The organism is Streptosporangium sp. NPDC050855, from assembly GCF_044456585.1.
Lineage (GTDB): Bacteria > Actinomycetota > Actinomycetes > Streptosporangiales > Streptosporangiaceae > Streptosporangium > Streptosporangium longisporum.
In genome coordinates, this window is record NZ_JBITFY010000004.1 from 1 (window position 1) to 57026 (window position 57026).

Annotated in this window: 50 protein-coding genes (1 of these 50 running past the window's edge); 25 read left to right on the plus strand and 25 right to left on the minus strand. The window is 72.3% G+C overall.

Annotated features, from left to right (window positions below):
• Positions 1-923, minus strand: a 923-nt coding sequence (locus tag ACIBCT_RS10765; protein WP_399187177.1) for a cellulose binding domain-containing protein, incomplete at its 3' end; no start/stop codon positions are given.
• A gap of 82 nt (positions 924-1005) precedes the next feature.
• Positions 1006-2844: a cellulose binding domain-containing protein gene (locus ACIBCT_RS10770; RefSeq protein ID WP_399187178.1), complete on the minus strand. Its 1839-nt coding sequence runs from the start codon at positions 2842-2844 to the stop codon at positions 1006-1008.
• A gap of 762 nt (positions 2845-3606) precedes the next feature.
• On the opposite strand from ACIBCT_RS10770, the gene leuE reads away from it, so the two are divergent.
• Positions 3607-4314: a leucine efflux protein LeuE gene (leuE, locus tag ACIBCT_RS10775; RefSeq protein WP_399187179.1), complete on the plus strand. Its 708-nt coding sequence runs from the start codon at positions 3607-3609 to the stop codon at positions 4312-4314.
• Here leuE and ACIBCT_RS10780 read toward each other — a convergent pair.
• A complete protein-coding gene (locus ACIBCT_RS10780) occupies positions 4271-4660 on the minus strand; it encodes a luciferase family protein (RefSeq protein WP_399187180.1) in 390 nt (129 codons plus the stop codon). The two genes, leuE and ACIBCT_RS10780, sit on opposite strands and share 44 nt — an antisense overlap.
• A 302-nt stretch (positions 4661-4962) precedes the next feature.
• Between ACIBCT_RS10780 and ACIBCT_RS10785 the strand changes: the two genes are divergently transcribed.
• From ACIBCT_RS10785 to ACIBCT_RS10795, 3 genes are all read left to right on the plus strand, one after another.
• Complete coding sequence (locus ACIBCT_RS10785) at positions 4963-5607, plus strand: VC0807 family protein (protein WP_399187181.1); 645 nt, start codon at positions 4963-4965, stop codon at positions 5605-5607.
• A 76-nt stretch (positions 5608-5683) separates the two neighbouring features.
• A complete protein-coding gene (locus tag ACIBCT_RS10790) occupies positions 5684-6160 on the plus strand; it encodes a TspO/MBR family protein (protein WP_399187182.1) in 477 nt (158 codons plus the stop codon).
• Positions 6161-6336: 176 nt separating this feature from the next.
• Positions 6337-6966, plus strand: a complete 630-nt coding sequence (locus ACIBCT_RS10795) for a DedA family protein (protein WP_399187183.1) — start codon at positions 6337-6339, stop codon at positions 6964-6966.
• 18 nt (positions 6967-6984) lie between these two features.
• On the opposite strand, the gene ACIBCT_RS10800 is transcribed toward ACIBCT_RS10795, so the two are convergent.
• Positions 6985-7404, minus strand: coding sequence for a lipocalin-like domain-containing protein (locus tag ACIBCT_RS10800; RefSeq protein WP_399187184.1), 420 nt, complete (start codon positions 7402-7404; stop codon positions 6985-6987).
• A 210-nt stretch (positions 7405-7614) separates the two neighbouring features.
• Between ACIBCT_RS10800 and ACIBCT_RS10805 the strand changes: the two genes are divergently transcribed.
• The 3 genes from ACIBCT_RS10805 to ACIBCT_RS10815 all read left to right on the plus strand — a co-directional run bounded on the left by ACIBCT_RS10805 (position 7615) and on the right by ACIBCT_RS10815 (position 10785).
• Positions 7615-8445, plus strand: a complete 831-nt coding sequence (locus ACIBCT_RS10805) for a DMT family transporter (protein WP_399187185.1) — start codon at positions 7615-7617, stop codon at positions 8443-8445.
• An 11-nt stretch (positions 8446-8456) separates the two neighbouring features.
• Positions 8457-9668, plus strand: a complete 1212-nt coding sequence (locus tag ACIBCT_RS10810; RefSeq protein ID WP_399187186.1) for a glycosyltransferase — start codon at positions 8457-8459, stop codon at positions 9666-9668.
• 184 nt (positions 9669-9852) lie between these two features.
• Positions 9853-10785 carry an acyl-ACP desaturase gene (locus ACIBCT_RS10815; RefSeq protein ID WP_399187187.1) on the plus strand — a complete coding sequence of 311 codons (933 nt, stop codon included), beginning with the start codon at positions 9853-9855 and terminating at the stop codon, positions 10783-10785.
• Positions 10786-10806: 21 nt separating this feature from the next.
• Here ACIBCT_RS10815 and ACIBCT_RS10820 read toward each other — a convergent pair whose 3' ends face one another.
• Both ACIBCT_RS10820 and ACIBCT_RS10825 read right to left on the minus strand, forming a co-directional pair.
• The gene (locus tag ACIBCT_RS10820; protein WP_399187188.1) at positions 10807-12024 is read right to left on the minus strand and encodes an MFS transporter; all 1218 of its coding nucleotides are present in this window, start codon (positions 12022-12024) and stop codon (positions 10807-10809) included.
• A gap of 165 nt (positions 12025-12189) precedes the next feature.
• Entirely contained in the window at positions 12190-13488 is a 1299-nt protein-coding gene (locus tag ACIBCT_RS10825) for an MFS transporter (protein WP_399187189.1), read from the minus strand.
• A gap of 54 nt (positions 13489-13542) precedes the next feature.
• On the opposite strand from ACIBCT_RS10825, the gene ACIBCT_RS10830 reads away from it, so the two are divergent.
• The 4 genes from ACIBCT_RS10830 to ACIBCT_RS10845 all read left to right on the plus strand — a co-directional run bounded on the left by ACIBCT_RS10830 (position 13543) and on the right by ACIBCT_RS10845 (position 17416).
• Positions 13543-14703, plus strand: coding sequence for a LacI family DNA-binding transcriptional regulator (locus tag ACIBCT_RS10830; RefSeq protein ID WP_399187190.1), 1161 nt, complete (start codon positions 13543-13545; stop codon positions 14701-14703).
• 394 nt (positions 14704-15097) lie between these two features.
• On the plus strand, positions 15098-15955 hold the full coding sequence (locus ACIBCT_RS10835; protein ID WP_399187191.1) for a TIGR03619 family F420-dependent LLM class oxidoreductase: 858 nt from the start codon (positions 15098-15100) through the stop codon (positions 15953-15955).
• A gap of 169 nt (positions 15956-16124) precedes the next feature.
• Positions 16125-16625, plus strand: coding sequence for a SigE family RNA polymerase sigma factor (locus ACIBCT_RS10840; protein ID WP_399187192.1), 501 nt, complete (start codon positions 16125-16127; stop codon positions 16623-16625).
• Positions 16622-17416 (plus strand): hypothetical protein, encoded by a 795-nt coding sequence (locus ACIBCT_RS10845; protein WP_399187193.1) that lies wholly within the window; start codon positions 16622-16624, stop codon positions 17414-17416. The genes ACIBCT_RS10840 and ACIBCT_RS10845 overlap by 4 nt, the downstream gene beginning before the upstream one ends.
• A 317-nt stretch (positions 17417-17733) precedes the next feature.
• On the opposite strand, the gene ACIBCT_RS10850 is transcribed toward ACIBCT_RS10845, so the two are convergent.
• Together ACIBCT_RS10850 and ACIBCT_RS10855 are read right to left on the minus strand one after the other, a co-directional pair.
• A complete protein-coding gene (locus tag ACIBCT_RS10850) occupies positions 17734-17949 on the minus strand; it encodes a DUF397 domain-containing protein (RefSeq protein ID WP_399187194.1) in 216 nt (71 codons plus the stop codon).
• Positions 17950-17964: 15 nt separating this feature from the next.
• The gene (locus ACIBCT_RS10855) at positions 17965-18825 is read right to left on the minus strand and encodes a helix-turn-helix domain-containing protein (RefSeq protein WP_399187195.1); all 861 of its coding nucleotides are present in this window, start codon (positions 18823-18825) and stop codon (positions 17965-17967) included.
• A 200-nt stretch (positions 18826-19025) separates the two neighbouring features.
• Here ACIBCT_RS10855 and ACIBCT_RS10860 point away from each other — a divergent pair, with 200 nt between their 5' ends.
• Both ACIBCT_RS10860 and ACIBCT_RS10865 read left to right on the plus strand, forming a co-directional pair.
• Positions 19026-19334, plus strand: coding sequence for a hypothetical protein (locus ACIBCT_RS10860; RefSeq protein WP_399187196.1), 309 nt, complete (start codon positions 19026-19028; stop codon positions 19332-19334).
• A gap of 5 nt (positions 19335-19339) precedes the next feature.
• Positions 19340-19756, plus strand: coding sequence for an ATP-binding protein (locus ACIBCT_RS10865; RefSeq protein ID WP_399187758.1), 417 nt, complete (start codon positions 19340-19342; stop codon positions 19754-19756).
• On the opposite strand, the gene ACIBCT_RS10870 is transcribed toward ACIBCT_RS10865, so the two are convergent.
• Both ACIBCT_RS10870 and ACIBCT_RS10875 read right to left on the minus strand, forming a co-directional pair.
• A complete protein-coding gene (locus ACIBCT_RS10870; protein ID WP_399187197.1) occupies positions 19749-20588 on the minus strand; it encodes a hypothetical protein in 840 nt (279 codons plus the stop codon). The two genes, ACIBCT_RS10865 and ACIBCT_RS10870, sit on opposite strands and share 8 nt — an antisense overlap.
• Before the next feature lie 66 nt (positions 20589-20654).
• Entirely contained in the window at positions 20655-21176 is a 522-nt protein-coding gene (locus ACIBCT_RS10875; protein ID WP_399187198.1) for a hypothetical protein, read from the minus strand.
• 219 nt (positions 21177-21395) lie between these two features.
• Here ACIBCT_RS10875 and ACIBCT_RS10880 point away from each other — a divergent pair, with 219 nt between their 5' ends.
• Positions 21396-22286 (plus strand): NAD(P)-dependent oxidoreductase, encoded by an 891-nt coding sequence (locus tag ACIBCT_RS10880; RefSeq protein WP_399187199.1) that lies wholly within the window; start codon positions 21396-21398, stop codon positions 22284-22286.
• A 102-nt stretch (positions 22287-22388) separates the two neighbouring features.
• Complete coding sequence (locus ACIBCT_RS10885; RefSeq protein WP_399187200.1) at positions 22389-23192, plus strand: inositol monophosphatase family protein; 804 nt, start codon at positions 22389-22391, stop codon at positions 23190-23192.
• 139 nt (positions 23193-23331) lie between these two features.
• Here ACIBCT_RS10885 and ACIBCT_RS10890 read toward each other — a convergent pair whose 3' ends face one another.
• The 3 genes from ACIBCT_RS10890 to ACIBCT_RS10900 all read right to left on the minus strand — a co-directional run bounded on the left by ACIBCT_RS10890 (position 23332) and on the right by ACIBCT_RS10900 (position 25943).
• The gene (locus ACIBCT_RS10890) at positions 23332-23862 is read right to left on the minus strand and encodes a class I SAM-dependent methyltransferase (protein ID WP_399187201.1); all 531 of its coding nucleotides are present in this window, start codon (positions 23860-23862) and stop codon (positions 23332-23334) included.
• Between the two features lie 133 nt (positions 23863-23995).
• Complete coding sequence (locus ACIBCT_RS10895; protein ID WP_399187202.1) at positions 23996-25066, minus strand: hypothetical protein; 1071 nt, start codon at positions 25064-25066, stop codon at positions 23996-23998.
• Between the two features lie 211 nt (positions 25067-25277).
• A complete protein-coding gene (locus tag ACIBCT_RS10900; RefSeq protein WP_399187203.1) occupies positions 25278-25943 on the minus strand; it encodes an ATP-binding protein in 666 nt (221 codons plus the stop codon).
• A gap of 321 nt (positions 25944-26264) precedes the next feature.
• On the opposite strand from ACIBCT_RS10900, the gene ACIBCT_RS10905 reads away from it, so the two are divergent.
• Positions 26265-27875, plus strand: a complete 1611-nt coding sequence (locus tag ACIBCT_RS10905; protein WP_399187204.1) for a hypothetical protein — start codon at positions 26265-26267, stop codon at positions 27873-27875.
• 55 nt (positions 27876-27930) lie between these two features.
• Here ACIBCT_RS10905 and ACIBCT_RS10910 read toward each other — a convergent pair whose 3' ends face one another.
• Together ACIBCT_RS10910 and ACIBCT_RS10915 are read right to left on the minus strand one after the other, a co-directional pair.
• Positions 27931-28527, minus strand: coding sequence for a GNAT family N-acetyltransferase (locus ACIBCT_RS10910; RefSeq protein WP_399187205.1), 597 nt, complete (start codon positions 28525-28527; stop codon positions 27931-27933).
• Between the two features lie 86 nt (positions 28528-28613).
• Complete coding sequence (locus tag ACIBCT_RS10915; protein ID WP_399187206.1) at positions 28614-30548, minus strand: ABC1 kinase family protein; 1935 nt, start codon at positions 30546-30548, stop codon at positions 28614-28616.
• A gap of 768 nt (positions 30549-31316) precedes the next feature.
• Between ACIBCT_RS10915 and ACIBCT_RS10920 the strand changes: the two genes are divergently transcribed.
• From ACIBCT_RS10920 to ACIBCT_RS10950, 7 genes are all read left to right on the plus strand, one after another.
• A complete protein-coding gene (locus tag ACIBCT_RS10920) occupies positions 31317-32192 on the plus strand; it encodes a hypothetical protein (protein WP_399187207.1) in 876 nt (291 codons plus the stop codon).
• A 312-nt stretch (positions 32193-32504) separates the two neighbouring features.
• Positions 32505-35387 carry a PEP/pyruvate-binding domain-containing protein gene (locus tag ACIBCT_RS10925; RefSeq protein ID WP_399187208.1) on the plus strand — a complete coding sequence of 961 codons (2883 nt, stop codon included), beginning with the start codon at positions 32505-32507 and terminating at the stop codon, positions 35385-35387.
• A 108-nt stretch (positions 35388-35495) separates the two neighbouring features.
• Positions 35496-36581 carry a carbohydrate kinase gene (locus tag ACIBCT_RS10930; RefSeq protein ID WP_399187209.1) on the plus strand — a complete coding sequence of 362 codons (1086 nt, stop codon included), beginning with the start codon at positions 35496-35498 and terminating at the stop codon, positions 36579-36581.
• Positions 36582-37064: 483 nt separating this feature from the next.
• Entirely contained in the window at positions 37065-38795 is a 1731-nt protein-coding gene (locus tag ACIBCT_RS10935) for an HAD-IIB family hydrolase (RefSeq protein WP_399187210.1), read from the plus strand.
• A 189-nt stretch (positions 38796-38984) separates the two neighbouring features.
• A complete protein-coding gene (locus ACIBCT_RS10940; RefSeq protein ID WP_399187211.1) occupies positions 38985-39398 on the plus strand; it encodes a ribonuclease domain-containing protein in 414 nt (137 codons plus the stop codon).
• 110 nt (positions 39399-39508) lie between these two features.
• Positions 39509-41527 carry a propionyl-CoA synthetase gene (locus ACIBCT_RS10945; RefSeq protein ID WP_399187212.1) on the plus strand — a complete coding sequence of 673 codons (2019 nt, stop codon included), beginning with the start codon at positions 39509-39511 and terminating at the stop codon, positions 41525-41527.
• Between the two features lie 95 nt (positions 41528-41622).
• Positions 41623-43788, plus strand: coding sequence for a WD40 repeat domain-containing serine/threonine protein kinase (locus ACIBCT_RS10950; protein WP_399187214.1), 2166 nt, complete (start codon positions 41623-41625; stop codon positions 43786-43788).
• A gap of 86 nt (positions 43789-43874) precedes the next feature.
• Here the strand turns inward: ACIBCT_RS10950 and ACIBCT_RS10955 are convergent, their stop codons facing one another.
• The 9 genes from ACIBCT_RS10955 to ACIBCT_RS10995 all read right to left on the minus strand — a co-directional run bounded on the left by ACIBCT_RS10955 (position 43875) and on the right by ACIBCT_RS10995 (position 54617).
• Positions 43875-45041 carry a DUF418 domain-containing protein gene (locus ACIBCT_RS10955; protein ID WP_399187215.1) on the minus strand — a complete coding sequence of 389 codons (1167 nt, stop codon included), beginning with the start codon at positions 45039-45041 and terminating at the stop codon, positions 43875-43877.
• Between the two features lie 201 nt (positions 45042-45242).
• Positions 45243-46253, minus strand: a complete 1011-nt coding sequence (locus ACIBCT_RS10960) for an N-acetylglucosamine kinase (RefSeq protein WP_399187216.1) — start codon at positions 46251-46253, stop codon at positions 45243-45245.
• A 20-nt stretch (positions 46254-46273) separates the two neighbouring features.
• Complete coding sequence (locus tag ACIBCT_RS10965; RefSeq protein ID WP_399187217.1) at positions 46274-47161, minus strand: alpha/beta hydrolase; 888 nt, start codon at positions 47159-47161, stop codon at positions 46274-46276.
• Positions 47162-47395: 234 nt separating this feature from the next.
• Positions 47396-48790, minus strand: coding sequence for an NAD(P)/FAD-dependent oxidoreductase (locus ACIBCT_RS10970; RefSeq protein ID WP_399187760.1), 1395 nt, complete (start codon positions 48788-48790; stop codon positions 47396-47398).
• A gap of 186 nt (positions 48791-48976) precedes the next feature.
• Positions 48977-49807, minus strand: coding sequence for an ABC transporter permease (locus tag ACIBCT_RS10975; protein WP_399187218.1), 831 nt, complete (start codon positions 49805-49807; stop codon positions 48977-48979).
• 76 nt (positions 49808-49883) lie between these two features.
• Positions 49884-50735 (minus strand): ABC transporter permease, encoded by an 852-nt coding sequence (locus tag ACIBCT_RS10980; RefSeq protein ID WP_399187219.1) that lies wholly within the window; start codon positions 50733-50735, stop codon positions 49884-49886.
• Between the two features lie 13 nt (positions 50736-50748).
• A complete protein-coding gene (locus ACIBCT_RS10985) occupies positions 50749-51990 on the minus strand; it encodes a spermidine/putrescine ABC transporter substrate-binding protein (RefSeq protein ID WP_399187220.1) in 1242 nt (413 codons plus the stop codon).
• Positions 51991-51997: 7 nt separating this feature from the next.
• Entirely contained in the window at positions 51998-53143 is a 1146-nt protein-coding gene (locus ACIBCT_RS10990; RefSeq protein WP_399187221.1) for an ABC transporter ATP-binding protein, read from the minus strand.
• A gap of 25 nt (positions 53144-53168) precedes the next feature.
• On the minus strand, positions 53169-54617 hold the full coding sequence (locus tag ACIBCT_RS10995; protein ID WP_399187222.1) for a gamma-aminobutyraldehyde dehydrogenase: 1449 nt from the start codon (positions 54615-54617) through the stop codon (positions 53169-53171).
• A 193-nt stretch (positions 54618-54810) separates the two neighbouring features.
• On the opposite strand from ACIBCT_RS10995, the gene ACIBCT_RS11000 reads away from it, so the two are divergent.
• Entirely contained in the window at positions 54811-55305 is a 495-nt protein-coding gene (locus ACIBCT_RS11000; protein ID WP_399187223.1) for an Lrp/AsnC family transcriptional regulator, read from the plus strand.
• 88 nt (positions 55306-55393) lie between these two features.
• Here ACIBCT_RS11000 and ACIBCT_RS11005 read toward each other — a convergent pair whose 3' ends face one another.
• Entirely contained in the window at positions 55394-56320 is a 927-nt protein-coding gene (locus ACIBCT_RS11005) for a DivIVA domain-containing protein (protein ID WP_399187224.1), read from the minus strand.
• 357 nt (positions 56321-56677) lie between these two features.
• Here ACIBCT_RS11005 and ACIBCT_RS11010 point away from each other — a divergent pair, with 357 nt between their 5' ends.
• On the plus strand, positions 56678-57026 hold the 5' end (the start) of the coding sequence (locus tag ACIBCT_RS11010; RefSeq protein WP_399187225.1) for an ATP-binding cassette domain-containing protein. Its footprint extends 452 nt past the window's final position; 349 of the gene's 801 nt are visible here — the first part of the coding sequence; it begins with the start codon at positions 56678-56680; its stop codon lies beyond the right edge, outside the window.

Genomic DNA, 57026 nt, shown 5'->3' on the forward strand with positions numbered 1-57026 from the left:
GACCAGCCGCCGAAGGAGATCTGCACGCTGCCGCCCGCGGCCTTGATCTGACTGATCGCCTGCGCGTCGGCGCCGCCGGTCAGCGGCCGGTTACCGTCCCAGGCCGGGGTACAGCCACCGCTGGAGAGGATGAACGCCATCGTGAACGACTTCACCCCGGTCGCGCTCATGACGGTGGCGGGGTTGGGCGGGTTGCCCCAGCCCATGTAGAGGTAGGGCGCCCCGGGCATCTTGCCGACCGGGTCGGGGTCGGTGCAGCCGGTGGTGGTGGCGCTCACCGGGGCGCTGGCGGCCGACTCGCCCTGGGCGTTGTACGCCTTGACGGTGTAGGTGTGCGCGGTGCAGGTGCCCAGCGAGCCGATGGTGGCGCTCGTCCCGCTGACCTGTGCGCGCTGGGTGCCGCCCTCGTAGACGCGGTAGCCGGTGACGGTGCCGCTGGAGGCGCCCCAGGACAGGGAGATCGAGGAGTTGGTGGTGCCGGTCACCGACGGGGTGCCGGGCGTGCCCGGGGTGCCGGGGCCGCTGCCGCCGCCGCAGGACGCGCCGTTGAGCGTGCAGTTGGACGGGGTGGCGCTGCCGGGGGTGCCGTTGAATCCGAAGCTGGCGGTGGCGCCGGGGGCGAGGGTGCCGTTCCAGCCGACGTTGGTGAAGGTGAAGCGCTGGCCGTTGCGGCTCAGCGTCGCGTCCCAGGAGGAGCCGACGGTGGCGCCCGCGGGCAGGTCGAAGGCGACCGACCAGCCGTTGATGGTGGTGGTGCCGCCGTTGGTGATCGTGTACTTGCCCTCGAAGCCGCTGCCCCAGTTGGAGACCTTGGTGAAGACGGCGGTGGGGGACGCGGCGAAGGCCGGGGTCGCGACCGTTGACAGGCCTGCGGACATGCCGATCGCGGCGAGGACCGCGACCAGCGTTCGACGTAGTCTCATGGCTCTTCCTCGTTCGGGGAGGTGGGGGGTGCCGGGGTGGGCCGGGCCGGGGTCAGGGGGGCCGGCCCGGCCCGGTGGAGGATCAGGGCAGGGTCGCGAGGTGCGGCTTGACGGTCCGCGAGAAGTTCCAGCCGTTGCTGGCGTCCCAGTTGATGGACCAGGTCATCGCGCCGCGGATCCCGGGGTAGGCGCGCGGCGGCACGAAGCTGCCACAGCCGGTACGGGTGGCCAGGCAGGTGAGGGCCTGGTTCACCAGCGTCGGGGAGACGATCCCGCCGCCCGCCGCGCCGGGCCCGGCGGGCAGGCCGAGCGCCACCTGGTCGGGGCGCAGGCCGTTCTCCAGCTGGATGCAGGCCAGCGCGGTCATGAAGTTGACCGTGCCCTGCGAGTAGGCGGCCATCTGGTCGCAGCCCAGCATGGAACCGGAGTTGTAGAACTGGGTGTGGACGACGGTGAGGATGTCCTTGATGCTCAGGGCCAGCTTGAAGTACTCGGCGCCGGTGGACTGCATGTCGATGGTCTGCGGCGCCATGGTGATGATCAGGTCGGCACCGGCCTTGGCGCGCAGCTGCCGCAGGGCCTGGCCCATGTAGGTGGCGTTGAGCCCGTTCTCCAGGTCGATGTCGACGCCGTCGAAGTCGTACTTCTGCATCAGGGCGTACACGGTGTCGGCGAAGAGGGTCGCGGCGGCGGCGCTCGCCACCTGGACGCGGCCGGCCTCGCCGCCGACCGAGAGGATGACCTTCTTGCCGCGCGCGTGCAGGGCCTGCACGTCGGCCCTGAACTGGGCGTCGGTGTAGCCGCCCAGCGAGGCCGACAGGCCCGGGTCCACGCCGAAGACGACCTCGCCCGGCGTGGCGGTGGCCTCGCCGAAGGAGACGGCGATCAGGTCGTACTCGTCGGGCACGGCCGAGAGGCGCAGCTCGACGGCCGGGTTGTCGAAGTTGTGCCAGTAGCCGGTCAGGAAGTGCTTGGGCAGCGGGCCACCACCGGTGCAACCGGTCGTGGTGGCGGTCACGGGGTCGCTCTTGGGCCCCTCACCCGCGGAGTTGTAGGCCGCGACCGCGTAGGTGTGCGCCTCGCACGAGCCCAGCCCCGACACCGTCGCGCTCGTCCCCGACACCGTCGCCCGGACCGACGAACCCTCGTACACCCGGTACCCCGTCACCGAACCCGACGACGCACCCCACGACAACGCCACACTGCTCGCCGACGCCGTCGCCGACACGGCACCCGGCTTGCCGGGGGCACCGCCGGTGCAGCCGGTCGTGGTGACCGTGACCGGGTCGCTCTTGGGCCCCTCACCCGCGGAGTTGTAGGCCGCGACCGCGTAGGTGTGCGCCTCGCACGAGCCCAGCCCCGACACCGTCGCGCTCGTCCCCGACACCGTCGCCCGGACCGACGAACCCTCGTACACCCGGTACCCCGTCACCGAACCCGACGACGCACCCCACGACAACGCCACACTGCTCGCCGACGCCGTCGCCGACACCGCACCCGGCTTGCCCGGGACGGTGGGGCCGCTGCCGCCGCCGCAGGGCGCGCCGTTGAGGGTGCAGCCTGCCGGGGTGGCGCCTCCGGGGCTCGCGATGAAGCCGAAGCTCACGCTCGCGCCGGGGGCCAGGGTGCCGTTCCAGCCGAGGTTGGTGAAGGTGAAGCGCTGCCCGCTGCGGCTCGACGTCGCGTCCCAGGAGGAGCTGACGCTTCCCCCCGCCGGGAGGTCGAAGGCGACCGACCAGCCGTTGATCGTGGTGGCGGTGCCGTTGGTGATCGTGTACTTGCCCTCGAACGCCGAACCCCACTCGGAGGTCTTGACGAAGACGGCGGTGGCCGAGGCGGCCTGGGCGGGTGGCGCGACCACCATCGCCAGGACGAGGGCCGCCAGGGCGACGAGGGAACGAGCGATGACGCGTGGTTTCACGGTGGACCTCATGTGTTCGGTGGGGGTGACCGTACGGCCGCGCCACGCGGGGGGTGCGCGAGGGCGGACGTGGACGCGAGCCGTACGGCGAGGTGGGCACGGTCCCGTACGGGGATCGTGCCGTGGATCGGCGAGGGATCAGGAAGAGCGGCGGAGGGCGTCGGGGGGTGACGGGGAGGCCGGGCTCACCGGGCCGGCGTCACCGGTGTCGTCCGGGGTGGCGTGCCCGCTCGCGGGACGGGGCTCACGGCGGCCGGGGCTGTCACGGCGGCCGGAGCGGTGGTCCGGGGAACTGTCACGGCGGCCGGAGCGGTTGCCCGGGGGGCGGGTACGGTGGCCCGCGAGGCGGCCGGGGCCGCGGGGCCCGTCGCGGCCGGCCCGCGGAAAGGGCTTGCAGCCGATGTCAGGACGAGTAAGGAAAAGGTGCGCCGCATGATCGCTCCCATGGACGGGAAACCTGGGGGGTGAGGCGTCCGGACGGTCGGACCTTCGGTGGTGACGGCTGCCGTCACCGGGTTTTCGCAGCTCGCAGCGGGGGCGGAGGGGGCGGACGGGCCATCGGTTCTCCCGTTCTTCGCTTCTTTTAGGAAAGTTTCCTAAGAGTTGCCGTGATCGTAGCCTTGACACGGATTCGCCACAAGGCCCAAAAGTCGGATACGCGAATTATGGGCGGCGGTAAGGACCTTCGTACCGGTACGGTGGTGTCCCTCCTGCAGTGCCCTCGCCTGCAGCGTCCCCGCGCAACGCCCATGGAGCGGCACCATGTTCTTCGGCATCGTCGACATCTGGACCTACGTGGTCGGCGCCTTCTTCATCGTCATGCTGCCCGGCCCGAACTCGCTGTACGTGCTCGGCCTCGCCGCCCAGCACGGGGTGCGGCAGGGGTACCGGGGAGCCATGGGGGTCTTCCTCGGCGACGCGGTCCTGATGGTGCTCGCGGCGGCCGGGGCGGCCTCGCTGCTGACGTCGACGCCGATCCTGTTCGCCGTCGTCAAGTACGCCGGGGCGGCCTACCTGGTCTGGATCGGGTTCCAGATGCTCCGGTCGGCCTGGCGCTCGTGGCGCTCCCCCGCGGCTCCCGGCTCCGCGAGCTCCGCGAGCTCCGCGGGCTCCGCGGGCTCCGCGGGCTCGTCCGGGGCCGCCGGAGCGGCGGGAACGGCCCCCGTCCGGAACCCCTTCCGCAGGGCCCTGGTGATCAGCCTGATGAACCCCAAGGCGATCCTGTTCTTCATCTCGTTCTTCATCCAGTTCGTGGACCCCGGCTACGCCACCCCGGCGCTGTCCTTCCTGATCCTGGGCGCGATCTGCCAGGCGTTCAGCGCCCTGTACCTGTCGGTGCTGATCTTCGGAGGGGCGTTCCTGGCGGCGCGCCTGCGGGCCCGCCGGCGGCTGTCGGCCGGGCTGCGGACGGGCGCGGGCGCGCTGTTCATCGGTTTCGGCGCGAGGCTGGCCACCGCGAGCCTCGGCTGACCGGCCCGCCCTCGCTGACCTTGATCGCGACGCTGACCAGCGAGAGGAACAGCTCGGCGTCGGCCCGGCCCTCGATGTCCATGGACACCCACCCGGCGTCGGTACCGGGGGTGATGCGGTGGCAGTCGGTGAGCACCCGGGCCCACCGGTCGATCACCGCGGTGGTCAGGAGCAGCTCGGCGGTGTTGTCCCCCGGCATCCTGACGATCTCCCGCCCGTGGGTGCGGAACCCCAGTCCCCGGCGGGTGCGTTTCAGCGCGAGGTCGGGCCAGCAGATGAGCTGGGCGGCCACGTTCGCGACGCCCTCGGTGGAATGGCCGGACGCGCGCGTGCGCAGCACTGGCATGTCTCAATCGTCGCGGACCCGACCCCACGAGGAAAGCTTTCGTTTCCCAACCGTTATCGACATAGCGATCCTCTTCATGAATCGTAATGATCTGTACGCTTCATAGATTCCTTGGGGTGGTATCAGCCGGTTTTCAGGAGGACATGGCACGGCGTCAGGTACGGTGAGGCGCCGATGAACAACGGAAACAGCCTCTGCACACGCCTGTCCGGGTGTCCGCGTGACGAGTCCGATCCGCTCGTGACGTGCCGCGACCGGCGTGAACGCCCAGTGCCCGCCGCCGCACCGTCCCGTGGAGCGCCATGAGCCACCAGCCCATCGTCCTCCCCCGTCTCGCCGCGCTGGCCAGACAGGCGGCACCGAAGATCCTGGAGGGCGTCATCGCCCCCCTCGCCGTCTTCTACGCGGCGCTCGCCGTGCTCGGCCTGAAGGGCGCCCTCATCGCGGCGGTCACCTGGGTGTACGCCGGGGTGGGCTGGCGGCTGGTCCGCCGCGTCCCGGTGCCGGGGACGATGATCCTCGCCGTCATCGCGATCACCGTCCGCGCCCTGCTCGGGTTCTGGACCGGGAGCGCGGTGATCTACTTCCTCCAGCCGGAGCTGGGCACCATCTGCATCAGCATGGTCTTCCTCGCCTCGGTACGGCTCAACCGGCCGCTGGTGCAGAAGCTGACCCTGGACTACATCCACCTGCCCGCGGCCGTGCTGAAGCACGAGCGGGTCCGCCGGTTCTTCGCCCGCATCACCCTGCTGTGGGCCTTCGTGCTGCTGACGAACTCCGCGGTGAGCATCTGGCTCCTGCTGCACCAGTCGATCGGCACCTACCTGCTGGTCCGCACCGCGGCGGTGGCCGTGATCAGCGGCCTGGCGGTGCTGTTCTCGGTCCTCGCCTTCCGCCGGGTGCTCGGCCGCCTGCACCACGACCCGGTCCCCGCCCCGTCGGCCTGACGGCCTTCCCTGACGCCTGCCCTCCGCGGGAAACCGCCGGACGGTAGAGGCGCGAACGACAGGGCAGGAGGTCCGTATGGTCATCGCAGGGCAACACCCGAAACGCTGGGCCGGGCTCCCGGTCTTCATCGTGGTCCTCGCGCTGGTGGCGGTCGTGGGATCGCTGGCGGCCGTGAACGCCGGTGGCGAGTACCTGTCGCTGGAACGGCCGGACTGGGCACCGCCGCAGTGGCTGTTCGGCCCCGCCTGGACGGTCCTGTACGTCATGATCGCCCTGTCCGGCTGGCTCGCCTGGTCGGCGGCCGGCCTGACACCGGCGCTCGGCGTGTACGCGGTCCAGCTGGTCCTCAACGCGGCCTGGACACCGCTCTTCTTCGGCGCCGGGCGGTACGGCCTGGCGTTCGCGGAGATCGTCGTCCTCTGGCTCGCGATCGTGCTCACCATCGTGCTGTTCCGGCGGATCAGCCGCCCGGCCGCCTGGCTCCTGGTGCCCTACCTGGCCTGGGTGACGTACGCGGCCGCGCTGAACTTCGCCATCTGGCAGCTCAACTGAGCCGTGCGGCCTCCGGTTCTCCGGGGCCGGGCTCCGATCTCCTGGTGATCTCAGGGATGTGATCGGGAACTTCGGGGTCCGTCCCCGATGTCCCCGGCTCGACGGGACGCCAGCGTGGTGCGCGAGAGACCTCTCTCCGCGACCACGCCCCCGCATCCCCGAGACCGGAGACCCGCATGACGCAGACCATCCTCGACCTCCTGCACGACGTGATGACGTCCCCCTGGATCTATCTGGCGCTGTTCGCCGTGGCGCTCCTGGACGGGTTCTTCCCCGTGGTCCCGGCGGAGACGGCCGTCATCACGGCCGGGGTGTTCGCCGCCGCCACCGGCGCGCCCGACCTGCCGCTGGTGATCGTGGTCGCCGCGCTGGGCGCCTTCGTGGGCGACCACGTCTCCTACCTCATCGGGCGTACCGCCAACGGCCGGTTGCGCGACGGCAGGCGCAGCCGGAAGGCGTTCGCGTGGGCGGAGAAGGCGCTCGCCGAGCGGGGCGGGCTGGTCCTGGTGGTGGCCCGCTACATCCCCGGCGGCCGGACCGCCTGCACCCTGACCATGGGCGCGGTCGCCTACCCCCGGCGCTCGTTCGCCCTGTTCGACGCGGTGGCGGCGGTGTCCTGGGCGGTCTACTCGGGGCTGATCGGCTACGTGGGCGGCGCGGCCTTCGAGAACGACCCGATCAAGGGGCTCCTGCTCGGCCTCGGCATCGCCGTGACGGTCACCGTCATCGTGGAGGTCGTCCGCCACCTGCGGCGCCGCGGCGCCGTGGCGGAGCCGGCCAGGGCCCTGGCCGGCTCCCGCGACTGACCGCCCGGCGTCCGGACGTCATGACCTCCTCCAGATCACGGTGTGCCAGGAGCCTCCCTCGGCCGCGGCCAGGACCAGCCGGTCGTCGTCGGCGTTCAGCTCGCGGACCTGCACCACACCGGCCAGGGCCGGGTCGATCGCCACCTCGATGTCGTGGGCGATCTGGCCCGCGCGGACCTCGTACCGGCCCGCGTAGGCGAGGAACGGGGTGGGCGCCCGCTCCGGCTCCCCCCGGGACGCCGCGCTCGGGCTCTGCCCGCCCTCGCCGCTCTCCACCGGTGACGGGGCGCCTTCGCCCCGCGCCACGGTCATGCTCATGTACCCGTCGGGGGTGTAGCAGAGCAGGCCCACCGCGTCCCTGCCGAAGGGATACGAGACCTTGCTCCCCGGACCGCCGATCCGCCACTCGACCAGGCGCCAGGCGCCCACGAGATTCATGCCCGCGAAACTACGATAAGAAAAGCCAGCGGGTCAACAGCCCCGACGCGAAACTCGGGGAATCCCCACGGAAGTCAGGGTGAACCCCTATGGCTCCGGCGAGTGCGGCCGGGGCACGCTTCCACTGTTCACCGCACGACCCCCACCGGACGCCTCCGCGAGGCGATCCGGCCATTTCGCCATGTCTTCATCTGTCCGTGAGGAGTGCGCATGACCGTGCTGGCGGCAGGGCTGGCGTTGCTCGGGTCCCTGTTCTTCGCCCTGGGTGCCGCCCTGCAGCAGTTCGAGGCCGCGCGCACCTCGCCGGCCGTGCTCGGACGGCTGGTCAGGCGGCCCCGCTGGCTGCTGGGCGGCCTGTCCATCGCGGCCGGCACCGCCCTGCACGTCGTGGCGCTGAAGTACGGGCCGCTCACCCTGGTACAGCCGATGGGCGTGGCCAGCCTGCTGTTCGCCCTGCCCTGCGCCGCCGCCCTGCAGCGGCGCAGGCCGGGGGCGCGCGAGCTGGCCGCCGCGGCCGTGATCGCCACCGGACTGGTCGGCCTGGTGCTGGTCGTGCCCACCCACACCGGCGAGCCCCACCTGTCCACGGCCGAGGCGGTGGTCCTGCTCGCCGGGGCCTCGGCCGCCGCCCTGGCGCTGTACGTCACGGCCCGGCACGCCTCGCGCGCGGTACGGGCCTGCCTGCTCGCGACCGGGGCGGGGGTGCTCTACGGGGCGACCGCCACGCTCACCCGCGTCCTGGTCGACGGTGAGTGGGAGCCGTGGTTCCTGCTCGCCGTCCCGATGCCCGCCCTGCTCGCGCTGGCCCTGCTCCAGCGCGCCTACGCCGTCGGCCACTTCGGCGTCGCCTTCGCCGCGCTGCAGGTGGCCGACCCCCTCACCGCCGTCGCCTTCGGCGCCCTGCTGCTCGGCGAACCGCTGCCGACCGGCCCGGTGAGCACGCTCACCGCGCTGGTCGCCGCGGCGCTCACCGCGGCCGGGACCGCCGCGCTGGCCCGCACCACCCCGATGTCCCCGTCGCACGAGGCGACGGCCCCATGAACGGAGCACCGATGGCCCTGTCAGTCGCCGCCCCCGCGCCGGCACCGTCCCTCGTCGCCACCCGGCCCCGCCGGGTCCTGATCGGGACGGACACCTACCCGCCGGACGTGAACGGCGCCGCCTACTTCACCCATCGGCTGGCCACCGGCCTGGCCGGGCGCGGCAACGAGGTGCACGTGGTGTGCGCCTCGGACGACGGCCCGTCCAGGACCGAGCAGGTGGAGGGGGTGACCGTGCACCGGCTGCGCTCGGCGCCGGTGCTCGTCCACCCGACCATGCGGATCTCGGTACCGGCCCGGCTGGACCGGCTGATCGACGAGATCGCGCCCGACGTCGTCCACGTGCAGGGACACTTCGTCGTCGGCCGCGCCGCGATCTCCGCCTCCCGGCGCGGCGGCGTCCCCGTGGTGGCGACCAACCACTTCATGCCGGACAACCTCTTCCAGTTCGCGCGCGTCCCCGAGCCCCTGCGCGAGCGGGCGGGCGCGCTGGCCTGGAAGGACTTCAACCGCGTCTTCTCCCGCGCCGACCGCGTCACCACGCCCACCCGCATCGCCGCGGGCCTGCTCGCCGGCAAGGGCTTCGGCACCCCGGTGGAGGCCGTCTCCTGCGGCATCGACCTGACGCGGTTCCGGCCGCGCGCCGAGCCGAGAACGTGGTCCCGGCGGGCCTTCGGGCTGCCCGAGCGGGACACGATCCTGTTCGTCGGCAGGCTGGATGAGGAGAAGCGGCTGGACGAGCTCATCCGCGCCCTGCCGATCGTCCTCAACACCGCCGACGCGCAGGTCGTGCTGGCCGGCACCGGCGGGCGGCGGGACGCGCTCGCCGCCCTGGCCGACCGGATCGGGGTCGGCGACCGGGTCGCCTTCCCGGGCTTCGTGCCCGACGAGGCCCTCCCGCAGCTGTACGCCGCCGCCGACGTCTTCGCCATGCCGGGCGTCGCCGAGCTGCAGAGCATCGCCACCCTGGAGGCCATGGCCAGCGGACTGCCGGTCGTCGCCGCGGACGCGATGGCCCTGCCCCACCTGGTACGGCCCGGTGAGAACGGCCGGCTCTTCCAGCCGGGTGACGTACGGGAGCTGGCCTGGCACCTGGGCGGCCTGCTCGCCTCTCCGCAGGCGCGCACCGCGATGGGCGCGGCGAGCCGGGCCATCGCGCTGACCCACGACGACCAGGCGTCCCTGGCCAGGTTCGAGGCGATATACCAGGAGGTCGCGCGCTGAGCGACCCGGTCCGTCACGGTCGCGCGCACGGCGGGCCCGCGTACGGCGGCCCGCCCTCCCGCCCACCGGGGGCGGATCCCCGCACTCCGGACCTCGGCGAATGAGACATGGAGCACGTACCCGTGCCAGGTCTACCTACGCTAACGTAGGTTACGGTCGCGTAGTCTCTGAGGGAGAAGGCCTGATGCGCACGTTCAGTGAGACCGAGCTGCTGCTCGAACTTGAGCCCGTCGTCGCGGGGGAGCTGGATCGCCACCACAGGATGGCCAAGGAGTGGTTCCCGCACGAGTACGTGCCCTGGTCGCAGGGGCGTGACTACGACGGGATCTTCGGCGGCGAGGCCTGGGCCGAGAGCGACAGCCGGATCCCCGAGGACGCGCGCATCTCCCTGATCGTGAACCTGCTGACCGAGGACAACCTCCCCAGCTACCACCACGAGATCGCCACCACGCTGGGCCGCGACGCCGCGTGGGGCACCTGGGTGCACCGCTGGACCGCCGAGGAGGGCCGTCACGCCACCGCCATCCGCGACTACCTGACGGTCACCCGCGCGGTCGACCCGGTCGCGCTGGAGCGGGCCCGGATGGTGCACATGGGCGAGGGCTTCACCAACTCCTACGAGGGCGTGCTCGCCTCGGTGGCCTACGTCTCCTTCCAGGAGCTCGCCACCCGCATCTCGCACCGCAACACCGGCATGGCCTCCCAGGACCCGGACTGCGAGCGGCTGCTCGCCCGGATCGCCGCCGACGAGAACCTGCACATGCTCTTCTACCGCAACCTGCTCGCCTCGGCCTTCGAGCTCGCCCCCGACCAGGCCATGCGCGCCGTGACCGACGTCGTCACCACGTTCCAGATGCCCGGCACCGGCATCGAGGGCTTCACCCGCAAGGCCATGATCATCGCCAACGCCGGCATCTACGACCTGCGCCTGCATCTGGACGACGTGCTCCAGCCGGTCCTGCGCCAGTGGGACGTGTTCGACCTCAAGGATCTGGGCCCCGAGGGCGAGAAGGCCCGCGAGGAGCTCGCCGAGTTCCTGGAGCGCCTGGAGGTCACCGCCTCCCGCTACGTCGAGCGCCGCGAGGCCCGCCGCGCCCGCCAGGCGGCCAACGCCTGACCGCGTCCGCGCCGCCCGGTCTCAGGCGGCGGTGACCAGCTCGCGGACCGGGCCGCGCTCCGCCTGCGGGAGAAGGCGGCGCAGGAACACCAGCACGAGCAGGGCGGCCGCACCGGTCGTGACCGGGGGCACGAGGAAGGCGACCGAGGGGCCGAAGCCGTCCACGAGCCGGCCCGCGACGGACGCGCCCGCGGCGACGCCCAGGCCGACGGCGCCGTTGAGCCAGGTGAAGGCCTCGGTCCTGACCTCGGCCGGGATGAGGCCCTCGACGAGGGTGTAGCCGGTGATGACGGCGGGGGCGATGACGAACCCCGCCACCGCGGCCCCGCCGTACAGCAGCGGGAGAGTCCCGGCCAGGGTCAGGGCGACGGTGGCGGCGGAGAGCAGCGCCAGGGTGACGGCCAGCCTGACCGGGGCGCCGGCCCTCCAGCGGACGGCGCCGTACAGGAGGCCCCCGGCCAGGCTCGCGCCGGAGAAGCTCGCGTAGACCGGTCCCGCCGCCGCGGCCTGGCCGAGGGCCGCGGTGGAGGAGGTGATGCCGACCTGGAGGCTGCCGAAGACGGTGCCGAGGGCGGCGAACGCCCCGGCGAGCACGGCCACGCCGCGCATCCGCAGCACACCGTGCCGGGAGCGGACCCTGACCGGCATCGGCTCGGGGGCGCCGCCCCGGACCCCGGCGAACGCGAGCGTCCCGGCCACGACCATGACCAGCGCCACCAGCAGCGCCCACACCGGTGAGAACCCGGTCGAGACGGCCACCAGCAGCACCGGGGCGAGGGTGAAGGTCAGCTCGTCGGTGATGGACTCCAGGGCGAAGGCCGTACCGAGCCTGCCCGACCCGCCGAGCACGTGCGCCCAGCGGGCGCGGACCATCGCGCCGATCTGCGGCATCGAGGCCCCGGCCAGCGCCGAGGCGACCACCAGCCAGACCGCCGGGGCGTGCGCCGAGGCGAGCGCCAGCAGGGCGCCCAGCGCGGCGGCGTGCACGGCGATCTGCGGGAGGAGCACCCTGGCCTGGCCGTAGCGGTCGGCGAGCCGCCCGGTACGCGGGCCGACCAGCGCGGGCGCCACGGCCGCTGCCGCGGCGGCGACACCGGCCGCGCCGTAGGAGCCGGTGGACCAGTGCACGAGCAGCAGGACGCCGAGCTGGAGCATCGCGTTCGGCAGCCGCGCGACGAACGCGGGAACGAGGAAGCGCCAGGCTCCGGGCGTGCCGAGCACGGCGAAATACGACCTCAAGGAATCTCCGTCCATCATCCAGACGGAGGCTCCGCCCGGTTCGGGGCCCGCCGGGAGGGCGGGCTTCGACCGGGGTGATACCGCTGTCGCGGCCGCCGAGCGGTCATGGCATGCGTCCGTTCCGGACGCACCAGCCGGTCAGCTTATGCCATGACGTCCTTCACGTCACATTCGGGGATCACCCGGGGGCGTGTCCCAGCGGGAACCGGTGCCGACGGCCGACCGCAGCAGGGGCCAGGCCAGGACCGCGAGCACGGCGGCCAGGACGGCCACGGCCGCCATCGCCCCCGGCAGGCCGGTCGCCTCGGCCCAGCGCCCGACGTAGACGGGCCCGGCGAGGAAACCCAGGTAGCCGACGGTCGTCACCACCGACGTCGCCCTCCCCCGCGCCGCCTCGCCCACGTGCGCCGCGACGACGCTCATCATCGTGGGGTAGAGCACCGCCGTACCGGCTGCGGCCAGGGCCAGCCCCGACAGGACCACCCAGACGGACGTCGCGACGGACACCAGCGCGGTCCCGGTGGCGGCCGTCGCGGCACCGCAGACGAGCACGGTCGCGGCGTGCCGGGAGCCGATCGCCCCGGCGGAGAACCGGGTGAGCGCGACGACGGCGGCGAAGACCGCGGGGCCCGCCGAGGCGAGCGCGGGACCGGCTCCGGCCACGTCCGACAGGTAGACCGCGCCCCAGCTCTGGTGGGCGTTCTCCGTGGCGAAGGCCAGCGCGCCCAGGGCGCCGACGACCAGCAGCGGGAACAGGCGCACCGGGTGACCGCGCCGCCCTCCGTCGCGGACGTCCCCCGCCGGGGCCGGGCCGGGCCGGGTGATCGTCGCGATGACAGGGTCGACAGGACCGGCCGAGGCGGCCGGGGTGCTCCGGGCGGCCCCCGCCGCGACCGGACCGGCCCGGAGCGTTCGCGCGTCGGCCGCGATGCCGAGCGCGGCGCCGATCGAGGCCACCGCGACCAGCAGGAACGGCACGACGACCGGCGACCCGAGGCCGGACGACAGCCCGGTGGCGAGGCTTCCGGCCACCACCATCGTGGAGAAGGTGCCGTGCGCGCGGGTGATGACCGGCCGGCCGGAGGCGCGCTCGGCCGCCCCCGCGGCCGCGTTGATCGCGACATCGGCCGCGCCCGAGACGGCGCCCAGCAGCGCCAGGCCCGCCGACAGGCTCCACACGTCGCGGCTCGCCACGGCCACCAGCGTCCCGGTCACGCCGAGCGCCACCAGCAGGAACGCCCCCACCCGGACTCCCCAGCGGTCGACCGCCCTTCCGGTGACGAGCATCGCGGGCAGCGCCCCCGCGCCGATGAAGAGCAGGGCCGTGCCCAACTGCCCGTCGGTCAGCCCGGCCTGGTCGCGGATCCCGGGCACCGAGGCGCCCCACACCCCCCAGAAGGCACCGTAGGCCGCAAATCCCGCATAAGCCGTCCGCGCCCGCACACCCGTCATCGTCTCCCGCATCTGTGTAACGATACACAAAAAGTCTGTGTATCGATACACAGCTATCCTCTGACCATGAGCGGACGGACGGCCAGGCGCAGGGTGACCATGGCCGAGGTGGCCCGCGCGGCCGGGGTGTCCGTGATGACCGTCTCGTATGCGTACGGACAGCCCGGGAGGGTCTCCGACGAGGCGCGGGCCAGGGTCCGCGAGGCGGCCGAGCGCCTCGGCTACCCGGGGCCGCACCCCGGTGCCCGTTCGCTGCGCAGCGGGCGTACCGGCAACCTGGGCGTGGTGCTCGGCGAGCACCTCACCTACGCCTTCAACGACCCGCAGGCCACCCGCTTCATGTCCGGTGTCGCCCAGGTCTGCGCCGACCACGGCATGGCGCTGACGCTGGTCCCCGTCACCGGCGGCCCCGCCGACGTCGACCGGGTCACCGAGGCGGCCGTCGACGCCTTCGTGGTCTGGACGACGGCCGACGACGACCCGGTCGTCGACGCCATCGTCGCCACCGGCCTGCCCGCGGTGATCCACGGCGGACCGCGCCGCGAGGGCCTCTCCTTCGTCGCCGCCGACGACCGGGCCGCCGCCACCGCCGTCGGCCGCGAGGTCTTCGCCGGGGCCCGCCGTCCGGGAGTGCTGAGCTTCCCGCTCGACCGCGCCCGCGTCTCCCGCCTCGGCTTCGGCGCCTCCCCCGCGCGCATCTCAGGGGAGGCCGCGTCCTCCCCTGCCTCCGCCGGCTTCGGCGGTGCCGCACCCTCTGAGACCGGCCCCTTGCCGGAGGGAATCGACCCGGACGCCTCGACCTTCCGGGTCACCCGCCAGCGCCTGCGCGGCTACCGTGACGCCTGGACCGGGACGGGCGGCGACTGGTCGCGGGTCCGCGTGGCCGTCTGCTCCACCAACAGCGCGTCCGAGGCCGAGGCGCTCGCGGCCGAGCTGCTCACCGGCCCGCACGCCTGCGACGCCATCGCCGCGATGGGCGACGAACTGGCCCTCGGCGTCCTGCGCGCCGCCTCCCGACTGGGCCTGACCGTCCCCGGCGACTTCACGCTCAGCGGCTGGGACGACTCCGCCGCCGCCGCACCCGCCGGGCTCACCACGATCGCCCAGTCCCTGCGCGACCAGGGCGTCCGCTGTGCCCGTACCGCCCTCGGCGTCCTCTCCCCCGCCGACCGCGACAGTGAGGTCCCCTGGACCCTCATCAGGCGCGAGTCCACCCGCAGGCCCTGAGGACCTCGCCCCTCCGTCCGGCCCGCGTTCCCTCGCCCCGCTCCGGGGGACGTGCACGCCGCGTTCCCTCGCCCCCGGCGCCGTGGCCGGACCTGGCGCCCTTCCGCGGTCACGGCCGGTCGGGGGTTGCCTTGACGCCGGTGACAGGGTTCTAACGTGGCCACGACGACCGGCCGCCGGCAGAGGCCGTCGACGGACGACGGGACCGGGTGAGCCTTCATGGCGTCCCCTGCGGCACCGGGTCTCCGTGACATCGGGGCTCGGTGGACCGGGGCTCCGCGGCACCGGGGCTCGGGCCTTCCCGGCGCCGGGGCCGCGGCACCGGGCTCCGTGACACCGGCCGTACGAGCCGGTGACCGGCCGTTCATCGCGTCGGCCGACCCGAGGAGTGACGGTGAAGTTCGGAATCAGCTACAGCACGCCCTGCCACGGCATCGATCCCGACGGGATCGTGGCCTACGCCCGGCACGCCGAGGACTGCGGCTTCGAGTCGCTGTACGTGCCCGAGCACATCGCGCTCTATCCCGGTGCGATGATCGGCAGTTTCGAGCTCCCGCCGACGCTGCCGTACCTCGATCCGCTCGACTGCCTGAGCTTCGTCGCCGCGGCCACGCGTCGCATCCTCCTCGGGACGGGCGTGCTGCTGCTGCCGTACCACCACCCGGTGGTCCTCGCCAAGCGCCTGGCGACCGTCGACGTGCTGTCCAGGGGGCGGATGCGGCTGCTGACCGTGGGGCTCGGTTCCCTACCCGGCGAGGCGCGGGCGGTGGGGGTCGACTTCGCCACCCGCGGCCGTCGCGCCGACGAGGCGATCGACGTGATGCGGCTGCTGTGGGCCGGTGGTGAGGAGGGCGTCGGCTTCGACGGGCGGTTCTTCGCCTTCGACGACCTGTGCCAGTTCCCCAAGCCTCACGGGACCCTCCATCTGCCGATCCACATCGGCGGATCGAGCCGGGCCGCCGCACGCCGTGCCGGGCTGCGCGGTGACGGCTACTTCCCCGGCGGCGCGCTCGGCCCGGACGAACGCGCCGCCCAGATGGACACCGCCCGGTCCGCCGCCGTCGAGGCCGGTCGCGACCCGCAGGCGCTGGAGTACACGCGGTCGGGATCGATCGACATGACCGCCGACCAGGTCGAGGCGCTGGCGGCGCAGGGGGTGACCCGCATCGTGGTGAGCGCCACCGCCACCGAACCGGACCGGCAACGCGAGGAGATGACCGCCTTCGCCGAGCGGTTCGCCCTCCTCGGATAGGGCCTGTTCCAGAGGCCGGCCGGGATCGGTCGGATCCCCGCCCGCGCAGGGATCACCTCGCCGGGAGCGGCTCAGAGATCAACCCGCGAAACGGTCCTGGTGTCCTGTCACCCAAGCCACCCACCTACGGCGTAGTCCCCGATGAGAGCGGTTCACGCGAAAGGACGGGATGGTGGATGGGTTCACCGAATACGCCGGGCACAGCCATGAGCGATTGTGCCGCACGGCGTACCTGCTCACCCGGAACTGGGCGACGGCGGAGGACCTGGTGCAGACCGCACTGGTCAAGGCGTGGACGGTGTGGCGCAGGATCGAAGGCGACCCCGATCGGTACGTGTACCGGATCATCGTGAACACGCACGCCTCCTGGTGGCGACGGCGCTGGCGGGGTGAGGTGCCCACGGAAGTGGTGCCGGAAGGCTCCGCGGGGCGGGACCTTGCCAAGACGGTGACCGACCGCGAGGCCCTGTGGGCGGCGACCGGCGCCCTGCCCGGGCAGCAGCGCGCGGTGGTCGTTCTGCACTACTTCGGTGACCTCACTCACCAGCAGGTGGCGGACGTTCTCGGATGCTCGCTCGGAACGGTGAAGAAGCAGCTCAGCCGGGCGTTGGCGCGGCTGAGGGTGGATTCGACCCTGCATGACCCGGATATGGAGGAAGCCGTCAGATGACCCGGTACACCGAGAACGATCTGCGGACGGTGTTCGCCGACCACAGCAAGGACGGCCCTGTGCCGCCGCCCCGCCTGGAGCTGATCGTACGGCGAGGGCGCCGGGCGCGGTTGCGCCGCAGAGCGGCGACCGGGGCGGTGCTGACGGGCGCCGCCGTAGCGGTTGTCGGCGTGGGCGGCTTCCTGCCGGACGTGAACAGGAATGTGAGCGGCCCGGCCTCCGGCCTCTCCTCCCGGGCGACGATCAGCGCCGAACCGTCTGTGACGATCACGGGAATGAGGGGGGAGACGCTGGCGCTGATCCACTCCGAGACTCATCGGACCATGGGCGCACCGGTGACGGTGGTCTATCGTCCGACCAGCGTCAACACCGGTTACTCCATCCGGTGCACCGACCCGAAGGTGTGGGTGTTGACGCAGCAGGTGAGAACGGGGGAGGCCAGTCTCGGCCGCTGCAACGGATCGGGAGACGGTCCCGACTCCCAGCACGACGAGTTGTCGGTCGCGCCGAGATGGCTCGACGAGCCGCAGAATCTGAAGATCTGGGTGTTCCCGGCTGACGCGCCGATCGCCGAGGGAACTTGGAAAACCGACGGCACTCCCAATCCCGACTACCCGATATACGATCCGTACGCCCCCTGCAAGAAGGTCAACCGCAAGCTGGGCCTCTGTGACGGCAAGTTCATTCAGGACGTGGTCCACATCAAGCCGGAGCGGCTCGCGGCCGTGGTCAAGCGCCGGCAGGGCGAACCATGGACGGTCAAGGTCTACGACAGGCCCGCCGGTTCCTGAATCCGGGCCGATCGGCGAGGGAGTCACCGGTCGGCCTTTCCGACGCGGCCGGGACCGTCCGGCCGCACCGCTCCCCCCGCGGAAGCCAGCTTCCGGAACAGGCCGCGAACATACCGGCCGTTTCCCGGAGGAGCCCATTTGTTCCCTCCCGGTCTCCGAACCGGTCTCATCGCGAGGTCACCCACGCCGGATTCGACTCAATCCGTGAAGCACGGTCCGCCCCGGGCTTTGGACCGGTCTCATTCCAGGAACGAAGCGATCAAGCGACGCAAGACGGAAGTACTCTCCCGGTCTGCAGGGCGGTCGTATCGGCGGGATCAGATTGCCGGATCGTCGAATTCGCCGCTCTTGATGCTGCCGATGAAGGCACGCCACCCGGCAGACGTGAAGATCAGAGCGGGACCGCTTCGATCCTTGCTGTCACGGACGCCGAAACGGCTCGCGTTCAGCGAGGCGACCTCGACACAGTCGGGACCGTTTCCACTGAGGGAGCTCTTCCGCCACACGAACTGGGACAGGTCTTGCGCAGACATTTCATATCCCCTTCATCATGATCGGCCAAGCCGAGCAACCGTCTTCGTGATGAAACGCCGAGAGTCATCGGGGCTCAAGGCCTTGGCGCGCAAGTGATCGAACGCCACCGTATAACGGTAAACGTCCGCTTCGCTCTCTACATATAGGTTGCCTCCAAGGTTCTCCACGAAGACCACCTCGGGATCAGCAGGACTGGGGAACTTCAGGATGTGGAAAGCACCCCCTGTGGCCGTATGGGCTCCAACGGCAAACGGGAGCACTTGCACGGTGATGTTAGGTAGGTCCATCAGCTCAAGGACGCGCTTGAGCTGAGATCGCATCACAGACGAACTCTCGATGACACGACGGAGAGCGGCCTCGTCCAAGACGGTCCAGAAGCACAGGGGATCGTCGCGGAAGAGAAGCGCTTGGCGTGCCATACGAACTTCAACACGACGTTCGATCTCGCCGGGAGGCGACATGACCAAGGCTGCGCGGATGACAGCACGCGCGTAGTCCTCGGTTTGGAGAAGGCCGGGCACAAGGGTCGCTGCGAAGCCGCGCATCGAGGCGGTCTCGGCCTCCAATCCTATGTAGGTGGCGTACTCGGTAGGGAGATCGGCGTACGCCTGCCACCAGCCCTTTTTCCGGGAGTCTCGCGCCAGGTCGATCAGTTCCTCTCGTTTGGAGGCGTCGATCTCGTATAGATCGAGAAGGCACCCGACATCCTTGAGGGTGACACCTACTCGGCACGTCTCGATCCGCGAGACCTTGGTAGCCGACCAGGCAAGTCGCTCAGCGACTTCCTCCAGGGTCAGCTGAGCCCGGTCGCGCAGGCGGCGTAGCTCAAAGGCGAGGCGACGCCTACGTACCGTCGGACTTCCCGTTTTCCTCATGTCCCCCCCATCGGATCGGTGCCAACAGTAACCGACCACGAACGGAGAGTGGCCGCGCTTTTCGAAACGCAATTTGCGTTTTCAGTGGCGCTCCCGGTTGCGACGATGCATGCTCTGTGCGTGCGAGCCGTCACCCTGTGTGGAGAGAAGGCTCCGGTAAGTGCCCATAGGGGACAAATACGTGAAGGGCGGATGATCAGATGAGGGTGCGTGATCTTCGGGGGTGTGGGGGGCACCTGGTGGAGCTGGCCTGGGAGTTGAACGAGCTGGGGGTCGACTCCGTGGTGCGGCTTTCTCCCGACGGACCCGCGAGTATGGAGATCTTCCTGCCGGCCGGACGGCGAGGGTCCGCATCCGGGAAGCGCGGTCGCGACTCGGTGGTCGCCGGGGAGCGGAGGCGCGAGCGGGACGCCCGGATCGGAGCGGGAGAGGCGCGCGAGCAGGACGTCTGGATCGGGGCGGGAGAGGCGCGCGAGCGGGGCGAGCGGGTCGCGGGGGTGACGCAGTGAGGGAGATGGGCCTGCTGGGGCAGGTCGAGGTGCCCGCGCGGGTGACGGCCGTACCGCGCGCCAGGGGTTATGTCCGCGACCTGCTGAAGGCCGTAGGTCACCCGCACACCGACGACGCGCTGCTGCTCGTCACCGAACTCGTCACCAACGCCGTCCGTCACTCCGACTCCGGCCGGTGCCCCGACGGCCGGGTCACGATCGCCGTCGCCGGCCATGATGGAACGCTCCACATCGACGTCGTCGACGCCGGATCGGCCGGATGTCGGCCTCGTCTGTGCGCGGACGTGAGCCCCGAGAGCGGTGGAGGGCGCGGGCTCTGGCTGGTGCAGGAGCTGTCCTCGGCCTGGGGGTGGTACGAGATGCCGGCCGGACGCGTGGTCTGGTTCCAGCTCGGCGGACGGCGACGATCGGCCGTTACCTGATCTCGCCGAGGTCGAAGGCGACGTCGGCGAGAGTGATCGTTCGCACCTTCGGGTCGTCGAGGAGCGGGAGCAGATCCGGGAGTTTCCAACGGTCGACGACGAGCCCGTACACGACGCCCTGCTCGGCCACCCCGGCCAGCCACCAGTCGTACAGATCGAACTCGCTGAGGTCGTCGTTCTCGTCGAGCAGCCCGACCCACCTGCGGAACGCCGCCAGTGCGATCTGGGGCTCGGTTTCGCACTGGTACTGGGGAGGGATCACGGTGTGCTCCTCGGACAGGTCGCGGTTCCAGACGACCTCGCTTGTCTCAGGGTCGTCGCTGGAGTCGTCGTAGTAGCCCAGGGAGTACACGTAGGAGATGTCCGCCCCTCCGCAGAGTTCGTGGCGCCGGTTGAAGGCGATGAGCTGTTCGGTGGTCATCGCGTGCGTGAAATCCACGACCGCGAGGGCGTCGAGCGTTTGGGGAAGCTTTCTAATGATCTTCCGCGCCTCCTCCTTGGTCTTCCGATTCCGCTCTGCGATCTCCCGGTCCTGCTCCGCGACCGTCTGGGCCTCATCCACCGATTTCGCGTCGATGTCGGAGATCCAGTCCAGCGAGTTGATTCCCTCGGTAACGCGGGACCCGTTCGGCCATGTGTCCAGACGCCGTTCCGGGTTCGCGATACGGGCGGCCGTGGCGCGTACCCGGGCCGCCCGCTCCTCGCCGAAGTCGACGAACACCCGCAGAAGCCCCTCGGCCATGTGCAGGGCCATGAACAGCGCCGCGCTGACGGCCAGGACCTTGACGAGGGACCTGCTCACGTACGCCCAGTCGGGTTCCCTGACGTCCACGGCCGCACGCTCCTGCGATCTGGATTCGAATGTCGCCCGGAACGGGCGGGACGGTGGTCCGGGAGGTCAGCTCACGCAGTCCTGGGTCTTGAGCCCGAGGCCGAACTCCCGGAGCCTGTCCCGCCCGTCGACGCCGAAGTAGTAGTACGCCTTGGGGTTGCCGGGCACGGCGGCGTAGTAGCCGTTCAGTCTTCCCTTGGCGTTCGGGTAGGCCTTCTTGATCTGGCGCAGGGTGGAGCCCAGGCCGATGCCCCTGGGCGTGCGCACCCCGGCCGACGCGAAGATGACCGCGACGCCGCGCTTCCTGGAGATGAAGACCCCTCCCGTGTCGCGGGTGCCCCGGTGGGCCTTGTAGGTCCAGCGGGAACAGTGGCCCCGCTCCTTGAGCACGACCTTGCCGGTGGCCTTGGCCTGCGCGGCGGTCATCCCCAGCCTGACGCCGCCGTAGCCGTACGGGCCGAAGGTGCCCGGCGCGGTCGCGGCCGTGGTCGCGGGGGCCTGCGCGGCGGCGACGGCTCCCGTCGGGATCGCCGTCACCAGTGCCGCGCTCACGGCCAGAGCCGCCACCGTCGGTCGGATCACCTGCATGCCATTGCCCCGTTCCTGAAAACAGTCGATGAGATCGCTTTTATGACGCCGCCCACCGGAGGAAAGTTCACGGCCGGAACCGGAATGTGATCACCGGTCGGGCGGAGGATGCCACACCGGGTCGCGTCACGGACCCGGGCGTACGATCTCGGCTTGACCTCAACCTTGGTCGAGTTCCTAGCGTGATCCGTGATCGGTACGGCACACGAGAGGACGACCATGACCAACGTGGAGAAGAGCGACGACCGGCCCGCGGTGACCGTGATCGGCACGGGCGAGATGGGTTCCGCGATCGCGGACGCGTTCCTGAGGGGCGGGTACCCGACCACGGTGTGGAACCGCACGGCGGGCAGGACCGACGCCCTGGTCTCCAGGGGGGCGCGACGGGCCGCGACCGTCCACGACGCGGTCACCGCGGGGCCGCTCGTGATGATCAGCGTCAAGGGCAACGACGCCGCCCGCCGGATCCTGGAACCGGCCGGGGACGCCCTGGCCGGGCGTACCGTGGTCAACCTGACCGACGGCACGTCCGGCGAGGTCAGGGAGGTGGCCGCGTGGGCCGCCGACCGCGGGGCGCGGTACCTGCACGGGCAGATCATGACGATCGCCCCGGGTGTCGGGCACCCCGAGGCCGCGGTGTTCTACGGGGGCGACGAGGCGGCGTACGAGCTGTACCGTCCGGCGCTCGGGCTCCTCGGCGGTCGCGGCACCCTGGTCTCGGCCGACGCGGGGGTGCCCGCCCTGTACGGGATGGCCGTGCACGGCACCATGTGGGGGATGCTCAACGGGTTCCTGCACGCGGCGGCGCTGTTGTCGAGCGAGGGCATCGAGGTGAGGCGGTTCCTGGAGCACGCCGGCGCCTCCGTCTCCGCGCTGCCGTCGCTCCTGCCGTCGATCGCCGACGAGGTCGACCGGAGGGAGCACGCGGCCGAGTACGGGGCGCTGCGGCACCACCTGCCGTCGGTCGAGGACCTGGTCGGGGAGAGCCGGGCGCGTGGCATCGACGACGAGCTCCCCGGCTACACCCTGGGCCTGGTGACCCGGGCCGTCGGCGAGGGTCACGCCGACGACGGCTACTCGCGCCTGGTCGACCATTTCGGGAGGCGATGAGCCGCACGCTTCCGCGAACCACCAGAAAGTACGGGAGAGCAGAATCGGTGCGATCCACGCACAGGGGCGATCAGGCGACGAGCCCATGCATATCCTGTCCACATGACGATCACGGACAGGGATCTGGTCCTCGCGGCGGCACGGGCGGGAGCCGACGTCGTCGGGGCCATGTACGGCACGTCGCTGGAGCGCTTCGACAAGTCCGCGGTGGACTTCGCCACGGCCGCCGACCTCGCGGCGGAGAAGGCCATCCTCGACGTCATCCGCGCGGCCCGGCCGGACGACGCGGTGACGGGCGAGGAGAGCGGGCGTACCGGCTCGGCCGACGCGGAGCGCATGTGGCTGGTCGATCCCCTGTGCGGCACGCTGAACTACGCCGCGCACACCCCGCTGGTCTCGGTGAACGTCGCCCTGCGCGTGGGCCGGGACCTCACCGTGGCGGCCTCGGCCGACCCGTTCGCCGGCGAGGTGTTCTGGACGGACGGCGACCGCGCCCACGTCCGCCGCGACGGCGTGGACGAGGGCCTCACGCCCTCGGCCGGGTCGCGGCTGGTGGACCTCAACCTCGATCCCCCGTTCCCGAACGCGCCGGGCTTCCAGGCGGCCAGGCTGTTCACCGAACCCGCGTTCATGGAGCGCTTCGGGCCGCGCGTCGTCTCCACCACCCTGGCGATGGCCTGGGTGGCCGCCGGCCGGCATGCGGCGTTCGTCACCGACGGCCCCATGTGGGACAACGTGCACTTCGCGAGCGGGATCGCGTTGTGCCGGGCGGCCGGGTGCGTCATCACGGACGTCCACGGCGGGCCGCTGTACGACGGCCCGGGCGGGATGGTCGTGGCGGCCGACCGCGAGACGCACGCCGCGTTGCTCGACCTCGTCGCCGGTCGGTCCCCCGCGGACTCCTGAGCACGGGACCGCGCGGCCCCCCGACTCGACCCTCTGAGCACAGAACCGCACGACCCTCTGAGCACGGGACCGCGCGGGCCGAGGTGACGGGACGGACCGGGCGCGGCGCCCCGGCATCGTTCACGGCCGCTCACGGCCGTCAGGGGCGGGGGCGGCCCACGACGGAGACCAGCCCGGCCCCGGTGGAGGACCGGCCGGTCAGCGTGGTGACCTCGAAGCCGTGCTCCTCCACGACCGGTACCACCGTGTCGATGATCTCGCTCACCCGTTCCGGTACCGGGGGCTCCCAGAACAGGTGGAGGCTCCCGCCGGGCGCGAGCAGGCGGTGCAGGACCTCCAGTTCCCGGGCCGGGGATCGCGTCCAGAACAGGTTGACGTTGATCGAGAAGATCCTGTCGAAGGAGGCGTCGGCGAACGCGGCCTTCTCCAGCGCCGCCACCAGGAAGGTCGCCCTGCCGGCCGACACGTGCCCGGCGTTGTGCCGCCCGGCCGCCTCCACGGCCGCGGCCGACCGGTCGATCGCGGTGAGCGATCCCCGGGTGAGGCGGTCCAGGACGAGCCCGGCCGCGACACCGCGACCGCATCCGATCTCCAGGACGCGGTGGGACGGCACGAGGTCAAGCGTCCCCACCGCCCAGGAGAACCGTTCGGGAACCGATCTCTTCGCCACGATCACATGATGGCCGAACACCACCGGCCCCGGACCCACTCGAAGGAACCGGGCGCACGGCGTCGGTGCCGGGCCCCGGGTCACCTCCCGAACCGGGGGCCCGGGGTGACGGCGTCGACGTACGGGAAGGCGTTCACCGGCCGTCGAAGGCGGGGTATCCCGGCAGCGCGGGGGCGTCCCAGCTCCCGGCCACGTCCCGGAGCAGCAGCCGCATCGTCCCGGTGAAGGCCGGGAACTCCTCCAGGGTGCTCGCCATCTCCCAGCGGTGCCTCATCAGCTGCCGTACGGTCGGGGATCGCCGGGTCCTGCTCACCGGCTTGTCGTCCGCCAGGCGCGGGATCAGGTTGACGGTGAGGTTCACCGTCCAGAGCGCGATCGCCCGCCGGACCCCGGCCCGCCAGACCTCGTCCCCGGCCAGCTCCGGGTAGGCCCGGACGACCTCGGCGCGGTAGATCTCCTCGATCTCCTCCGCCACGCCCGGGGGCAGGGAGAAGACGCACCAGCAGCTGGAGAAGGGCATCCGGCAGTAGGCGGCCGTCAGGAAGACCGGCTGGAAGCACGCCGCCTCGAAGTCGAGCAGTCGCAGGCCGCCGGGGGTGATCAGGTTGTTGTCGGGGCAGGTGTCACCGGGCGTGAAGGCGAGGTGGCCGTCCGCGCCGGTCACCGCGAGCCGCGCCAGCTCGTCGGCCAGCTCGCGCGGCACGTCGAGGCCCATCCCGGCGAGCGCCGGGGGGAACTCGGCCGTGCGCCGCACGGCCCACGGCTCCTCGTCCCAGGAGGGCACGCCCCTGCCGTAGCGGGCCGACAGCTCGGCGAGGTCGGCTCGCCGGTGCACCGACTCGGCCGCCAGCCGTCCGAGGCCGCGCGCCCAGGCCGCCAGCCCGTCCAGGGCGGCCCGGGGGTCGTCGCCGAGCAGCACGTCCGCCAGCGTCGGCGCGGACCCGAGGTCCTCCATCACCAGCAGCGGGAGCGAGGGGTGCACGCCCAGCAGGCCGGGACCGCCCAGCCCCATCGAGAGCCCGGCCGCCTCCGCGGTGAAGCCGCGCAGCTCCTCGGGCCCCGAGCCGAACCTCTTGACGACCACGCTGCCGCCCGACGCCGTCCGGCAGCGCAGGACGACGCTGCGCGGGTTGCCCCCGAGGTCGACCGGGTCGGACAGCTCGGTCCCCAGCACCTCTCCGGCGGCGCGCAGGATCGCATCCATCCCGGCATTGTGCCACCCGGTCAGGCCGGTCCGGCGTGGCCGGGGAACCGCCCTCACCTTCGGCGGTTCCCCGGCGCGTCCGGACCCGTGCGCACCGGTCCGCGGCACACGTCCCGGCCGGCGGGCGTCCGGCTCGCGGACGTCCGGTTCGCGGGCGTCAGGCTCGCGTGAGTCCGTCCCGTACGGGTCCGGCTCGCGCGCGCGTCCCCGTTCAAGCGCGCGTCGTGCGGGCGTGGGAGTGGGCGTACGGCCATCGGGGCGGTGAGGCCGAACCGCTCCAGCCCGCAGGCAGGCCCCAGCGGGCGAAGACGACCTTCCCGCCCCCCGGCGCCGGAAGGTGCCCCCACTCGTCGCTGCACATGCCGACGAGGTACAGGCCCCGGCCGCTCTCGTCGTCCTCCCCCGCGTCGGCGGGCTCGGGCGTGCCGCCGCAGTCGTCCCACACCTCGGCGAACAGGTCCGTGGCGGTGAGCCGCAGCCGCAGCAGGATCGAGTACGCCCCGACGCCCGCGGCGGGCGGGAGGGAGCCCGGGGGAAGGGGTGAGGGCGGGCGGTCTGGCACGTCCCCGCCCTCGGGGAAGGACCGGGCGCCGGGAGGGAGCGCGCGGACGTGGCCGTGGGCGGCCTGCGTCAGGCGCGTGACCGTGATGGCGTTGGTGGTCATCTCCGAGACGACCAGGACGCAGGCGTCCGACATCTCCCCCAGCCCCCACCGGGCCAGCCGGGCGCGGGTGAACGCGCGGGCCCGGGCGACCGCGGCCGGCTGCGCCACCAGCCGTACCTCGCCCGCGCAGGTGGTCAGATGATCGGGGTCGTCCAGATCGGAATGAAACGGTGAGTACATCGGTCCCGGCCGTTCGACGGGGAGCACGCTCATGGATGGCTCCTGGGAAAGGACTGCGGAGATTCGGTCGCGCCCCCGGCGCAGGAAGGGACGCCCGCCCGAGCGGAGACCCCGCGGATCCGGCGGCTCGGGCGTTGTTCTCAACCCTGATGCACGGAGCGTGCTGGAAACAGGTGACGACGTCGCATCCGTTCGTCACTTTCCGGAGTCGAATCACTCTCGCACGTGACGATCTTGCAGGCATCGGCGATCCGGTCACCGATTTCTGTACTCGCCCGTCACGGAACGTGATCGGCAAGTAACGTTCTGCGCGAAGAATCGCCACCGGAGGACCCGCCGGGAGGGGCCGAGACGATGCCACGTGCACCGCGCAGCGTCAAGCAACAGATGGACGTCTTCAGCGCCGAGCTTCGCGAACGTGGCTGTACGTGGGCCGAGGTCGCAGCCGAGTTCCAGCGCCGTTGGCGCCTGAACTCCCGCCAGGGCTTCCGGGAGGCGCATCGACTGACACAAGCCAAGGTCTGCCATCTATGGAACGAATACTGGCCGAACGAGCCGCTGACGACCCGAAAGCTCGGGTCGTGGGAGGCATGGCCCGGCCCCACCGGCAACGAGCCGCCGATCGCCGGCCTCAACCGGCTGGCCCGCATCTACCAATGCCGCACCGCCGACCTGGTCGACGGTGAGGACCACCGCGATGCCGACGAGCACAACGTCCTGGCCACCCGGTTCCAGGGACGGCCGCTGGTGGCGGCCGGTGCCGCGGGCAGCCTGGGACCGGAGGACATCCGGGGAGTGCTGTCGGCCCTGCCCGACCTGGCCACCGGACCGGTGCCCGTCGGGACGTCGCGCGACGAGGAGTACGACGCGCTGGTACGGGCGCTCGCCCAGTGGGCGGCGAACATGAAACGGCGCGACGTGCTGGCCCTGATCAGGGCCGCGGCGTCCGCCGCCGCGGCCTCACCGCTGCTGGCCCGGCTCAACGAGGACGAGTTCGACCGGCTCGCCCTGGTGTCCTCCGAGCCGTCCCGGGTCGACACGGCGACCGTGGGCCACATCGACGCGGTGCTGCACCACTGCATGCGCCAGGAGGACGCGCTCGGTCCCCAGTCGGTGCTGGGCACCGTACTGGCCCAGCAGCACCTGGTGCGGTCGCTGATCCCGTCGGCGCCCAACGACGAGGTACGCGAGCGGCTGCTCACGCTGCTGGCGAACATCTGCCGGTTCACCGCCTGGGTGCTGTTCAACCTCAACGACTTCAACGGGGCCAACCACTACTACGACCAGGCCAAGGTGGCCGCCCACGCGGCCGACGACGACGCGATGAACAGCTTCGTGCTGGCCAACTGGTCACAGCTCGCGACCTGGCAGGGCGACCCCCGCCAGGGGGTGGAGCACGCGCTCGGGGCGCTGGCCTGGGGGCAGCGGGCCCGCAGCAGGCTGCTGGTGTCGTACGCGTGCGACGTGGGGGCCCGCGCCTACTCGGCGGTGCTGAGCCGCTCGCCGAGGACCGACCGGCGCAAGGACCACGCCCGGTGCATGACCAGCCTGGACCAGGCGCGCCGGGAGCTGGTGCACGCCGGTGACGGGGACGTGGCGAGCCACCTGCTCTACTTCTACGGGGACGGGCAGTACCTGTCGACGAAGACCAAGTGCCTGCTGAACATGGGGGACGCGCAGACCGCCGTCGAGGTGGCCGCCCGGTCCCTGGCCAAGATCGATCCGGCGTTCGTCCGGAACATGGCCTTCAGCCGGCTGGACCTGGCCCGCGGGCACCTGCAACTGCGCGCCATCGACGAGGCGTGCGAGCATATCGGCGAGGCGGCCCGCCTCACCTGCAAGAACACCTCGCCCCGGCTGGCCCGGTCGGTGGTGGAGGTCCGCGAGACGCTGAATCCGTGGGCGAGGACACGCCAGGTCGCCGACCTGGACGAGAAGCTGCACGCCTTCCAGCTCATCGCCTGACGGGCTCGTCACCGGCAGGCCCACCCGACACAGGCCCGTCACCTGACGGGACCGGTCACCTGACGGGGTCGGCGCCCGACGGGCCGGGCATCCTCTCCAGCACCAGCACGTCGAAGACCGGGGCGGGGATCGGCGGGTCCATCGTTCTGCGGGACACCTTGCGCCAGCCCCACCTGCGGTAGACGGCCTGCGTCCGCACGGCCGCGGGCTGCACCGTCAGGGTGGCCCGCTCGGCTCCGGATCCGCCGAGCAGCTCGTCGTGGATGCGGCGCCCGATCCCGGCGTTCCTGCTGCCGGGCAGCACCCCGTAGTCGATGACGGCGAACGTCCTGGTCCCGGTCTCGGTCGCGAACTCCTCGTCGACCGGGTCGGCCAGGTGGCTCCACCAGGCGGTGTCGGGGGGCAGCAGGTAGCCGTACCCGAACCCGATGAAGTCCGGCCCGGAACGGGCGGTGGTCAGCCGGAAGCCGGGCCGGTGGAGCAGCCGGGGAAGGTAGCGGCGCTGGTTGGCGAACTCCTCGGCGCTGCCGTTGAACGGGGGCAGCGAGAACACCGCCCGGTAGAGCTCACAGACAGTCCCGGTCAGGGCGCACGCCTCCGAGGGGCCGTGCGTCTCGATGACGATCTCCGTGGTGGGGGGTGTGCCGGTCATGATCGCCTCCTCGCCTCCGTCATCGCGGCCCTCCCCTGGAAGGTCTCCCTACCCGTGGACGGGTGGGGTAGCCGCGCCGGTTCCCCTCACCCGCTCCGGCGGAAGATGATCACCAGCACCCGCAGGGCCAGGATGGTGCTGACCAGCAGGAGGTTGTAGCCGATGAGCTGGTGAAGCCCGACCTGCGTGGTGACGCGCGGGCCGGTGTCCGACCCGAGCAGCAGCACGGACATCAGGCCCGTGGTGGCCGCCATCACGGTGAGCAGCACCTGGTGGAGCATCCCGGTGACGTGCCGCCGGTCGCGTTCGTCGGCGAACAGGCGCACGTTCAGGCCGAAGCGGCCGTGCTCGGCCGCGTCGGCGATCCGCTCGATCCGGCGGGGCAGGCGGCGCACCATGGGGAGCAGGCCCAGCGCCTCCTGCATGACGGCGTCCCGTACCCGCCGGGCGTCGGGGACCTCGGTGAGGTGGCGGACCGAGAACGCGCGCGCCTCGGTGACGATGTCGAAGCCGGGGGCCAGCCGGGCGAGGGTGCCCTCGATCGTCGCCAGCGCCCGGAACACCGCGGCCACCTCGGGCGGCAGGGACAGGCCGTGCGAGGAGACGATCCGGAAGAGCCGTCCGAACATCTGCGCGTCCGGGGAGGCGCCGGCGACCAGGTGCCGGGCCATGAACCGGCCGAGCTCGCGTTCCAGCTCCCGCTCGTCGATCTCGTCCGGCCGCGGCACCACCTCCAGCAGGGCGTCGCTCACCCCGAGCGGGTCCCCCCGGTCCATCGCGCCGAGCAGGCGCTGCAGCGAGTCCCGCAGCGACCCGTCGAGCCGTCCCACCGAGCCGAAGTCGAGCAGCGCCAGACGCCCGTCGGCCAGGAGCATGAGGTTGCCCGGGTGGGGGTCGGCGTGGAACACCCCGTGCAGCATGATCTGGCGCAGCAGCGTGTCGAGCAGGGTCCTGGCGAGGTCCTGCCCGGCCTGCCCGCCGGGCACGGCCGACCCCAGCGGGGTGCCGTCCAGCCACTCCATGACGAGCACCCGCCGCCCGGACACCCGCGGGTAGGGCACCGGCACGTGGACCGGTTCGCCCTCGGAGGCCGCCGCCACGGCGGCCATGTTGCCGGCCTCGATCCGGAAGTCGAGCTCCTCGCGCAGGGCGTCGGCGAACCCCCTGGACAGGTCGGCCACGCCGAAGGCGCGTCCCCACCGGGTGCGCCGCTCCAGCGAGCGGGCGAGGCGGTCGATGATGTCGAGGTCCTGCTCGACCACGGTGGTGATGCCCGGACGCTGGACCTTGACCACCACCTCCTCCCCGGTGCGCAGCCGCGCGCGGTAGACCTGCGCGATCGAGGCTGCGGCGAGCGGCTCGCGGTCGAAGTGGGCGAACGTCTCCTCCAGCGGCCCGCCCAGCTCGGCCGTCAGCACCGGTTCGATCTCCGCCCACGGGGCCGAGGCCGCGCCGTCCTGCAGCAGCCGCAGCTCCTCGACGAACTCCACCGGCAGCAGGTCGGCGCGGGTGGACATGATCTGTCCCAGCTTCACGAACGTGACCCCGCCGTCGTCGAGGGCCTCGCGCAGCGACCTGGCCAGCCGGGCCCGGCTGGAGGGCGCGCCGAGGTCGGGGTCCCTGCCGCGCAGGTACGGCCCGAGACCGTGCCGCATGAGGATGCGCGTGATGCGCAGGTAGCGGCGCGAGCGGGTCAGGTGGCGGCGCAGCCTCCCGGCCAGTTCCAGCGGCCCCGGCAGCGATCCGGACGGGATCAGGATCTCGGCGATGACCAGCGGTATCAGCCCGGCCAGCAGGGCGCAGACCACGGCGAGGATGAAGAACCAGATCGGCGTGATGCCGGGGTCGCCCGGGTCCACCGTCCTGGCGAACGCCCTCATGAGCGGCTCGGCGATCAGGAGCATGAACGTCCCGGCCAGCAGCATGCGGACGTTCCCGAACCGCAGGCCGAGCAGGCGCCGGGTGGCCACCGTGAACGCGGCCACCGTGAGCAGCACGCCTGCCGCGAGCGCCAGGGCCATTAAAAGATCCACATTTGTTCCGTTCGATCTGCCGTGTGTGCGTCGTTCCCACCGGGCGGGGGTCCCGTCGCGCCCTCGGTCCCCGGCGCGTTCCCGGCCGGGGCGCGTTCCCGGCCGGGCGCCGGTGTCCCCTGCCGCGTGCGCGGGGCGCGCGGGCCATCGGCCACGGGGCGTGGGGTACGGGACGCGGGGCCGACCGCGACCAGACTAGCCGGGCCTTTCACGACGAATACCGACAGTGGGGCGGGACGGCGAACCCCCATGCCCCCGCGGGCTCCCGGGCGTCGTCGTGAACTCCCGGGTGCCCCCGGACTCCCGGGCGTCCCCGCGGACGGCGGCGGCGGACGCCATGCCCCGCGGAGGTCCCGGGCCCCACACCGGAAGGAAACGGGAAGGACCGCCCGGCCGACCGCGGACCAAAAGGACGAGCCGGGCGGACAGGGCGCCATCCCGCTACACCGGAAATGCCTTCGGAAACAAATTGTCGCGGGCCGGAAGGAAAACATTCCGGCCCGCGCGGGCGATTTCCCGTACATCGGGAAAGGGGTTGATGAATTGCTGGGACGCCGAGCTCACCAAGGTTCGAACAGGTACAACGCGGCCCCGGTGACGGGGGATGGGAAATTTTCGTTTACCCTTTTAAAAACACGATCGCTCACCCGCCGAATGGATGGCTTATATATTTTTCGTGCCGTCAAGATCGCACCGCGGGTGGAAATGGCGACGAAGTCCTCCCGTGGCGCGCTGCTTTGATAAGGAGCATGCCGCATGTCATTGAAGAACCGTTTCACCCGGGTCACCTCCAGCTGCGCCGTCGCGGTCGCGGCCGTCCTGACCCTCGGCGCCTTCTCCCCGGTTCCGCCCATCGACCCGGACGGCGCGTACTCCCCGCAGGCGGGGATCTCCCGCCCCTCCTGGGACGGCGCCGCCCAGGCCGCCGCCCAGAACGCCCCTCAGAACACGCCCGAGGACACCGGCCTGGCCACCGACCGGGTCACCGGCCAGGTCGCCGCCCCCGCCGACCGTTCCGCCCGTTCCCCCCACCCGGCCCGCCCGGCGTGGAACGCCCCCCCGTGGGCCACGTCCGTCCGTCCGGCGTGGAGCCCCGACCTGCAGGCCGCGGTTCCGCCCCCGACGCCCAGGGTGCGTTCCCTGACGGCCGGGGAGATCCGGGCGAGGGGTCTCGACAGGTACATCGACATGTCGCGCCAGCGCCGGACCGCCCCCCGCGTCATCGACGCCTCGCGGGGCGCGTTCGCCGGGAGCGTCCCGACCCCCTCCAGGCGGCTCGCCGGCGGCGCGATCAGCGCCGGTCCTTCGGGCTGCTGGTACCTGACGACCACCTACGGCCCCCCCTCGATGCGCGGGGCGGCCCACCACACCTGGTGCGGTGACGGCGTCCGGGTCACGTACACCTCGGCGGGCTGCACCGGGAGCACGGGCGTTCCCACCTACCTGTACGAGGGATGCCAGACGATCGAGGCGTACGGGGTCGACTGGAACATCTGGGACGTCACGGACAGGTGGCGTTTCTGCACCTCCTACAACCCCTACGGCGGCACGTGCGGCTCGCGGATCCACCCGTGGCAGCAGAACCGCTACGGCGCGAACGGCCAGGTCTGGCTCCTGGCCTGGGGCGACTAGGGGAACGCCGCGGCACCGGACGGGACCCCTGGTCCCGCGGCCGCGGCACGCGTACCGGCACCGCCGGTGACGCGAGCAGGACGGGGGCGGCCATCGCGCGACCACCCGGGTTCCAGGAACCGGGCCGGCGCGGTGGCCGTCCGCCGTTGTGCCCGGCGCCCGGCGCCCAACTTCCAACTCCCGGCTCCCAGCCCCCGGCCCCGGCTCCCGGCCCTCGGAGGTTATTTCATCAGTTGTTGATTTATTCGTCATCGCGGCCTATCGTCGTCCCAGCCATGGCGCTCTTCGTCGAGGCCCCAAGGAGACGCACCGATGCCCACCCCACTGGTCCTGCGATTCGACGACCCGCGAGCCCGCTCGCTGTCCCTGGTCGGCGGGAAGGCCGCCAACCTCGGCGTGCTCACCGCCGCCGGTCTGCCCGTCCCGGTGGGCGTCTGCCTCACCACCGAGGCCTACCGCAGGGTGACCGAGCGGGCCGGTCTGGAGGACGTGCTCGGCGCGCTGGCCACCACGCCCGCCGGGGACGTCCCCGCCCTGAACGCGCTGGCCTCCCGGGCGCGTGAGCTCGTGCTCGCCGCCCCGGTCCCCGGCGACATCGCGGACGCCGTACGGGCGAGCGCGGACGGCCCGGTCGCGGTGCGCTCCTCGGCGACGGCGGAGGACCTGCCGCACGCCAGCTTCGCCGGCCAGCAGGACACCTACCTCAACGTGATCGGCGCCGACGCGGTGCTGGACGCGGTGCGGCGGTGCTGGGCCTCGCTGTGGACCGACCGGGCCGTCGCCTACCGGGCGGCGAACGACATCGACCACGGCTCGGTGCTGCTGGCGGTGATCGTCCAGGAGATGGTCCGGTCGCGGACGGCCGGGGTGATGTTCACCGCCAACCCGGTCACCGGGCGGCGGCGCGAGGCGGTGATCGACGCCGCTCCCGGGCTGGGCGAGGCCGTGGTCTCCGGCGCGGTCAACCCCGACCACTTCGTGGTCGACACCGCCACCGGACGGATCACCGAACGCCGCCTGGGCGACAAGCGGCTGGTCGTACGGCCGCTTGCGGGCGGCGGGGTCGAGCACGTGCCGGCCGGCCCCGGGGACACCGAACGCATCGGAGGCATCGGGGACACCGGGGACACCGGCTCGACCGCGGGCGCCTGCGTCACCGACGCGCAGCTGCGGGCGCTGGCGGCGCTCGGCGACCGGGTCGAACGGCACTACGGGGCACCGCAGGACACCGAGTGGGCGATCGACGCCGACGGTGTCCTGTGGCTGACCCAGGCGCGGCCCATCACCACGCTCCACCCGATCCCGCGGCACGCGGAGCCGCCCACGTGGACCACGACGGCGGGCGGGCCGGGCGAGCGGGACGAGCCGGACGAGCCGGGCGGCACGCGGGTCTACTTCTGCTTCAGCCTGGCCCAGGGCCTCTACCGGCCGATCACCCCCATGGGCATGTCGGCCTTCCGGCTGCTGTCGTCGTCGGTGTACCGGATGCTGGGGATCCCGGTGCCCGACGGCCCGGCCGGGGCTCCCGTCGTCGCGGAGGCGGGCGGGCGGCTGTTCTTCGACGTCACCGGCCCGGTACGCGGCCGGGTGGGGCGCGCGCTCTTCCCGCGGATCCTCGACGTGATGGAGGCCAGGTCCGCCCGGGTGCTGCGCGGGCTGTTCGACGATCCCCGGTTCGGCGTCACCCATACCTCGCCCCTGCCCGCGCTGCGGCGCGCGGCCCGGCTCGCGTCCCGCTTCCACATCCCGAGCCGCGCCGTACGGGCCCTGCTCGCCCCGGCCTCGGCGCACCGGGACGTGCGGACGGTGACCAGGCTGATCAGGAGCCGCCTGGCGGCGCCGGAGGGCGCCACCCCGCTGGAGCGCCTCGACCACGTCGAACAGGTGCTCGGCCACCGCGTCATGCCGCTGCTGCCGTCCGTCGCGCCTTCGGCGGCGGCCGGGTTCGTCATGCTCGGCCTGGCCGCCAAGGCGCTGGGCGACCGGGCGCGCCCCGGCGAGCTGCAGACCGTGCTGCGCGGCCTGCCGCACAACGTGACCACCGAGATGGACCTGGCGCTGTGGCGGCTGGCCACCCGCATCCGCCGGGACCCCGAGAGCACCGCCCTGCTGCTGGGCACCCCCGCGGCCGAGCTGGCCGGGCGCTTCGCCACCGGGTCGCTGCCCGACGTCGCGGGCGACGGCTTGGCGGAGTTCCTCTCGGTCTACGGCGGCAGGGCCGTCGCCGAGATCGACCTGGGACTGCCGCGCTGGTCGGAGGACCCGACGCACATCATCGGCGTCCTCACCAACTACCTGCGGCTGGAGGACCCGGCCCTGGCCCCCGACGTCGTGTTCGCCAGGGGGGCCGCCGAGGCCACCGCCATGATCAGGACGCTGGGCCGGCGCGCCGGGGGGCTTCGCGGGCGCCTCGTCCGCTTCGCCCTGGGCCGGGCCCGCGCGCTGGTGGGCCTGCGCGAGATGCCCAAGTACATCCTGGTGACCGCCCTGGCCGCCATGCGGGCCGAGCTGCTGGTCGTCGGGGCCGAGCTGGCCGCCCGGGGCGTGCTCGACGACGCCGACGACGTCTTCTTCCTGACCGTCCGCGAGGTCAGGGCGGCCCTGACCGGCCCGTCGCCGTCCGGGGAGGGCACGCCCGCGGCCCTGGTGGCGCGGCGGCGCGCGGAGGCCGCCCGCGAGCTGCGCCGCAGGCACGTTCCCCGGGTGCTGCTCTCGGACGGCACCGAGCCGGAGGCCGTCGCCGTACGGGCGCCGGTGGAGGGCGCGCTGACTGGCACCCCGGCGTCGGCGGGCACCGTCACCGGCGTCGCCCGGGTCGTCCTGGACCCGGTGGGCGCGCGCCTGGAGCCCGGGGAGATCCTGGTCTGCCCCTCCACCGATCCCGGCTGGACCCCGCTGTTCCTGACCGCGGGCGGCCTGGTGATGGAGATGGGCGGCGCCAACTCGCACGGCGCCGTGGTGGCCCGCGAGTACGGCATCCCGGCCGTCGTGGGGGTGAGCGGCGCTACCGAGCACATCGTCACCGGCCGGTCGGTCACCGTGGACGGCACCTCGGGCAGCGTCCTGACCACCCCGGGCACCGACGGGGACGCCGTCGCGACCTCCGTGACGGTGTCCGTCACGGACACCGTCACGGACACCGTCGCGGACACCGTCATCCCGGGGGCCGTCACCCCGGGAGGCGCCGGAGGCTGAGGGTCCTCGCCCGGAGATCGTGGTGGCCGCGATAATGCCCACGACGACGTGACCCATCGGCGACGCGGCCGGGCATCCGGCGCGTCCCTCCCCGGAAAGGCGACGATCATGCCCTCCAGCCAGGTCGCCGTGCTCGGCGAGTGCGTCGCCGACGCCTTCGTCACGAACCCCCTCACCCCCCGGGACGAGCGGGACGGCGATCCGGGCGGTACGGGGGGCGGGGCGGGCAGGGACCCGGACGGCCCGGACGGCCTGGACGGTGCGGGCGGTGCGGGCGGCGCGGGCGCGGGCGCGGCTCCGGACGGGCCGGGCGGTGAGCTCCTGCTGCGGGTCCTGCCCGGCGGCGGCCCGGCGAACACCGCGGTGGCGCTGGCCCGGCTCGGCACCGCGACCCGCTTCCTGGGACGGCTCTCCGGCGACACCTTCGGCGCGCTCTTCCGCGCCCACCTGACCGCCTCCGGGGTCGACCTGACCGGCTGCGTCGGCGCGGCCGAGCCGAGCACGCTGGCGGTGGCCACCCTGGACTCCGGGGGACGGGCCCGGTACTCCTTCCACGCCGACGGCTCCGCCGACTGGGGATGGAGCACCGCGGAGCTGACGGCCGCACGGATCGGCGACGTCGCCTGCCTGCACACCGGCTCGCTGGCCCTGGTCCGCGCGCCGGGCGCGGAGGCCGTCGAGGAGGCGCTGTCCGCGACCGCCGCCCGCGCCACGATCTCGATCGACCCCAACGTACGGGCCGCGCTCGTCGATCCGGCCGTCTACCGGGAGCGGATGCCCCGCTGGTGCGCGGTGGCCGACATGATCAGGCTCAGCGACGAGGACCTGGAGCACATCCGGCCGGGCGAGCCGGTCGAGCGGGTCTGCGACGCCTGGCACGAGGCGGGCGTGCGCCTGGTCGTGGTGACGCGCGGCCCGCTGGGCGCGCTCGTCTCCGTGGACGGCGAGCGGGCCTGTGTGCCCGCGCCGCCCACGCGGGTCGTCGACACCGTCGGCGCGGGGGACTCCTTCACCGCGGGGCTGCTGCACCGGCTGCGTACCGGCGGCCTGCTCGGCGGCCGGCTCGACCGGCTCGACCTCGAACGCGCGGCCGACGCCGCCGCCTTCGCCGCCCGGGTGGCCGCGCTCACCTGCTCGGCTCCGGGGGCCGACCCGCCCTGGGCACGCGACCTGGACGGATCCGATCCGCGCTAGGCCGTCCGCAGGGGCACGTCATCCCGTACCGCTGGGGGACGTGACATGGGCGGCGTCACCGATCAGTACGGCCCGGCCCCGGTACCAGGTCTTGGGCGCCCTCATCTGATGGGAGCCGAACCAGTCGTGACCGGGCGGCGAGGCCTGGACGATCCGGGCCTGCTGCGCAGGAACGGCAGGCCGCACGCCACCCGCAGGAGCGCGCGCGAGAGGCACCCGCGACCGGAATCCCCCGGGTGACGCCCGCCGCGGCGTACCGGGCCCGCCCGGATCCCCTCCCATGGCGTACGGCAGCCGTCCCGGGGACGACATCGACGCCCGCGCCGCCCGCGCCGGCCTCGCCGTGACGATGACCGCCACGCGGCCCCGGGCTCCATCGTGGCCCGCCGGGCACCCCCACGACCGGCCGTTACGCCACCTGACGCACAGCCGACGTTCATCTTCCGTTCCGGTGTTCCCTCCCGGGCGGGGTAGGGGGGCCGGATGCGATATCACGTTCTGGCATGTGACTACGACGAGACCCTGGCCACCGACGGCCGGGTCGACGACGACACCTTGGCCGCCCTCGAACGTCTCGTCCGCACGGGACGCCGGCCGGTCCTGGTCACCGGCAGGGAGGTCGGCGACCTCACCGCGGACTTCCCCCGGCTCGACCTGTTCGACCTGGTGGTCGCGGAGAACGGGGCCGTCCTCTACCGGCCCGGCGAGCAGGAGTCCACCTCCCTGGCCGAGGCGCCGCCCGAGGCCCTCGTCGAGCGGCTGCGCGAGCTGGGGGTGGAACCGCTCAGCGTCGGCTCGGTGGTCGTGGCCACCCGGGAACCGCACGGCGAGACCGTGCTCGGGGCCATCCGCGACCTGGGCCTGGAGATGCAGGTGATCTTCAACAAGGGCGCGGTGATGGTGCTGCCCTCCGGCGTCAACAAGGCGAGCGGCCTGACCGCGGCCCTGGCCGAGCTCGGCGTGTCCGAGCACAGCACGGTCGGCGTGGGCGACGCCGAGAACGACCACGCCTTCCTGTCGCTGTGCGAGTGCGCGGTCGCGGTGGCCAACGCCCTGCCCGCCGTCAGGGAACGCTGTGACCTGGTGACCGAGAACGAGTGCGGCGCCGGGGTCGTCGAGCTGATCGACCGGCTCGTCGAGAACGACCTGGACGACGTGGACGTGACGCGCCGCCACCTGCTGCTGGGCACCACGGGCGAGGACGACGACAAGGAGGAGGTGCGGTTCCGGCCGTACGGGACGCGCATGCTGATCGCCGGGCCCTCGCACAGCGGCAAGTCCACCGTCACCGCCGCGCTGCTGGAGCGGATCACCAAGGCCGGGTACCGGTTCTGCCTGATCGACCCCGAGGGCGACTACACCGAGGGGATCGAGGGCGCCTCCGTGCTGGGCGACGTCAAGAGCGCCCCCACCGAGGAGGAGATCCTCCAGGTGCTGCAGGACGCCGGGCAGAGCGTGGTGGTCAACCTGCTGGGCGTGCCCATCGACGACAGGCCCGGGTTCTTCCAGGACTTCCTGCCCCGCCTGTCGGCGCTGCCGGCCCGCTACGGGTACCCGCACTGGCTGGTGGTCGACGAGGCCCACCACATGATGCCCGAGGGGTTCGGCCTGCAGTCGGTGGAGCTGCTGCGCGAGATGGGCGGGCTGGTGCTGGTCACCGTGCACCCCGACGCGGTCAGCGAGCCGGTCGTGCAGACCCTCAACGCGGTCGTCGTGGTGGGCGACGGTCCCGGGGAGGTGCTGGAGGCGTTCGCCGGCACCGCCGGCATCGACGTCCCCGGCGGTGACCTCTCCGACCTGCCGACCGGGGACCTGCTGTTCTGGCGGGTCGAGGACGAGCCGATCCGGGTGCGGCTGGCCCCGCCCGAGGAGGAGCGCCAGAGGCACCGCCGCAAGTACGCGGCCGGTGAGCTCGGCGAGGAGAGCAGCTTCTTCTTCCGCGGCCCCGAGAACATGCTGAACCTGCGGGCCGGGAACCTGACCTCGTTCTGCCGCATGGCCGAGGGCGTCGACGAGGGGACGTGGAACTACCACCTGGAGCGGGGGGACTACTCGCGCTGGCTGGCCGGAAGCGTCAAGGACGAGGAGCTGGCGGCCGAGGTGGCCGAGGTCGAGCAGAATCCCGGCGACCCGGCCGACGAGACCAGGCGGCGGGTGCGCGAGCTCATCGAGGCCCGCTACACCGCGCCCGCCGAGCCGAGCGGGCTCGTCTGAACGCGGAGGGCCGCGCCACCGGACCGGGCGGACCCGCCCGGGTGCGTCGCACCGGTGTCGCGGCCCGGGCGTCAGACGGACGCCGTGAGGATTTCACCCCGTTTTTGGCGATCTTTACCTTTACCTGATCCGGCTTGACGGTGATCCTGACAGGGTTCGACATCCCGGCACCCCTCACGAGGAGACCCCGTGCGCGTTTCCGAACGTCCCCGGCCTTCCTGGGCGGCACGACTCGCCCTCGTCGTCGCCGTCGTCACGTCCATGAGCGGCGTGGTCACCGTCACCCCCGCCGACGCGGCGGTCCACGGCTCCTGCACCGTCTCCCGCTGCGCGGACGCGCGCTCGGCCAGGTCGATCTGGTCCGGGAAGGGCTACCCCACCGACCGCGGCTGGTACTCCTGGCCGGACGGCAGGTACAACTACACCGGCGGGCGCTTCTACAACCGGGAGGGCCAGCTGCCCGCCGGCGCCACCTACCAGGAGTACGACGTGTACTCCCGGGCCCGGGGCGCCGCGCGTGACGCGTACCGGATCGTCGTCAACCGGAGCACCGGCGTGGCCTGGTTCTCCCCCGACCACTACAGCGACTTCTACCGCCTCTAGGGGCCCGTGGCGTCCGCCGGAGGCCCGGGCGGTGGCATCGCCGCCCCGGCCTGGCCGGCGGGCCGGAAAGGGATCTCGACCGGGAGTCCCCGGAAGAGCATGATGGCCTGATGCCGTACGCCGACGCCTTCGCCCGCAGCATCGCCGATCCCGAGGACTTCTGGGGCGAGGCCGCCGAGGCGGTCACCTGGATCAGGCCCCCGCGCGAGATCCTGGACGCCGGAGCGCCCCCCTTCTACCGCTGGTTCCCCGACGGGGAGCTGAACACCTGTCACAACGCGCTGGACCGGCACGTCGAGGCCGGTCACGGCGACCGGCTCGCGCTGGTGTACGACAGCCCGGTGACCGGCACCGGGCGGTCGTACACCTACGCCGGGCTGCGCGAGGAGGTCGCGAGGTTCGCCGGGGCGCTGCGCTCCCTCGGCGTGGAGCATGGCGACCGGGTGGTGGTCTACATGCCGATGGTGCCCGAGGCGGTCGTCGCGATGCTGGCGTGCGCGCGGCTCGGGGCGGTGCACTCGGTGGTGTTCGGCGGGTTCGCTCCCAAGGAGCTGGCGGCCAGGATCGACGACGCGCGGCCCAAGGTGGTGGTCTCGGCCTCCTGCGGGATCGAGCCCTCGCGCGTGGTGCCGTACAAGCCGATGCTGGACGCCGCGCTGGAGCTGGCCGCGCACGCGCCCGCGCACTGCGTGGTCCTGCAGCGCGAGCAGGCGCCCGCCGAGCTCGTGCCCGGGCGCGACGTCGACTGGGCGGACGCGCTGGCGAAGGCCGAACCGGCCGGGTGCGTGCCGGTCAAGGCGACCGACCCGCTGTACATCCTCTACACCAGCGGCACCACCGGGACGCCCAAGGGCGTGGTGCGCGACAACGGCGGGCACGCGGTGGCGCTGCTGTGGAGCATGGCCAACGTCTACGACATCGCGCCGGGCGAGGTGTTCTGGGCGGCCTCCGACGTCGGCTGGGTGGTCGGGCACTCCTACATCGTGTACGGCCCGCTGCTGCGCGGCGCCACCACCGTGCTGTACGAGGGCAAGCCGGTCGGCACCCCGGACGCGGGCGCGTTCTGGCGGGTGATCGCCGAGCACCGGGTGAACGCGCTGTTCACCGCGCCGACCGCGTTCCGGGCGATCCGCCGGGCCGACCCCGAGGCGCTGCTGCTGCGCGACCACGACGTCTCCTCGCTGCGGACGCTGTTCCTGGCCGGGGAGCGCCTGGACCCCGACACCTACCACTGGGCCGCGGAGAAACTGGGCGTCCCGGTGGTCGACCACTGGTGGCAGACCGAGACCGGCTGGCCCGTCGCGGCCAACCTGCGCGGCCTGGAGCCCATGCCGGTCAAGCCGGGCTCCCCCACCGTGCCCGTCCCCGGCTACGACGTGCGCGTGCTGCGGGCCTCGGGAGAGGAGTGCGCGCCGGGCGAGGAGGGGGCGATCTGCATCCGGCTGCCGCTGCCGCCCGGCACGCTCCCCACGCTCTGGCAGGACGACGAGCGCTACGTGCGGTCCTACCTGTCGGCCTTCCCCGGCCACTACCTGACCGGCGACGGCGGCCACCTCGACGAGGACGGCTACCTGTACGTGATGGGCCGCACCGACGACGTGATCAACGTGGCCGGTCACCGGCTGTCCACCGGGTCCATGGAGGCGGTGCTCGCCGCGCACCCGGCGGTGGCCGAGTGCGCGGTGATCGGGGTGGCCGACGAGCTGAAGGGGCAGGTGCCGCGCGGTTTCGTGGTGCTCAAGAGCGGGGTGGCGATCGACCCGGAGACGCTGCGCGCCGAGCTGATCTCCGCCGTACGCGACCAGGTGGGCGCGGTGGCGGCCTTCCGGCGGGTGGACGTGGTCCCGGCGCTGCCGAAGACCAGGTCGGGGAAGATCCTGCGCAAGACCATGCGCGGCATCGCCGAGGGCGCCGACGAGCCCGCCCCCTCGACCATCGAGGACCCGGCGGTGCTGGAGGTGCTGCGTCCCATCATCGGACGCCCCACCGTGGACGGACCGCTCACCGGACGCCCCACCGTGGACGGACCGCTCACCGGGCGTCCCGCCGTGGACGGACCGCTCACCGGGCGTCCCGCCGTGGACGGACCGCTCACCGGGCGTCCCGCCGTGGACGGGCCGCCGCGGTGACCCGCCCCCGCCGGGGAGCGACGCCCGGCATCAGGACGGTCACGATCGGTTCCGCGCCGGAGCTCGCGGGGGCATACCGTCATTAAGGTCGTGTCGTGGCGAATGACACCGGAAGGCTGGTCGCCGGTCGATACCGGTTGATGGAGGTGCTCGGCCGCGGCGGGATGGGCACGGTGTGGCGGGCGCGGGACGAGAGCCTGCACCGCGAGGTGGCGATCAAGGAGCTCACCCTCCCCGATCATCTGGACCTTCCGGAACGCGAGATGCTGCACAGGCGGGTGCAGCGCGAGGCGCGGGCCGCGGCGCGGCTGAAGCACCCGTCGATCATCACCGTCCACGACCACCTCGTCGAGACCGACGGCAGCCCGTGGATCGTGACAGAGATCATCGACGGGCCGTCGCTGGAGGCGGTGCTGAGGACCCGCGGGCGGCTGCCGCCCGCGGAGGTGGCGGAGATCGGCACTCGGATCCTCGCGGCGCTGGAGGTCGCGCACGCCGCCGGGATCACCCACCGCGACATCAAGCCCGCGAACGTCCTGCTCGAGGGCGAGCGGGTGGTGCTGACCGACTTCGGCATCGCCGCGGTCGAGGGGGACGCCACCCTCACCGGCACCGGCGTCACCCTGGGCACCCCGGCCTTCATCTCTCCCGAGCAGATCAACGGCCGTCCGGCCACCGCGGCGTCGGACCTGTGGTCGCTGGGCGCCACCCTGTACGCCGCGGTCGAGGGCCGCAGGCCGTTCACCGGCACGACGGCCGGTTCGATATACGTCTCCATCGTCACCCGGCCGCCCGACCCGCCCGTGCACGCCGGCCCCCTGGCCCCGCTCCTGGAGGGGCTGCTGCGCAAGGAGCCCGCCGACCGCCTCACCGCCTCCCAGGCCGCCGGGATGCTCGCCGGCATCGCCGCGAGCCCGGCACCCGGTGGCTCCTCCACCGGAACGCGACCGCATCACGACGGCGCCCCGGCCACCGCCCTCCTGACCCCCGGCACCCCGGCCCCTCCCTCACCGGCCGAGCCGCCCGCCCTCCCGCCGGACGGCGCCACGCTGTCCGCCCCGCCGGACGGTGCAACGCTGTTCGACGCCGCGCCGCCCACCGCCGCGCCGCCCGGCGCCCCGTCCCCCCGCGCACCCGGCGCACCCGGCGCACCCGGCGTACCCGGCACGCCGGGTGCGCCCGACGTGCCGCCCGCCGCCTCGCCCACCCTCGCGGGGGCGGGGAGCGCGGCGGGCACCTCCCGGCGCCGGTTCCGCTCGGTGATCGTCGCGACCGTGGTGCTCCTGGCCTCGGCGACCTCGGCCTACCTGCTCTGGCCCGACGCGAAGGACCCCGTGCGAGCGACGGCCGTCGCCCGTCTCAAGGCCCACACCGAGACGGTGAACGCGGTGGCGTTCAGCCCGGACGGCAGGACCCTGGCCAGCGGGGGCGGCGACGGAGCGGTGATCCTGTGGGACGCGGCGACCCGGCGGCCGGTCGGCGGACCGCTCACCGGCCACACCAGGGCGGTGGAGGCCGTGGCGTTCAGCCCGGACGGCAGGACCCTGGTCGCCGGTGGCAGCAACGGGCAGGGGACCGACCCCGGCGACCACACGGCGGTCATGTGGGACACGGCGACCCGGCGGCCGGTCGGCGACCCGCTCACCGGCCACACCGACTGGATACGGTCGGTGGCCTTCAGCCCGGACGGGAAGACCCTCGCCACCGGAAGCGGCGACCACTCGGTCATCATGTGGGACGCGCGGGCCCGGCAGGCGGTCGGCGACCCGCTCAACGGCCACACCGACTGGGTGCAGTCGCTGGCCTTCAGCCCGGACGGGAAGACCCTCGCCACCGGAGGCGACGACACGACGGTGATCCTGTGGAACGCGGCGACCCAGGAGGCGCTCGGCGACTCGCTCACCGGACACACCGGGCCGATACGGTCGCTGGCCTTCAGCCCCGACGGGAAGACCCTCGCCACCGGAGGCGACGACAGAACGGTGATCCTCTGGGACGTGGCGACCCGCCGCCCGGCCGGAGCACCGCTCACCGGTCACCCGGGCGACGTCCACGCTCTCGCGTTCAGCCCGGACGGCGCCACCCTGGCCGTGGGCACCGGTTCCGTCGTCCGGCTGTGGGACGCGCGGGCCCGGCGGGTCGTCGGCGACCCGCTCACCGGTCACGCCGACTCGGTGTGGTCGCTGGCCTTCAGCCCGGACGGCAGGACGCTCGCCACGGCCGGCGGGGACCGTCAGGTGATCCTGTGGAGCCTGTCCTGACCGGCCGGTGCCCGGTGCGCCCCGATCAACCGTGACACGTCGGCCCCCGCTCGAAGCGCCACGGACGCGCGGGGCGCGGGGCGTCCCTACCGGCCGGTGGAGGCGCCCACGTTCTCACCGGGGCTCTTCGAGCGCCTCTGCGGCGCCAGGTAGGCCCACTGCCACAGCGCCTCGACCGGCCCCCGCTCGAAGCGTCGCAGCCAGAGCGTGGACAGCGTCATGAAGAGCGCGCAGATGACCAGCCAGGCCACCGGCACCCACCACGGCCGCAGGTCGTCGAAACGCGCGGCCAGGCCCAGACCCCAGCCGTAGCAGAGCGCGGAGGCGACCAGGTTCTGGAAGATGTAGCAGCTCAGCGCGGTACGGCCGACGTTGGTGAGCCCTCGCCTCAGCACGCCGGGGGCACCGGTCGCCCGCCGCGCCAGGGTCGCGACGAGACCGAGCAGGCCCAGCGCCACCAGCGGGGGCAGCAGGTAGCGGTCCACCAGGAACCAGCCGGGCCCGGCGAAGGAGGTGAGCAGGTTCAGCGGCACGCCCACGGCGAACCCGGCGACCATGAGCCGCCGCCGGAGCGCGGTGCCGCGCCCGGAGTCCTCGAACATCCCGGCGCGCATCAGCCGGGAACCGAGCAGGAACAGCACGATGCCCAGCGGGACGATGACGACGATCTCGATGCGGTACAGGCCGAACGACTCGATCCGGGCGGCGACCTGGTCGAGGTAGCCGCCGGTGGTGAAGAGCGTGGAGGGCGCCGGGGCCGTGCCCGCGCCCGTTCCCCCGGCGAGCATGACCGCGGTGAGCAGGCCGATCAGCACGGTGAACACCGACCCGACCGTGACCATCCATATCGTGATCGCCCGGTCGCTCCTGCCGATCAGGTACGCCACGATGACGGAGGTCAGCGCGTACCCCATGAGCACGTCGAACTCGAAGATCAGCAGATAGTGGATCAGCCCCTCGACGAACAGCAGGCCGGCCCGCCACAGGTACCAGCCGGGCCAGGGCGCGTTCCGTCGCGCGGCCGAGCGGTACTGCAGTTCCAGGCCGATCCCGAAGAGCAGGGTGAGCAGCGCCAGGAACTTGCCGTTGGTGACGAAGCGGAGGAGGGTCTCCATCGTCCCGGGCGTGCCCAGCGCGTTCAGGACCTGGGCGGGCCCGCCGGGATCGGTGAAGATCCAGATGTTCGTGCCCAGGGTGCCGGCGATGGCGATGCCCCGGAGCAGGTCGAGTGTTTCGATACGGCGTTGTGTCACGCCTTCCACGATCCCGTCCGGCCGGGCCCGGGACATCGTCGCTCAGGCCCATCCGGGGCGTACATCGATGTATGTACCCGCCCCGCACCCCGGCCGTCCCCCGCGTGGCTCCCGTCCGGTCCCGGCCGCGCCCCGCCCCTCCGTCCGGTCCACGAGCGCCTCGGTCGGCGTACGGGCGTCCGGCGCGCGGGAGGACGGCGGCTACCGGCCGAAGACGATGCGGGCGTGCAGCAGCGCGGCGGTCTCCGGGTCCCAGCCGAACGCCTCCCGCCCGGCCAGCCACGCCGCCGCACCGGCGCCGTCACCCGCGGGCACCGCCCCGGCGCCCAGCCTCTCCCGTACGGCGGCACCGACCGGGCCGTCACCGGCCAGCACGCCACCGGCCAGCACGATCGGGCCCGTCCCGTCCGCGGGGCGGACCTCGGCCACCGTCTCGCAGAGCAGCCGGGCCGCGGTGGACACGATCTCCCGGGCGACCGGGTCGCCCTCGGCCGCCGCCCGCGCGACGAGCGGGGCGAGCCTGGCCAGTTCCAGCGGGGGGCGCGACTGGGCGCGGACCACCAGCCTGATCGCCAGCGCCCGCATCTCCCCCGCGGCGCCGTCGCCCATCTCGCCGACGACCGCCCTCCCAGGGGCGGGCGTCTCCGGGTCGGTCGCCTCCGGGCGGGGCGGCGCGTCGTCCAGCAGGGCGTCCATGACCAGGCCGGTCAGCGTCCCGCCCGCGTCGCCCCGGCTGAGGGCGCGGGCGGCGGCCCGGGCCGCCCGCCTGCCCAGCCAGAACCCCGACCCCTGGTCGCCCAGCAGCCAGCCGAGCCCGTCGGCGACGGTCACCGGCTCGCCGTCCTCGATCCTGGCGGCGATCGCCCCGGTACCGGCGATGAGCACGGTCCCGTGCGGCTCCGCCGTACCGGCGGCGAAGGCGATGCCGAGGTCCCCGACGAGGCGGGGCGCGACGCGCAGTCCCGTCGCGGCCCACATGCGGTCGAACACCGGCCGCTCCAGCGCGCCCGAGCCCGCCAGGCCGACGACCGCCCCGGCCACCAGGGCCGGATCCGTCCCGCGCAGGGCGGACCCCAGCGCCAGGCCGATGTTGGCGACGGCCGCGGCGTTGCCGTGGGCCGCGGGGTTGCCGCCCGCGGCGTGGCCGTACCCGGAGCGCCGCCCGGAGGCGTCCAGCAGCAGCGCCCGCGAGGAGGTCCCGCCGACGTCCATCCCGAGGACGTACACGGCGCTCAGAGGTGTTCGCCGAAGAACGCGACGACGGCCTCGACCGCCCGGGTGACGTGCGGCTCGGCGTCGTAGAGGTCGATGTGGACCTTGCTGTCCAGCCAGACGATCCTCTTGGGCTCGTCCATCCGCCGGTAGGCCTCCTCGGCTCCCTCCGGCGAGCAGAAGCGGTCGACCACCCCGTGCACGATCAGGCCGGGCGTGGGCGAGAGGAAGTCGGCGCCCGTCATGTTGTCCATGGTGATCAGCTCGCGGATCGAGGCCCTGGTCACCGTGTTGCGCCAGTGCTGCGAGGCCCCGCGCCCGGTGCCGTAGTAGGCCCACGGCTCGTCGCCGGGCATGGCCGCCTCCCCCTCCTCGGCCACCGCGGGCAGGTACTCGGTCTCGCCGCCCGTGTCCTGGCGCTCCAGCACCTCGGTGAAGGAGGCCAGCGCCCGCCGGTACCCGTCGGGCGACATCCCGGCCCGCATGGCGTAGGGGTTGTTGTACGCCCCGGCGATGCCCGCGAACGCCCTCACCCGGGGGTCGAACGCGGCGAACCTCAGCGCGTACCCCCCGCCGAGGCAGATCCCGACCGCGCCGATCCTGCCGCCGTCCACCTCACCTCGCGAGCGCAGCAGCGACACCGCGGCCCGAAGGTCCTCCAGCTTGCCCTGCGGGTCCTCGTGGCAGCGCGGCTCGCCGCCCGACTCGCCCCAGTTGCGGTGGTCGAAGGCCAGCGTCGCGTATCCGGCCTCGGCCAGCAGGGTGGCGTACCGGCCGGTCACCTGGTCGCGGACGCCGGTGAACGGCCCGGTGAGGACCACGGCGGGGTGCGGCCCCGGCGCCGCGGGGACCCGCAGGTCACCGGCGAGGGTGACCCCTCCGGCGGTGAACGTCACTTTTTCCGACATGGCGCAAGTCTGTACGGCCCGCCGGGCGGAAGCCAACACGCGCCCGGCCGGGACGCGGGACGGCGCCCGGGAACCCGGCTGGACCGACCCCGGACGCGGGACGCCCGGCCGGACCGACGGCACCGGCCCTGGACGCGGGACGGCGCCCAGGGGGCGGACGGGACCGGAGCCGGACGCGGGACGGTGCCCCGGGGCCCGGCCGCGGGGCCGGGTGCCGGGGCACCGTCCGGCGCGCTAGGAGTCGAACCCCAGGCCCATCCGGTCCAGGGTACGCAGCCAGAGGTTGCGCCGGCCCTGGTGCAGGTCGGCCTGGGCGATCGACCAGCGGGTCATCTGGATCCCGGCCGAGCGGACCGGCTCGGGCGGGAACGGCACCGGCTTCTCCTTCACCATCCGCAGCTCGGTCCGCTCGGTCCGCTCCCCGGCGAGCAGGTCGAGCATGACGTTGGCCCCGAACCGGGTCGCGCCGACGCCCATGCCGGTGTACCCGGCGGCGTAGGCGACCCGGCCGCCGTGCGACCGGCCGTAGAAGGCGCTGAACCGGCTGCAGGTGTCGATCACCCCGCCCCACCGGTGGGTGAAGCGCACCCCGTCGAGCTGGGGGAACGTGGTGGCGAAGTGCTCGGCCAGCGTGACGAAGGTCTCGTCGCGCTGCTCGTACTCGGGCTTGATCATGCCGCCGTTGTAGTAGACCGCGTCGTAGCCGCCCCACAGGATCCGGTCGTCGTCGGTGAGCCGGTAGTAGTGGAACTGGTTGGCCGCGTCCCCCACCCCCTGCCGGTTGTGCCAGCCCACCGAGGCCAGCTGCTCGGCCGAGAGCGGCTCGGTCACCAGCGCGTAGTCGTAGACCGGCACCAGGAAGTGCCGTAGCCGCCGCAGCAGCGGCTGGAACACCCCGGTGCCCAGGGCGACCTTGCGGGCCCTGACGGTGCCGTGAGGGGTGATCAGGTCCATGCTCGTCGGGGTGTCCTTCATCGCCCGTACCGGCGTGCGCTCGAAGACGCGCACGCCCAGCGAGAGGCAGGCCTGCCGGAGCCCCCAGGCCAGCCGGGCGGGATCGATCATGGCGCAGCCGTCGCGCTCCCAGTGACCGCCGATGTAGGTGGGCGAGTTCACCTCCGCCCGGACCTGCTCGGTGTCCAGGACGTCGATGCGGGCGCCCATCTCCCGGGCGATCTCGACGTGCCGGTTCATCTCCTCCAGCTGCCACGGCTCGGTGGCCACGTGCAGCTCGCCGGTGCGCCGGTAGCCGCAGTCGATGCCGTACCGTTCGACGGCCTCGCCGATCTCGTCGAGGTTGTCGACGCCGAGGCGTTCCAGGGTGGCGATCTCCTCGGGCCAGCGTTCCAGCCCGTTGGCGATGCCGTGGGTGAGCGTGGCCATCGCGAAGCCGCCGTTGCGGCCCGACGCCGCCCACCCGACCCGGCGGCCCTCCAGCAGGACCACGTCGAGCGACGGGTCGCGTTCCTTGGCCATCAGGGCCGCCCAGAGCCCCGAGAAGCCTCCGCCGACCACCGCCAGTCCGGCGGTCGTGTCACCGAGGAGCCGCGGCAGCGGCTCCGGTTTCGCCGTACTGTCGAGCCAGTACGGCTTGCGCTCCGCGTCAGCAAGAGCCTTCAGCGGATCCACAGATCTCACTTCCCTACGTGAGTCAGTTTGTCTTTAGGTGTGTCGCGTGGTCACGGGGACCACGCGCGGGTTCCCCCCGCCTGAATCCGATCTCGCCTCCCTGTTCTGTGCCGGAGCCTCCCGTACGGGAGTACGTGTACACCGAGGCCCCGTGCCGCCCGATGGGGACACGGGGCTCGGCGTCGGTCAGGTGCGGCGGCGCGCGGTGACCGAGTTGACCACCGCGATCGCGACGCCTACCGCGAATATAAGCGTTCCGACGATGTTGACCTGCGGCGGAACCCCGTTCCTGGTCGCACCGAAGATCCACAGCGGGAACGTCTGGAGCGCGCCGTTGGTGAACTGGGTGATCACGAAGTCGTCGATGGACAGCGCGAAGGCCAGCAGCGCGCCGGAGACGACGCCGGGCAGGATCATCGGGAAGGTGATCCGCCAGAAGGTCACCCAGGTGGACGCGCCGAGGTCGCGCGCGGCCTCCTCGATCGACCGGTCCAGCCCGATCACCCGGGCGCGCACCGTGATCGCCACGAAGGACAGCGAGAACAGCACGTGCGCGATGACGACGGTCACGAAGCCGGTCTTGACCCCGGCGCTGATGAACAGCGACAGCAGCGAGGCGCCCATGACGATCTCGGGCGAGGCGATCGCGGCGAACATCACCAGGTTGGTGGAGCCCTGCCCGCGGAACCGGTACCGGCCCAGGGCCAGGCCCAGGAGCGTGCCGATCACCGTCGTGATCAGCGTGACGAGCGCGGCTACCTGCAGGGAGTTGACGACCGCCTCGATCATCTGGGGGTACTCGTCCAGCCGGCCCCACCACCTGAGGGTGAAGCCCTGCCAGGTCACGTTCGACTTGCTGCGGGTGTCGTTGAAGCCGAAGACGACCATGACGACGATCGGCACGAACAGCCAGGCGAGGACCAGCCAGACGTAGCCCTTGAGCAACCGGTCCCCGAGCCGCGACCTGCCGCGCGCGACCGGGCGGGCGTTCGCCTCCGCGATGGTCTGCGCGCTCATCGGGCACCCCTGGGAAGGTCGACGGTCGTCCTCGCGGTCACCGGGCTCCCGGGGACGTTCACGGTCGTCCGCGCGCTCATCGGGCCGCCGCCTCGAGGACGTTCTCGGTGCCGAGCGCCCTGGCGTAGGCGAAGATGCCGATCAGCATCGCCGCCATCAGCGCGAACGACAGCGCCGCGGCCGTCGGGTAGTCGCCGTTGGTCAGGTACTCGACCTGGATGATGTTGCCGATCATGGTGTTGTCCGGGCCTCCGAGGATGCTCGCGTTGACGTAGTCGGCGGTCATCGGGACGAACGTCATCAGCACCCCGGCGAACACCCCCGGCAGCGAGAGCGGGAGCACGATCCTGGTGAAGGCCTGGCGCCTGGCCGCGTACAGGTCCTGGGCGGCCTCGATCACCCGGGGATCGACCCGCTCCAGCGCCACGTAGATCGGCAGGATCATGAACGGCAGGTAGTTGTAGACGAGGCCGCCGATCACCGCCGCGGTCGTCTGGAGCACGTGGAAGTCGTCGGGCAGCAGCCCCGCCGACTTCAGCGGGCCCAGCACCATGCCCTCGTCGGCCAGCAGGAACTTCCACGACACCGTGCGCAGCACGAACGAGACGAAGAACGGCAGCAGCACCAGCAGCAGGTAGGTGGACTTGCGCTCCCCCCCCTTGAACGCGATCCAGTACGCCATCGGATAGGCCAGCGCGATGGAGATCAGCGTGCCGATCAGGCCGTACCCGGCCGAGCGCAGGAACTGCGTCCGGTACTGGATCAGGACGTCGCCGTAGATGCCGACGTTGAAGGTCTGGACGAACCCGTTCAGCGAGTCGCCCTCCTGCAGCGAGACCGAGGCCATGAAGACCATCGGCACCACCAGGAAGATCACCAGCCACAGGCCGCCCGGCAGGACGAGGAGGTAGGGGGTGAGGCGTTTCACGGGCGGGCCACCGTCAGCCCTGGGTGATCGGCTGGAAGATGTCCTGGAAGACCTTCTCCTGCGCCGGGGTCAGCGTCGTGTACGAGCGCAGCTTGGCCAGGTCCGCCTCGGACGGGAAGATCAGCGGGCTCTCGGCGATCTGCTTCAGCGACGCCTTCTTCTCGCCCGTGGCCTTGTCCGCGTCCGCCAGCACCAGCTCCCTGGTCGCGGAGACCGGGGTGATGTAGTTGATGTACTCCACCAGCATCGTGGCGATCTTGGGCTGGTAGACGTAGTCCATCAGGGTCAGCGCGTCGACCGGGTTCTGCGCGGTCTTGGGGATGCACATGTTGTCGGTCCAGATCGTGCCGCCCTCCTCGGGCACCACGAACCTGAGGTCCTTGCCCTCGGCGACCTGCTGGAAGATGTCGCCCGACCAGGCCATCGTGATCCAGATGTCGCCCCGGGCCAGGGCGTCGACGTAGTCGTTCTCGTAGTACTTGCGCACCAGGCCCGCGTCGCGCTGCTCCTTGAGCTTGGCCCCGGCCTTCTTCCAGTCGGCCTCGGTGGAGGTCTCGGGGTCGATGCCCAGGGCGAACATGGCGAAGTTCGCGACCTCCTGGGTGTCGAGCATCATGCCGACCTTGCCCTCGTACCTGGGGTTCCACAGGTCGGCCATGCTCGTGACCTTGTCGACGTACTTGGGGTTGTAGGCGATGCCGGTCACCCCGATCGTCCACGGGATCGTGTGGGCGTTGTCCGGGTCCCAGGGCGGGTCCTTGACCGCGGAGTTCGCGTGGGCGGCGAAGTTGGGCAGCTTGGAGTGGTCCAGCGGCACCAGGTACCCCAGCGCGATGGCCCGGCTGAGCTGGATGCTGTTGGTCAGCACCATCAGGTCGTAGCCGATGTCGTTCCCCGCGGCCAGCAACGGCTGGATCTTGCCGAAGAACGGGCCCACCTCCTGGATGGCCTCCTGGTAGGTGACCTTGATGCCGGTGTCGGCGGTGAACATCTCCAGCGAGGGGTACCTCTTGCCCTCCTTGTCGATGTACAGCGGCCAGTTGGCGAAGCGCAGCGTGCCGGTCTTCTTCTTGGAGGCCCAGTACTCGGCGACGGCGTCCCGCTGAGGCGGCGCCACCTTCTTGCCCTCCACCCCGCAGGCGGCGAGGGCGAGACCGGCGGCCGACAGTCCCCCCAGACGGAGGGCGTCACGACGGGTGACGGAGCGGCTCTGCGTCATGCCTCGCAGGAAGGCGGGGTCGGTACGGGGGTACATAACTGACTCAACTTCCGATCGCGTACGAGTGGTGCGGCCGCCACGACAGCCAGACGGAGTCGCCACGCTCCGCCGTGCTCGCGCTGTCGAGGGCGTTCTGCTGGAAGACGGTCACCTCTGCCCCGTGGGCCAGTCGGACCGTGTAGCTGGTGTAGAGGCCGAGGTAGACCACCTCCGAGACGACGCCCCGGACCACGCTCAGGTCGCCGGAGGGCCTCCCGGTGGAGATGACGATCTTCTCCGGGCGGACCGTGATCGCGATCGGCTCCCCGGCGTGGAACGATCCGCCCTCGGCGAGCACGTGGTCGTCCTCCCCCAGCCTCAGGACCGCGAAACCGTCCCTCAGGCCCTCCACGGTGCCGCTGAGCAGGTTGGACGTGCCGATGAACCCGGCCACGAAGGCCGTGGCGGGCCTTTCGTAGATCTCCCGCGGGGCACCGAGCTGCTCGACCGCGCCCTCGTTCATGACCGCGATGCGGTCGCTCATCGTGAGCGCCTCGCTCTGGTCGTGGGTGACGTACACGAACGTGATGCCGACCTCGCGCTGGATGCGCTTGAGCTCGATCTGCATGGCCTGGCGGAGCTTGAGGTCCAGGGCGCCGAGCGGCTCGTCCAGCAGCAGCGCCCGGGGCCGGTTGACCAGCGCGCGGGCCAGCGCGACCCGCTGCTGCTGGCCGCCGGACAGCTCCCTGGGCCGGCGCCTCTCCCGGCCGGTGAGGTCCACGATCTCCAGGATCTCGCCGACCCGGTGCTTGATCTCGTCGCCGGGGACGCGCCTGCGCCGCAGCCCGAAGGCGACGTTCTCCCAGACGTTCATGTGCGGGAACAGGGCGTAGGACTGGAAGACCATGTTGACGTCGCGCCGGTTGGGCGGAACCCCGGTGACGTCCTGGCCGTGCAGCCGCACGGTGCCGCGCGAGGGATCCTCGAACCCGGCGATCATGCGCATGGTGGTGGTCTTGCCACAGCCCGAGGGGCCGAGGAGGGAGAAGAACTCCCCCTCGACGATGCTCAGCGTGACGCCGCCGACCGCCTGGACGACCTCGCCGCGGGAGACGTACTCCTTGACGACTCCGTCGAGCTCGATCGCCGGCACGGTGGGCGGGCCGGAGACGGCCTCGGCCGCCCCCGTACCCGCCTGAGTTTCGGTCATTCCAGGCTTATCCCTCTCTTCATACCTACTCGCCGATGTAGTGCATGACGTGCTTCACGCGAAGATAATCGTGCAGGCCGAAAACCGACAGATCCTTGCCGTAACCGGAGTGCTTGAACCCGCCGTGCGGCATCTCCGAGACGAACGGGATGTGGGTGTTGACCCACACCACGCCGAAGTCCAGCCGGTTCGACACCCGCATCGCGCGGCCGTGGTCGGAGGTCCACACCGAACCGGACAGGCCGTACCTGACCCCGTTGGCCTTGGCGATGGCGTCGGCCTCGTCGGAGAAGGTCTGCACGGTGATGACCGGGCCGAACACCTCGTCCTGCACCATCTCGTCGTCCTGCCGCAGGCCGTCGACGACGGTGGGGGCGAAGAAGTAGCCCTTCTCGCCGATCCGGGAGCCGCCGGTCAGGACCTTGGCGTGGCCGGGGACGCGCTCCAGGAAGCCGGTGATCTTGGCGAGCTGGTCGGGGTTGTTGAGCGGCCCGTACAGCGCCTCGTCGTTGTCCAGGTCGCCGGTCACGGTGCCCGCCGCCGCCTCGACGAGCGCGGCCGTGAACTCGTCGTGGACGCTCTCGTGGACCAGGACGCGGCAGGCCGCGGTGCAGTCCTGACCGGCGTTGTACAGCCCCGCGGTGGCGATGGTCTCGGCGGCGGCCTTGAGGTCCCTGACGTCGTCGAACACCACGACCGGGGCCTTGCCGCCCAGCTCCAGGTGGACCCGCTTGACGTCGTCGGCGGCGCTGCGGGCCACGGCCATGCCGGCGCCAACCGAGCCGGTGATCGCGACCATCGACGCGGCCGGGTGGCCGACGACCAGCGCGCCGGTCTCCCGGTCGCCGACGACGACGTTGAACACGCCCTTGGGCAGGATCTCGCCGATGATCTCGGCCAGCTTGACGGTGGAGACCGGGGTGGTGTCGGAGGGCTTGAGCACCACGGTGTTGCCCGCGGCCAGCGCCGGGGCGATCTTCCAGACCGCCATCATCATCGGGTAGTTCCACGGCGTGACCTGGCCGACCACGCCGATCGGCTCGTGCCTGATCACGGAGGTGTGCTCGGCGAGGAACTCACCCGAGGTGGGGCCCTCCAGGGTGCGCGCGGCACCCGCGAAGAAGCGGAAGTGGTCGGCCGCGACCGGGGTCTCGTCCTCGGCCATCCGGGCGCGCGGCTTGCCGGTGTTGCGGCACTCGGCCTCGTTCAGCTCGTCCGCCCGCGCCTCCATCGCGTCGGCGACCTTCAGCAGCAGGTTGGCGCGCTCTCCGGGGGTGGACGTGCTCCACGTCTCGAACGCGGCGGACGCCGCGGCGTAGGCCGCGTCCACGTCCTCCTGCCCCGAGACAGGGGCCTTGAGGTAGACCTCCCCGGTGCAGGGGTCGACGACGTCGGAGAACCGGCCGCTCCCGGACTCCACGAGCTCACCGTCGATGTAGTTCCGCAGGCGGGGCAGATCAACCGGGGTGGTCACCGTCGGCCTCCTCATGAATCGGGGCTGAGTCTCGCGACTCTTACAGAGAGAAAAACCTGCGACAAGGGATTTCGTTGTTAAGATACCAAATTGCTACGAAATCACTTGACAGAAGCACCGGAACTGACAGCATGTCGCATCGGAGCCGCAACGTGACGGCAACAGGCCAGCAACATGACGCCAGGGAGCGCGGATGACGACGCCGCCCAAGGTACGCCGCGAGAACGACGCCCGGCCAGGCCCCTTCGTCCTCGACGACCTCTCCAAGCGGATCATCGAGGAGCTCCAGGCGGACGGGCGCAAGGCGTACGCCGCCATCGGCAAGGCCGTCGGGCTCTCCGAGGCCGCCGTACGGCAGCGGGTCCAGCGCCTGCTCGACGCCGGGGTCATGCAGATCGTCGCGGTGACCGACCCGCTCACCCTGGGCTTCTCCCGCCAGGCGATGATCGGCATCAAGTGCGAGGGCGACCTGGAGACGGTCGCCGACGAGCTGTCGGCGATCAAGGAGATCGACTACGTCGTGCTGACCGCCGGGTCGCTCGACATCATGGTCGAGGTGGTCTGCGAGAGCGACCAGCACCTGCTGGAGATCCTCGGCAAGATCCGCGCCATCCCCACCGTGCGCGCCACCGAGACCTTCGTCTACCTCAAGCTGCACAAGCAGACCTACTCCTGGGGCACCCGCTGACGCCGTCCTCCGGGACATCCCGCCGGCGCCGCCCCCCGGGGCACCCCGCCGACCCGGGGCACCCTGCCGACACCGTCCTCCGGCGCGCTCACCGGCCGAGGCGGGCCTCCATCACCCCCGCCAGGTCGGCCAGGAACTCGTCGACCTCGGCGACCGCGTACCCCGGCCGCAGCATCACCGTGGCGAACCTGGCCTCGCGCACGTCATCGGCGCTGAGAGGCCGTTCGGTGGTACCGCGCAGGGTGGCCACGACCCGGTCGAGGAAGGCGTCGACCTCCTCCTCCCGGTAGCCCATGCCGAGACGTCCGGGCCGGAACGCGACCCGCTCGATCCGGGCGGCGTGCTCCTCGGCGTCACCGGGGCCGAGGACGCCCGGCGGCCCCGCGTCCCGGGGGTACGCGCCGGGCTCCGGGCCCTGCTCGCCGTACGCCGGATCCGGGTCGCCGTGCGCCGCGTCCCGGTCGCCGTGCGCCGGGTCCGGGAGGGCCGACCCCGGCTGCGCGCCCGATGTCCCGGGCTCGGGCCACTCCGTCACCCCGGGCGCGGCCTGCCGGGGCACCGAGGGCTCCTGGCCGCCGGGCGGACCGTCCCACGCGATCTGTACGGTCTCGGCCTGAGCGGCCTGGGCTGCCTGAGCGGCCTCGGTTGCCTGAGCGGTATGCGCGGCCCGGGCGGCCTCCGCGACCCGGCCGGACTGCGCGGGCTGCGCGGACTGCGCCACCTGCGCCGTCCGTACCCCCTGGCCGGTTCGCGCGGTCTGCTCGACCCGTGCGTCCTGCTCGACCTGCGCGGTCTGCTCGACCCGTGCGGTCTGCCCGGCCTGACCGGCCTTCGCGGTCTGTCTCGTCTCTATCGCGACGATGAACGCCTCAAGCGCGAAATCAACGGCGATCTCGTGGTAACCGCCGAGCTTCGTACGAAAACGGGCGTCGCGGATCTCGTCCGCGGTGATCGGCTCCCCTTCCAGGGAGCCCCTGCCGAGGGTGCCCTCGATCCGACGAATCAGCAGATCCACCTGATCGGGGTCATATCCCATACGCACCCCGAGAACCCGTGGAAAGCGGTTCAATCCCGCATCCTTTCGCCTTTTCCCGATCGGCCTTTACCGGAGGGAATCCATTCTGAGGGGAATCACCGGACAAAAGCGAGAGATCCCGACGGTATCGCGGACGGGCGTGGATTCCGGCCGCGCCCGTCCATCCGTCCGGCCGGGCTTCGCCCCTCAAGACCGGACCCTTCAAGACCGAGCCCTTCAAGACCGGACGGAATCTCGTACCGGAAGGCCGGACAGGACTTCGTTCCGGAAGGGCGGGGTGGTTTCGTCCCGGAAGGCCGGACGGTGAAACGAGTGATCACGGTAAGGTTGCGGCTTATGCGGCTCTCCACGGTGTCCTTTCGATACTCGCGCCGTGGCCCGTGGATCCTCAAGGACGTCGAGCTCACCCTCCCCTCCGGCTCCGTCGTCGAGGTCACCGGCCGCAACGGAGCCGGGAAGTCGACGCTGCTGCGCCTGCTGGCGGGATTCGTCCCCCCGTCCCGCGGCACGATCCCCGACCGGCCCGCCGTCGTCGGCTACGCCCCCGACGTGTTCCCGGTCGGCCAGCCGTTCACCGCCGCCGACTACCTGGCCCACATGTGCAGGATCCGGGGCGTGTCCCCGGCTTCCGCCACGGACCTGGCGGGACGGCTGAACGCGACCCACCTGCTCGACCAGCCGCTCG

Coding starts and splice junctions, on each gene's coding strand:
- ACIBCT_RS10875 (WP_399187198.1), bottom strand. CDS start 21,176: ATGCAGGTGATCCGACCGACGGTGGCGGCTCTGGCCGTGAGCGCGGCA.
- ACIBCT_RS10935 (WP_399187210.1), top strand. CDS start 37,065: ATGCGATATCACGTTCTGGCATGTGACTACGACGAGACCCTGGCCACC.
- ACIBCT_RS10800 (WP_399187184.1), bottom strand. CDS start 7,404: ATGAATCTCGTGGGCGCCTGGCGCCTGGTCGAGTGGCGGATCGGCGGT.
- ACIBCT_RS10960 (WP_399187216.1), bottom strand. CDS start 46,253: ATGGACGTCGGCGGGACCTCCTCGCGGGCGCTGCTGCTGGACGCCTCC.
- ACIBCT_RS11000 (WP_399187223.1), top strand. CDS start 54,811: ATGACGACGCCGCCCAAGGTACGCCGCGAGAACGACGCCCGGCCAGGC.
- ACIBCT_RS10860 (WP_399187196.1), top strand. CDS start 19,026: ATGAGGGTGCGTGATCTTCGGGGGTGTGGGGGGCACCTGGTGGAGCTG.
- ACIBCT_RS10855 (WP_399187195.1), bottom strand. CDS start 18,825: ATGAGGAAAACGGGAAGTCCGACGGTACGTAGGCGTCGCCTCGCCTTT.
- ACIBCT_RS10965 (WP_399187217.1), bottom strand. CDS start 47,161: ATGTCGGAAAAAGTGACGTTCACCGCCGGAGGGGTCACCCTCGCCGGT.
- leuE (WP_399187179.1), top strand. CDS start 3,607: ATGTTCTTCGGCATCGTCGACATCTGGACCTACGTGGTCGGCGCCTTC.
- ACIBCT_RS10830 (WP_399187190.1), top strand. CDS start 13,543: ATGAGCGGACGGACGGCCAGGCGCAGGGTGACCATGGCCGAGGTGGCC.
- ACIBCT_RS10905 (WP_399187204.1), top strand. CDS start 26,265: ATGCCACGTGCACCGCGCAGCGTCAAGCAACAGATGGACGTCTTCAGC.
- ACIBCT_RS10910 (WP_399187205.1), bottom strand. CDS start 28,527: ATGACCGGCACACCCCCCACCACGGAGATCGTCATCGAGACGCACGGC.
- ACIBCT_RS10990 (WP_399187221.1), bottom strand. CDS start 53,143: ATGACCGAAACTCAGGCGGGTACGGGGGCGGCCGAGGCCGTCTCCGGC.
- ACIBCT_RS10885 (WP_399187200.1), top strand. CDS start 22,389: ATGACGATCACGGACAGGGATCTGGTCCTCGCGGCGGCACGGGCGGGA.
- ACIBCT_RS10930 (WP_399187209.1), top strand. CDS start 35,496: ATGCCCTCCAGCCAGGTCGCCGTGCTCGGCGAGTGCGTCGCCGACGCC.
- ACIBCT_RS10785 (WP_399187181.1), top strand. CDS start 4,963: ATGAGCCACCAGCCCATCGTCCTCCCCCGTCTCGCCGCGCTGGCCAGA.
- ACIBCT_RS10850 (WP_399187194.1), bottom strand. CDS start 17,949: ATGTCTGCGCAAGACCTGTCCCAGTTCGTGTGGCGGAAGAGCTCCCTC.
- ACIBCT_RS10825 (WP_399187189.1), bottom strand. CDS start 13,488: ATGCGGGAGACGATGACGGGTGTGCGGGCGCGGACGGCTTATGCGGGA.
- ACIBCT_RS10895 (WP_399187202.1), bottom strand. CDS start 25,066: ATGGATGCGATCCTGCGCGCCGCCGGAGAGGTGCTGGGGACCGAGCTG.
- ACIBCT_RS10840 (WP_399187192.1), top strand. CDS start 16,125: ATGGTGGATGGGTTCACCGAATACGCCGGGCACAGCCATGAGCGATTG.
- ACIBCT_RS10945 (WP_399187212.1), top strand. CDS start 39,509: ATGCCGTACGCCGACGCCTTCGCCCGCAGCATCGCCGATCCCGAGGAC.
- ACIBCT_RS10880 (WP_399187199.1), top strand. CDS start 21,396: ATGACCAACGTGGAGAAGAGCGACGACCGGCCCGCGGTGACCGTGATC.
- ACIBCT_RS10920 (WP_399187207.1), top strand. CDS start 31,317: ATGTCATTGAAGAACCGTTTCACCCGGGTCACCTCCAGCTGCGCCGTC.
- ACIBCT_RS10780 (WP_399187180.1), bottom strand. CDS start 4,660: ATGCCAGTGCTGCGCACGCGCGCGTCCGGCCATTCCACCGAGGGCGTC.
- ACIBCT_RS10790 (WP_399187182.1), top strand. CDS start 5,684: ATGGTCATCGCAGGGCAACACCCGAAACGCTGGGCCGGGCTCCCGGTC.
- ACIBCT_RS10795 (WP_399187183.1), top strand. CDS start 6,337: ATGACGCAGACCATCCTCGACCTCCTGCACGACGTGATGACGTCCCCC.
- ACIBCT_RS10845 (WP_399187193.1), top strand. CDS start 16,622: ATGACCCGGTACACCGAGAACGATCTGCGGACGGTGTTCGCCGACCAC.
- ACIBCT_RS10900 (WP_399187203.1), bottom strand. CDS start 25,943: ATGAGCGTGCTCCCCGTCGAACGGCCGGGACCGATGTACTCACCGTTT.
- ACIBCT_RS10865 (WP_399187758.1), top strand. CDS start 19,340: ATGGGCCTGCTGGGGCAGGTCGAGGTGCCCGCGCGGGTGACGGCCGTA.
- ACIBCT_RS10975 (WP_399187218.1), bottom strand. CDS start 49,807: ATGAGCGCGCAGACCATCGCGGAGGCGAACGCCCGCCCGGTCGCGCGC.
- ACIBCT_RS10815 (WP_399187187.1), top strand. CDS start 9,853: ATGCGCACGTTCAGTGAGACCGAGCTGCTGCTCGAACTTGAGCCCGTC.
- ACIBCT_RS10915 (WP_399187206.1), bottom strand. CDS start 30,548: ATGGCCCTGGCGCTCGCGGCAGGCGTGCTGCTCACGGTGGCCGCGTTC.
- ACIBCT_RS10810 (WP_399187186.1), top strand. CDS start 8,457: ATGGCCCTGTCAGTCGCCGCCCCCGCGCCGGCACCGTCCCTCGTCGCC.
- ACIBCT_RS10985 (WP_399187220.1), bottom strand. CDS start 51,990: ATGTACCCCCGTACCGACCCCGCCTTCCTGCGAGGCATGACGCAGAGC.
- ACIBCT_RS10925 (WP_399187208.1), top strand. CDS start 32,505: ATGCCCACCCCACTGGTCCTGCGATTCGACGACCCGCGAGCCCGCTCG.
- ACIBCT_RS10805 (WP_399187185.1), top strand. CDS start 7,615: ATGACCGTGCTGGCGGCAGGGCTGGCGTTGCTCGGGTCCCTGTTCTTC.